Consider the following 57,671-nt stretch of genomic DNA (forward strand, 5'->3'; position numbering starts at 1 on the left):
GTCCACGCTTCCCTTCCTTCAATACCAAATTGTCAAAGAACCGAACCGAAGTTCATACCCGAAGACCAAAAGACGCCGGCCTCGAAATCACTTTCGAGCCTCAAGCCCTCGTTTTCGGGAATTTGGAGCGCAGCGCCCCGTCGCCAGCGACTTGGCCGCCGTCGATGAACAGGCTTATACGCACCCACCCCAAAACCGTCAACGCCAAAAAATCCACCAAACCAAAATTTTCAGATCCACCCCCGCACCCCCTGTGAACAACGCAGACATCTCCACAGGCAGGACGCAGGGTTTGCGGCGATCCTGGCGTGTTTTCAACAGGCTGACCCGATTTCGGACCAATCCGCCTGAGGTTTTCCGTAGGCCCGATCCGGACCGGTTGTGCCGGTCCAAACGCGAAAACCGTGCGATCAGAGCGACGGAGATCCCTTGGCCTCCGGGTCATCGATGACGCTGACATGGGCCGCGGCAATCTTCCAGCCCTCTGAAGTCCGCACCCAGGTCTGCATCTGGCGCCCAACCTTTCCAGGCGCCGTATCCCGATGAAAGAGCGTCGAGGCCACAGCCACGTCCGGCCCATGGGCAGTGAGAACCGTCCGCGACAAAACCCGGTCCAGCCCGGCAGGGCTGCGCCCGGCGCGATAGGCGGCAATCTGCGCATAGCCATAGAGGTTCTCGCCACCGCCATAGCGGATGGTCTGCGGCGCATCGAGGAACAGCCGGTCGAGAGTGGCGACATCATTCGACACCAACGCCGCCTCATAAGAGGCAAAGGCTGCTTCCAGATCTGCGGCAGCGGGGCCGGGCGCGGAGCCGAGTGCGGAGCGGAACGTCGGAACATCCTCAAGCGGATCCCCCGATCCACGCACCGGCTCACAGGCAAACGGCGCTGCCCGCGGCCCAAGCACGCGCGGTGCCGGAGCCTCGAAGGTCATGCGCCCCTTCTTCATGCCCCACACCGGGCGCCGGATCTCGCCGACCACCTGGGCACCGTCCCGGGCATCCAAGGCGATGAAGGTCGCCTCGGCGCCGGCCTCGATCCGGCGCTCACGGCCCAGAAGCCTTTCGGGCAGAGACGTGACCATGGCAAGGCAGGTCTCGAGATCGGGCGCTTCGCCGAGCTGCTGGATGTTGGCATAGAGATTGGCGAGGCGCGGCAGCGAGCAATCCCCATAGGGCGTGAAGGGATTGAGCACATTGTTGGTGGCGAGCGTGCAGCAGCCGCCCAGAGCGGCCAGCCGATGGGCGGGTGTCACCCCCCGGGGCACCAGATGGTCGTGGCCCCGCCCCATGAGATAGAGATCCGTCGCGGGCAGGACGGTAAGCGCCACCCCGGCCGACACCAGCCGCTTCAGCACAGCGTCGAGCTCCGGAGCCGGCAGAGCCGAGAGGCTGGTGACATGGCCGATCGTGACCCGGCCCTGAAACTCATGGGCCTCCGTCTGCCTGAGGATCTCGTCCAGATGACCGCGACGGGGATCAAGATGGAAGTCCAGGTGGAAGTCCAGATCCACATCCCGGGCCCTTGCCAGCTCGAACAGCAGCCGGATCTGGGTGTCCGGTTCCGGATCCGTATAGGGACAGCCACCCAGAAGGTCGGCGCCCTGATCGAGCGCCTCGTCCAGAAGCTCGAGCGTGCCGGGGAGATTGGTCAGCCCATCCTGCGGAAAGACGCAGATCTGCAGATCGAGCGCCCAGGCAAAATCCTGCTTCAGGCGCATCACGGCCCGGAACCCCGTCAACCCGACCACCGGATCGATCTCCACATGGGTGCGCAAGGCGTTCGTACCCTGGGCGATGGCCTTTTCCAGCACCCCGGCGCCACGGAAATAGATGTCCTCTTCGGAAAACGCCGCCTTGGCCACCGCCACTGAAGCAATGGCGCCAGCGAGGGTTCCGGTCTCGTTGCGGCAGCGATCGAGAATGCAGGCCTTGTCCAGGTGAATATGGCTTTCCACAAACCCCGGGATGAGCATGGCCCCACCCCCGTCCATCACGGACAGATCGTCCGTGGCGAGATCCGGGCCGATCGCCACGATCCTCCCCTCCTCGATCCGCAGATCGATGGGAGCCGACGGATCCGAAGACAGACGGACATTGCGCAGGAGAAAGGCCGGTGCGGAGATCGGGAAGGTCATGATGGGATGAACCGGAAATGCAGCACGGAGGAAGCGCCCTGCATCGATGCCTTGGGCATCGGCGAACGGGGCGGGCAGGATCGGCTCACCATATCCGCTTCGTCCGCGCGCATCCTGCCTAAATCATGAGCCCCCTGCAACGATCGACGGCAGGGCGAGGACCTCGGAGCACAAAACGCCCCGCCTGACGGGAAGAAGAATTCACACGCTCGATCGGAAGCAACACAAAGGCCAATGGCGGGACAGCAATGACGCTAGATCCGGCGCAAGCGCTCGGTCTCGTGCCCGGCAGCAGATCGGGAAAGACATCGGAGAGATTGGTGATCCCGACGCGATTCGAACGCGTGACCCTCAGATTAGGAATCTGATGCTCTATCCTGCTGAGCTACGGGACCACTGGAAAGCTGCCTTATCATGTTCGGGCCGGTCTGGCGACCCCTTGCGCCGCCAAATCCCCGGGAGGCAGGCCCGATCTCAGAGCGCGGTCCGGACCGCTTCACCCGGCAGATGGCTGGTGAAGCGTGAGGCTCTCACCAGGACGTCGTCCGGGCTTTCACCGGTCAAAGGTGGGGCAGAGGTGCGACCAAACGTGATCAGGGTGCTGAGGCGATCAGGCCGGGGTTCTGGCAGAATGTCAGGCTGAAGGCCGGTGCTCTTCCGAAAGGATCCAGACGATGGCACCGGTCAGAGCTGGCCCGCGGCGCATCAGCAGGACGCGCTTGGCGGCGGCGGTGCGAGGCGCTAGCCTTGGTGCCGGTCCACCGGAGAATGACGGCCTTGCAACGTCCCCGACATCCCCGATGCCCTGACGGTGCGTTGCCCCGGCGGCCGACCGCCCGGTCCGGCCCTGGGGCATCGCGTGAATGGACCGGGTCCGTCACCTGGTGGCGCCACATCCTTTGCCCTGCCACGCACAGAGCTCTTGCCGCAGCCTTGGCTCTTCTTGCGCTGGCGTTTGTCGCACCTGCCTTCGCCGTTTCGCCAGCGAAGGGCGAAAGCGCAACGAAACACGGCGGCACGCCGAAGCCCCTCGCCCCCTCCACCTCATCGGAAGACCTCGGGACGCAAACCTGCGGTGCCACCCCTCAGGACACCCTGCCACAGCCGCCCGGCTTCACGCCCGGCCCGCGCTGGCCGGATCTCCCTCTCTTCATGGATGCGGAAGGCTTCGCCGTCAGACCTGCAGGGCTGCATGTGCTGACCGGCGACCTTGCGGGCGCCTCCGCCGATGCTCCCCTGCGCTCAGGCTCCTACCACGCGGCCGTCTCCGGCCCCGCGGACCGCTGGGGCATCCCCCCCGCCTGGCTGCGGGACGGCGACGGCACTCTGGTGCAGCAACGCCTGCTGGAAGCCGGCCTGGCCCTCGCCGATCTCACCGACTACACCCTGCCGCCGCCCTGTCTGGCCGCCCTCGCCCTCTGGGAACAGACCGGCCGGCGACACCGGCGTGGGGTCTGGAAGACCCGCTTTCCCCTGCGGTCGGACAGGCCCGCAACCATTCTTCCCTTCACCGGACAGGAGGTCGTGATAGAAGGCCCTCTCGTCTCTCTTGGAAAAACCGCCAAGACCCGCTATCTCAACTTCGGCGGATACTGGAAGGTCGACCTGACGGCGACGATCACCGCCGCGCGGATTGCCCCCTTTCGCGAAACCCTCGAGGCTCTCGACCGTTCTCTTGGCCAGGGAAAGACGGTCCGGGTTCGCCTTCGCGGCCTGGTGGAGGACAGGGACGGTCCGCTGGTCGAGCTGGTTCATCCGCGACAGCTGGACATCCTGGACGTGACGAAGGACGCAGAGTGACCGCAACACTGGTACAAGGCCCCTCCCGAACCGCGCGCCTCTCTCGGCGCGGGCTGCGGTCGTTTGCCGCCTCCCTGTCCCTGTCGCTGCTGCTTGCCGGCTGCCAGCTTCTCGGCAACTCGACCTCCGTCGGCGTCATCGCACCGGGCACGTTGCGGCCCGGTCTGGCAGAAGACATCGGCGCACGCGAACACCCGCGCGTGGTCGCCACCTATGGCGGCGTCTACGAGGATCCGGGCGCGGAGCGGGCTGTCGCCGGGGTCATCGGGCGGCTGGTGGAAGCCTCCGAGGATCCGTCCCAGAGTTATCGCATCACCATTCTGAATTCGCCGGCGGTCAATGCCTTTGCCCTGCCCGGCGGCTATCTCTATGTGACCCGTGGCCTTCTGGCGCTCGCCAATGACACCTCGGAGCTGGCGGCCGTGCTGGCCCACGAGATGGCCCACGTCACCTCCAATCACGCCATTGCCCGCCAGCAGCGCGCCGAGGTGACCGAACTCACCAACAAGGTGCTGAGCAACGTGCTGCAGGAGAGCGAGAGCACCCGACAGGCGATCCTGTCGTCGCAGATGTCCTTTGCCCGCTTCTCGCAGACGCAGGAGCTTCAGGCCGATGCGGTGGGCGTGAAGACGCTCGCCAAGGCCGGATACGACCCCTTCGCCGCCTCCCGCTTCCTGAAGTCCATGGCGGACTTCTCGGCCTATCAGAACGCCCAGAACGACGGCTCCGACGCGCCTGACTTCCTGTCGTCCCACCCGACCACGCCCGACCGGGTGAACCTGGCCGTGCGCGAGGCACGTCAATTCTCCGGCCCCGGCATCGGCGAGCGCGACCAGAAGGCCTACCTGTCCCAGATCGACGGCATGCTCTTCGGCGACGATCCGCTGGAAGGCTTCGTCCGGGGTCGGGCCTTCCTGCACAAGGCGCTCGGCATCGGCTTCACCGTACCCACAGGCTACATTCTGGAAAACTCGCCGGAAGCGGTTCTGGCCAGCGACGGCAACGGCACGGCCATGCGCTTCGACGGCGCCGACGTGAGCAACTTCGACACGCTGACCGCCTACATGAATTCCGGCTGGATCAACGGCCTGCTGCCGGAAACCGTGCGGGCGACCACCATCGACGGCATTCCCGGCGTCACCGGCGCGGCGATCACCCAGGGCTGGTCTTTCCGCATTGCCGTTCTGCGCATCGGCCGCACCGGATACCGCTTCATCTTTGCCAGCCGCCAGCCGGATCAGGCTTTCGAACAGGGCTTCAAGGAAACCATCGAGAGCTTCCGCCAGCTTTCCCCGACCGAACGCGCAAGGCTCAAGTCCCTGCGGATCAAGGTGGTGGAAACGGGCCCCGGCGACACGCCGCGCAAGCTCGCCATCGGCATGAGCGGCATCGAGCCCTCCCGTCGGCTTGAGTTCTTCTCCATCCTGAACAGCCTGGACCCGGCCAGCCAGATCGCCCCCGGCAGCTATGTGAAGCTGGTGGTCGACTGAGCGCCCGAGACAGAAAACCCCGGCTGATGGATCCATCAACCGGGGTTTTTCATGTCTGCGCGCGCCTGAAAGGTGTCAGTGGCTGAAGGCCGACTGGTCCGCCTGACGTTCCAGCAGGGCCACCTTCAGCTTTTCCAGCGCCCGGTTCTCGATCTGCCGCACCCGTTCCTTGGAGATGCCGAGGCTCTGGCCGAGGGACTCCAGCGTGGCGCCTTCATCGGTCAGGCGGCGCTGACGCACGATCTCAAGCTCCCGGTCGCTCAGCACCTTCAGGGCGGAGGACAGCCACCGGCGCCGGCGTTCGTCGTCGATGGAGCGCCCCACCACCTCGTCGGGAAGGGGCTCGTCGGAGACCAGGAAGTCCTGCCGGTCCGCACTGCCCTCGTCTCCATCGACCGCCGGAGCGTTGAGGGAGCTGTCCGGGCCGGAAAGCCGGGCGGACATCATGGCCACATCCTGCGGCTTGACCCCCAGCGCTTCGGCGATCTTCCGGTGCACTTCGGAATCGGTGAGGTTCTGCTGCTTGCCCAGCAGCTTGGCCCGCAGGCGCCGCAGGTTGAAGAACAGCGCCTTCTGGCTGGACGAGGTGCCACCGCGCACGATGGACCAGTTTCTCAGGATGTAGTCCTGAATGGAGGCGCGGATCCACCACGTTGCATAGGTGGAAAAGCGCACCTCGCGCTCGGGTTCGAACCGGGCTGCCGCTTCCAGCAATCCCACATGCCCTTCCTGTATCATGTCGCCCAGGGACAGGCCGAAATGGCGGAAGCGCGAGGCCACCGCAATCACGAGCCGCATGTGGGAAAGGGTCAGGCGCTCTAGGGCCACCTTGTCGCGCCCGTCGCGCCAGCGTTCGGCAAGCTCCCGCTCTTCCTCGCGAGTGAGATACGGCGCCTTCATGGCCGTCCGTACCAACTGACGTCTTTCGCTCAAGGAATGGGACATGTCCGTCGCTCCTGCGTTTCTTCGGTCAGAATACGCGCCCGACCGCAGCCTAGATCACGCCTGGACGCGAAAGGAGAGGCGCAGGGAGCACAAATCCGTGAACGCAGAGTTCACCGAAAGGATGCCCCGGATCGGCCTTCTCCCGGCAAAAGCCAGCCCATAAAAGAAAACCCCGGCCGGAGCCGGGGTCTCGTCATCTCGTCAGGATGAGCTCGCAGGCCCTCAGGCCGCTTCTTCCTGATCGTCTTCGTCATCAGCATCGGCAGCTTCGGCGGCGGCCTTCAGGCGGCTCGGCGCCTTCGACAGGTTCAGCTCGATCTGCTTGACGGCTTCGGTCTCGGAGCACTTGTTCACGGCTGCGATTTCGCGGGCCATGCGGTCCAGGGCAGCTTCATAGAGCTGACGCTCGGAATAGGACTGTTCCGGCTGATTTTCAGACCGGTACAGATCGCGCACAACTTCCGAAATCGCGATCAGGTCGCCGGAGTTGATCTTCGCTTCATATTCCTGGGCACGACGGCTCCACATGGTGCGCTTGATGCGCGGACGGCCACGAACGGTCTCCAGAGCCTTGTCGACCGCATCCGGGTCACCGAGCTTGCGCATGCCGACGCTGGCGATCTTGGCCACGGGAACCCGCAGGGTCATCTTGTCCTTGTCGAAAACAATGACCAGGAGCTCAAGAGTGTGACCCGCCACGCTCTGCTCTTCGATGGCCGTGATCTGACCGACACCATGAGCCGGATAGACGATATACTCGCCCGTCTTGAAACCCTGTCGCTGCGCGGTCTTCTTCGTGCCAGTTGCCATTCTCTCGTCTACTCCTGCGCAGTTGCCGATCCTCGCCAGAGAACCGGCGCGGTCGAAATGACCGCCGGAGGCGGTCTTCTGTTCTTTGTGTGACACGCAAAATCCCGAACGTGTCCGCAAGTCAGGACACTGTTGATAGAGCGCGTGTCGGGGTGGTCAGCCGTTGGAAACCACACTATGGGTGAAGTCAGTCATACGAAGCATGTGATCCAGTTCACAATCCAGCTCGGACTGCAGCGCTAAACGCCTCCACCACGGAGCTTTAGCCAGTGTGTCTGAACGACTATCTTGCAAATATAGCACAGGCAGGCAAAAAATCAAAGAGTGATGAGTGCGTTGCCGCTCGTCATGCGCCTGACGCAAGGATACCCGGACATTTTGCCAAGGCCTCTCCGCACCCGCTCCGGCGCGGATTGCCAGCTGCCGGCACCCAGGATCTCGACCTCTTCATCACCTGCAATGGACGCCATGCTTCCCCCGATCGGACCGGGGCGCGAAGCCCCTGACACAGCCCTGTCTGCCGCTGCACGAACCCGAGCGCAGGCCCCCGAAAGCAGAAAGCCGCCCCGGCATCACCGGCAGCGGCTTCCCTGTCAATCACGCTTCAAGGCTGCTCAGGCGCCCTGCGGTCCTTCGGCAGAGAAATACTGCTCGAGCTTGTTTTCCTTGCCGTCGAATTCTGCGGCCTCGGGCAGCGCGTCCTTCTTTTCGGTGATATTCGGCCATTTCGCCGAATACTCGGCGTTCAGCTCGATCCACTTCTCCAGGCCTGGCTCGGTGTCCGGCAGGATCGCCTCGGCCGGGCATTCCGGTTCGCACACACCGCAGTCGATGCATTCATCCGGATTGATCACCAGCATGTTCTCGCCTTCGTAGAAGCAATCCACGGGGCAGACTTCCACACAGTCGGTGTACTTGCACTTGATGCAGTTGTCGGTGACGACGTAGGTCATCGCAGGTCCTCTTGGCCGGCTCGGGCAGAGGCGCATCTCGTCGCGTCCGGGATGCGCTTTCCTCAATGGCAAATATCAAGGGCGTTGGGTATCGCTTTTGACGGTTCCGCGCAAGCGCCTGACCGTGCGTCCCCTGCCCCCGTGAAGAAAAACCCTTGCGTGCGGCCGCAATGCCGAAGATTTTCGTTTCAGCTTCGCAGCGAAGACAGGGAAAGGGCCTCAGTCGCCCTGCAGGAAGGCGTCGATCTGCCGCCGGTCCCGCTTGGTCGGACGCCCCGCTCCCGGGTCCCGCTGGGCCGGTTGCGGCACCACGTCGGCCTTGGGCGGCGGCGGGGGAGAAAGATCCTCGTAAAGCAGTCTGGCTTCTTCGTAGGGACCGCGCCGGCTTCCCAGCGCAACCACCTTCAGCACCAGCACCCGCCGCTCCAGACCGATGGTCAGCACGTCGCCGGGCTTGATGGTCTTGGAGGCGGAGGAGATCTTCTCCTGATTGATCCGGACATGGCCCCCGGTCGCCAGCTTCTGGGCAAGCGACCGGGATTTCGTGACGCGGGCGTACCACAGCCACTTGTCGATCCTCAGCGCCCCGGAGGCCAGGGCGGTCGGTGACACCTTGTCGGAAATCAGGATTTCCCCTTCTTGTCCATGCCGGACTTCAGGGCGAGCAGCGCCGCGAACGGGCTGTCCATGTCCACCGGCTTGTCCTTCTTCGGCTTGGGCGCGGATTCGAAGGTCTTCGGGCCACGCTCGGCGCGGTCCGGACGGGGACCGCCCTTGCCCTTGCCACCGCGCTTGTCGCCACGGAAACCATCCTTGCGGCCGTCACGGCCTTCGCCGCCCTTGCCGCGCGCATCCTGACCGCCCCGATTGTCCTGACCCTGGCGACGACCATCCTGGCCCTGACGGCGCGGACGGCGATCCCCGCGGCCCGGACGCCAGATCTCGATGGTGACGGTTTCGGTTTCAACCGCTGCCTCGGAAGCAGCAGCCTCTTCGGTCATGGTCTCGGCAACCACTTCGGCCGGAGCTTCAGAGCTTTCGGCGACCGGCGCGGCGTCCTCGGCAGCAGCGTCCGCCGGAGCGTCCACAGCGGTTTCCGCAGCCACGGGTGCGGCTGCGACCGCCACCGGACGCTGCACTTCCTTGGTCTCGACCCGGTAGCCGAGCGACTTCAGGATCTGGGAGAAATCATCACCGGCACAGCCGAGCAGCGAGGTCATCGCCACCGTGACGGTGAAGCCGCCACCCTGGGCAATGGCCCCTTCCGGCGGCGTGACTTCGGCGTCGAGCGGCTTCCAGGAAACCAGCGGACGAATGATGTCGGCCAGACGCTCCAGAATGTCGACACGCACGGCGCGCGGACCGCAGACGCGGAAGCCGACGACCTTGTAGAGCGACTTGTCGATGGCCGGGTCGACCGGGATCGACGTGCGGCCGGACGCAGACAGCTGCGGCAGTTCGCTCAGGCCATCCATGTCGAGCGAGCCGTGCTTCAGGGCCCAGAGCTGGGCCAGCAGCTGGCTCGGCGCCGGCTTCAGCAGGGCCGGAACGTAGATGTTGTAGGCGCCGAAACGGACACCGAGCTTGCGCAGCGATGCGCGCATGTCCTGGTCCAGCTGGCGCACCTCGTCGGAGGCCTCCTGCCGTTCCAGGATGCCGAGGTTCTCGACGATGCGGAAGGCAACGCCACGTGCAAGACCTTCGAGGCCTTCGGCGGCCTGCAGGTCGGTCAGCGGCTTGAGCAGCGTTTCGATCTGGCTGCGCACCCACAGGGCAACCCGTTCCTGCACCTTGTCGCGGGCAGGGCCGGTCAGCTGTTCGTCAGCCAGCAGGATGACGGAGGGCTTCAGCACATCCTCTGCGGCGGCCAGCTTGGCCACCACTTCGCCACGCCAGCGCAGCGAGCCGTCCGAAGCGAGGATGAAGTCCCCGTTTTCGGAGCGCGACAGACGATCCGCCCGCGCCTCGATTTCCGCAGCCAGGGCCTTTTGAGCCGCAGCCCGCAGGGTCTTCCCGTCAGGTCCCTCGGCAGCCGCATCAGGGGCGAACCGGAAGCCGAGGAGGTTCCCGATGTGCTGACCTTCCACGAGCACATCACCGCTCGACGTAATTTCCGCTTCCAGCATGGCGTTCTCTCTCAAACGTCGCATCAAGACGCTGGTGCGCCGATCGACAAACCTCTGGGTGAGGCGTTCGTGCAGCGCATCAGACAGTTTATCTTCAATGTCGCGGGTAACGCCCTGCCAGTGGGCCGGATCGGCCAGCCAGTCGGGTCGGTTCGCGACAAATGTCCAGGTCCGGATATGGGCAATCCGGTTTGCCAGTGTGTCGATATCACCATCAGTGCGGTCTGCGAAGGCCACTTGACGACTAAACCAGTCGTCAATGATCGCTCCGTCCCGCATCAGATGGGTATAAATCGTGTTCAGAAGCTCCGCGTGATTGGCGGGAGCAATCTTCCGGTAGTCCGGGATCTGGCACACGTCCCACAGCTTTTCGACCGCATCACGGCCATTTGCCATGCCCGAAATGACGGAATCCCGCAGCAGGTGCTCCAGCGCGGTGATGTCGTCACCGATGGGCGCCCGCGCAAGCCCCTCTTCCCGAGGCACCACGTCCAGCGAGCGCCGAAGGGCGCTGGTGGACGAAAAATCCAGTCGACTGTTGCGCCATTGCAGCACTTTCAGCCCGTCGAACCGGTGACTTTCGATCTGATCCACCAGCTCGTCGTCCAGCGGATCCACCCGGCCGGTGACCCCGAAGCTGCCGTCGCGGGTGTGCCGGCCCGCACGGCCGGCGATCTGGCCCATCTCGGCTGCCGTCAGCTGCCGGTACTGGTAGCCATCATATTTGCGCGCGCCGGCAAAGGCCACATGATCCACGTCGAGATTGAGGCCCATGCCGATGGCATCGGTCGCCACCAGATGCTCCACATCCCCGTTCTGGAACAGCTCCACCTGCGCGTTTCGCGTGCGCGGGCTGAGCGATCCCAGCACCACGGCAGCCCCGCCCCTCTGGCGGCGCAGCAGTTCGGCGATGCCATAGACCTCGTCGGAGGAAAACGCGACGATGGCAGAGCGTGCCGGAAGGCGCGAAACCTTCTTCGAGCCCGCATAGGTCAGCACCGACATGCGCGGCCGGGTCACGACATTCAGTCCGGGCAGCAGCTTTTCCAGCAGCGGGCGAACGGTCGCCGCTCCCAGCAGCAAGGTCTCGGAGCGCCCGCGAACATTCAGGATACGGTCGGTGAAGACATGCCCCCGGTCCATGTTGGAGGCCAGCTGCACCTCGTCGATCGCCACGAAATCGGTGACGATGTCGAGCGGCATCGCTTCTACGGTGCAAACCCAGTAACGCGGCGTCTTCGGGATGATCTTCTCTTCGCCGGTGATGAGCGCGACCGTTTCCGGTCCCTTGCGCTCCACCATGCGGTTGTAGACCTCCCGCGCCAGCAGGCGCAGGGGCAAGCCGATCATACCGGAAGGGTGCGCGGCCATCCGCTCGATGGCCAGGTGGGTCTTGCCTGTGTTGGTCGGCCCCAGAACCGCGGTCACGGTCTTCGAGCGTGCCTGAGGCGGCAGCAGCGGGGCGTTTGGACGGGCCATGAGCTGTCTTGTGGTTGCCTGCGGGGACACGAAGGTCTCCGCCGGTCAGTCGCGTGAAAAGTCGGGCGGTGTCTATCACAGGCAATTGGCACTGTCCTGCCTTTTGTGAGGCTGGACGACTTCTCCCCCTCCCCGGGATGCCGGAAAAACGGAAGATTCGGAGAAAATTCGATATTAATTTCAAATAGATGGTCTGGAAGCAGGAACGACTCTGGAACAAAACCCGCCCGAATCGCGGACAAGCGGCGATTCCGCTTTCGTTCCCTACAAGATCTCGTCGAATACACTCTCCAATGCACAAGATGCTGAATCTGCACCGAGTCCTCGAACGAATCCGTTCGATATTTTCTTTTGCGGCGCGAGTCTTTCTCAAAGTCGAGTCAAGAACTGAATCACGGAAAGACTCTGCGTAAATCCAAAAGCACATCATTAACCCTGAGGAATGTCGGAATGACTCTGGCGTCCGAAGCGATGACTTGCGGCCACAGGACAGATGCTCGGCCGCACTGCCTTGCCAGGTCGTCCAGACGCCACAAGAACGGGATCCCCGCGCGCTCTGCCGCTTCGTGCGAAATTGCATCGGAAGATGCCTTGCGACCCTTGCGGGATTTCGGCACCGCAGCAATAACCTTTATTTATCCGGTCATAACGTTTCGTTGGCAAAGGGGGCTTGCACTCCTGTCAGGAATTCGGATTATTCCGCGCTGCCAATGGGTTTTCCGGCATTCTGGGAGGTTTAAGTCTTGTCCATTCGTAAGATCCTCGTCGCCAACCGTTCGGAGATCGCGATCCGCATCTTTCGCGCTGCAAACGAACTCGGCCTGAAGACAGTTGCCATCTTCGCCGAGCAGGACAAGCTCGCATTGCATCGCTTCAAGGCGGATGAGGCCTATCAGGTCGGCAAGGGGCTCGGCCCCATCGAGGCCTATCTAAACATCGAGGACATCATCCGCATCGCCCGCCTCTCGGGCGCGGATGCCATCCATCCGGGCTACGGCCTTCTGTCGGAAAGCCCGGAATTTGCCGAGGCCTGCGCCGAAGCCGGTCTGATCTTCATCGGCCCGACGCCGGAAACCATGCGCCGTCTCGGCAACAAGGTGGCGGCCCGCGAACTGGCGATTGCCGCCGGGGTGCCGGTGATGCCGGCGACCGACCCGCTGCCCGACGACATGGAGCAGATCAAGCAGCAGGCTGGCCGCATCGGCTATCCGGTCATGCTCAAGGCCTCCTGGGGCGGCGGCGGACGCGGCATGCGCGTCATCCCGGACGAGGCGACCCTGCTCAAGGAAGTGACCGCCGCCAAGCGCGAGGCCAAGGCCGCCTTCGGCAAGGACGAGATCTATCTGGAAAAGCTGGTGGAGCGCGCCCGCCACGTGGAGGTGCAGATCCTCGGTGACGGTCAGGGCGGCCTCGTCCACCTGTTCGAGCGCGACTGCTCGATCCAGCGCCGCCATCAGAAGGTCGTGGAGCGGGCCCCGGCCCCCTACATGAGCCCGGAGAAGCGCGCGGAACTGTGCGACTACGGCCTGAAGATCGGCCGCGAGGTGAATTACCGCGGCGCTGGCACCGTCGAATTCCTGATGGATGCGGATACGGGCGCCATCTACTTCATCGAGGTGAACCCGCGCGTCCAGGTCGAGCATACGGTGACCGAGGAAGTCACCGGCATCGACATCGTCAAGGCCCAGATCCAGATCCTCAATGGTCACCGGATCGGCACGCCGGAAAGCGGCGTTCCCGCTCAGGCTGACATCCGCCTCCATGGCCATGCCCTCCAGTGCCGCATCACCACCGAAGATCCGGAGCAGAACTTCATTCCCGATTACGGCCGCATCACCGCCTATCGCGGCGCGACCGGCTTCGGCATCCGTCTCGACGGCGGCACCGCCTATTCCGGCGCGGTGATCACCCGTTTCTATGATCCGCTGCTGGAAAAGGTCACCGCCTGGGCGCCCAGCGCCGAGGAAGCCTGCAAGCGCATGGACCGCGCCCTGCGCGAATTCCGCATCCGTGGCGTCGCCACCAACCTGGAATTTCTGGAAAACATCATCGGTCACCCGAAATTCCGGGCGAACGACTACACCACCCGCTTCATCGACAACACGCCCGAGCTCTTTGCCCAGACCCGCCGGCAGGACCGCGCCACCAAGCTGCTGACCTATATCGCCGACGTCTCGGTCAACGGCCACCCGGAAACCCGCAACCGGCCGGAACCGGCGAAGGACGCCATGCTGCCGGAAGTGCCGGACTTTGGCGACGTGAAGCCGGACGGCACCCGCCAGCTCCTCGATCAGCTGGGCCCGAAGGGCTTCGCTGCCTGGATGAAGCAGCAGGACCGGGTGCTGGTGACCGACACCACCATGCGCGACGCGCACCAGTCGCTGCTCGCCACCCGCATGCGCAGCCACGACATCGTGCGCGTGGCGGATGCCTATGCGGCCGGCCTGCCGCAGCTCTTCTCGCTGGAATGCTGGGGCGGCGCGACCTTCGACGTCGCCATGCGCTTCCTCACCGAAAGCCCCTGGGAGCGTCTGGCCCAGATCCGCGCCAAGGCCCCCAACATCCTGCTGCAGATGCTGCTGCGCGGCTCCAACGGCGTCGGCTACACCAACTACCCCGACAATGTGGTGAAGTTCTTCGTGAAACAGGCTGCCGAAGGCGGCGTCGACCTGTTCCGCGTCTTCGACTGCCTCAACTGGGTGGAGAACATGCGCGTCTCCATGGACGCGGTGATCGAGGCCGACAAGCTCTGCGAGGGCGTGCTCTGCTACACCGGCGACCTGCTCGACAGCGCCCGGCCGAAATATGACCTGAAATACTACGTGGGTCTGGTGAAGGAACTGGAAGCCGCCGGTGCCCACATCATCGGCATTAAGGACATGGCCGGCCTGCTCAAGCCCGCTGCGGCCCGACAGCTGGTCAGCGCCCTGCGTCAGGAGACCGACCTGCCGCTGCACCTCCACACCCACGACACGTCGGGCATTTCCGCGGCCACCGTCCTGGCGGCCGTCGAGGCCGGCGTCGATGCGGTGGATGCGGCCATGGATGCCCTCTCCGGCCTCACCTCCCAGCCCTGCCTCGGCTCCATCGTCGAGGCCCTGCGCGGCACGGACCGGGACCCGGGCCTCGACCCGGAAACCATCCGCCGCATTTCCTTCTACTGGGAGGCCGTGCGCAACCAGTATGCCGCCTTCGAAAGCGACCTGAAGGCCGGCGCCTCGGAAGTCTATCTGCACGAGATGCCCGGTGGCCAGTTCACCAACCTGAAGGAACAGGCCCGCTCGCTCGGTCTCGAAAGCCGCTGGCACGAAGTGGCCCAGGCCTACCGCGACGCCAACATGCTCTTCGGCGACATTGTCAAGGTGACCCCCTCCTCCAAGGTGGTGGGCGACATGGCGCTGATGATGGTGAGCCAGGGTCTGAGCGCCGCCGATGTGGCCGACCCGAAGAAGGACGTGGCCTTCCCCGACAGCGTGGTCAGCATGCTGCGCGGCGATCTCGGCCAGTCTCCCGGCGGCTGGCCCGAAGCCCTGCAGAAAAAGGCGCTGAAGGGCTCTGCCCAGATAACAGTGCGTCCGGGCTCGCTGATCCCGGAAGCCGATCTCGGTGCCGAGCGGGTCAAGCTGAAGGAGATCATGGGCAAGGAGCCGTCCGATCAGGATCTGGCCGCCTATCTCATGTATCCGAAGGTCTTTGCCGACTTCGACAAGGCTCAGGATCTCTACGGCCCCACCGAAGTGCTGCCGACCCCGGTGTATTTCTACGGTCTGGACGTGGGGGACGAGATCCTCGTCGAGCTGGAGCCGGGCAAGACCCTCGTGGTCGTGTGCCAGGCCATCGGCGAGACCGACGAGAACGGCGATCGCAAGGTCTTCTTCGAGCTCAACGGCCAGCCGCGCATCATCAAGGTGCCAGACCGGGCCCACGGCGCCTCTGGCGCGGCCGCCCGCCGCAAGGCCGAGGAAGGCAATGCCAACCACCTGGGCGCGCCCATGCCGGGCGTCATCTCGACCATTGCCGTCCAGCCCGGCCAGTCGGTGACCGCCGGCGACATGCTGCTCTCGATCGAAGCCATGAAGATGGAAACCGCGCTCCACGCGGAACGGGACGGCGAGATCGCCGAGGTCCTCGTCACCGCCGGCTCCCAGATCGACGCCAAGGACCTGCTGATCGTCTACAAGTGATCCGCAGGTCTCAAGCCTCTGAAACAGGACTGATGCCATGGCTCGACCATGGCATCCCTGCCGTGCCCTCACCTCACTCGATGAGGGCGGACAGGTCTCAAGCGGAGGCGCGAAAGCAACCCTCACCCGGCGCAGCGCGCCGACCTCTCCCAGGCTTGGGAGAGGTGAGCCGTGGAGAGCCAGAGAACTCCGGCCTCAACGCCTCAAGAACCATCACTGAGCCCCTGATCTCTCAACACGGGAAACGTACCTCTCCCGAGACCGGGAGAGGTCGACCCAAAGGGTCGGGTGAGGGTTCAGGCCCAGGCGCATCGATGATCCGCCCGGTGCGATCCCCTCTCCTCAGAAGTCGACCGTCAGGCCCTTGATCTCCCAGTCCTCGTAGCGGGTGGGCTCCAGTCCGCCGCGTCCATCCACTTCTTTGGGCAGGGCGGCCTGACGGGCATCGATCTCCTTGCGCCGCTCTTCTGCCTCGAGCAGGGCGCGCTGGGCGGCGGGCGGCAGATCCTCGAAGGCCCGGCGCGGCGCCTCTTCCGGGGTCGCAGCCAGAGACGGAGCATCGGCCGCAACCGTATAGTCGAGGGAAGCGGTGTTGGAACTCGGACGGGTTTCGGGCGTCTCAGACATGGGGCGTGGGCCTTTTCCTGGCGGGATCGCAGGGGTTCATGCCCCCTCGCCGCCTTGCTAAACCGGCGCGGCAATCCCATTTCATCTGTGACAGGGCATATAAAGCCCGCGCGACCCGAATGCAAAAAGGTCTTGGACGAACGACGATGAACTATATCAGGACAGCGATGCTGCTGGCGGCCATGACCGCTCTCTTCATGGGCATCGGCTTCATGATCGGCGGCCAGTCGGGCATGATGATTGCCCTGGTGATTGCCGCCGCCATGAACCTCTTCGGCTACTGGAACTCCGACAAGATGGTGCTGCGCATGCACCATGCCCAGGAGGTCGATGAACGCAGCGCACCGGAATATTACGGTCTGGTGCGCCAGCTCGCGGCCCGTGCCGATCTGCCCATGCCGAAGGTCTATCTCATCGACAATCCGCAGCCGAACGCCTTTGCCACCGGCCGCAATCCGCAGAATGCCGCCGTTGCCGCCACCACCGGCCTGCTGCGCATGCTCACCCGCGAGGAAGTGGCAGGCGTGATGGCCCATGAGCTGGCCCACGTGAAGAACCGCGACACGCTGACCATGACGATCACCGCCACGCTGGCGGGGGCGATCTCCATGCTCGGCAACTTCGCCTTCTTCTTCGGCGGCAACCGCGACAACAACAATCCCTTCGGCTTTGTCGGCGTGCTGGTGGCGATGATCGTCGCCCCGCTGGCAGCCGCGCTGGTGCAGATGGCCATCTCGCGGACCCGCGAATATGCCGCCGACCGCATGGGCGCGGAAATCTGCGGCGAGCCCATGTGGCTGGCCTCCGCTCTGTCCAAGATCGCCGGTGGCGTCGAGCACATCCACAATCCGGATGCCGAGCACAATCCGGCGACCGCCCACATGTTCATCATCAACCCGCTGTCGGGGGAACGGATGGACAACCTCTTCTCCACCCACCCGGCGACCGAAAACCGCATCGCGGCGCTCCGCCAGATGGCGGCCTCCGGCCTCGGTGGAGGCGGAGGAGACACGATGTCGACGCCCCATGGCGCCGCATCCCGTCCATCTGCCTCGGCCTCCGGTCGCTCCGGCATTCCGAACCATCCCCGTGATCCGGGCGCCAGGCCCCGCGGCCCCTGGGGTTGAGGCCCGTGACGTGAGGAGGCTGGGACCTCAGAGGCGACAAAAACCGCTTCGTTAAGGCTCCTTGCAAGAAAACCCTTTCGCCGGCTTCGCCACGCGCTTAAAATAGGGCTTCGCGCCGCTGTCCGGTTCCCCGGGCTGCGGCGCCTGTCATTTTACCGCCCGGATCGATCCGGCACCTTCAAGACTGGAATTCTTCCGTGGCACGACCGACCGGTGGCACCCGCCGCCCCCAGACCCGACCGCAGCAGCCCAAGGCAAGCCAGGGAGATGATCTTCCCGGTCTGGCCGGCAAGCCCGGCTTCGCGGCCCGCAAGGTGGCCGCAGACATTCTGGGCAATGTGGTTCACAAGCGTCATGCCATCGATGCGGAACTGGACCTGACCTCCGGCCACAGCGGCTTCCGTGCCCTGGCCCCCAACGACCGGGCGCTGGTGCGGGCCATCGTCGGCGGCAGCCTGCGCCATCGCGGCGAGATCGCCGCGATCCTGGACCGGCTGCTGGATCGGAAGATCCCTGAAAAGACCGGCCGCGTGGTCGACATCCTCCACATCGCCATCACCCAGATGCTCTATCTCGACATCCCCGACAGCGCGGCGGTCAATCTGGCCGTGGACCATGCGGGCGCCGACCGGCGTGCCAAACCCTACAAGGGGCTGGTGAACGGTGTGCTGCGCCGCCTTGGGCGCGAGCGGGACGAGATGACCGCAGATTTGGATGGCGTGCGCCTCAACACCCCGGACTGGCTTTTCGAGAGCTGGACCGAGACCTATGGCGCAGAGACAGCCCGCGCCATCGCCGAGGCCCACAGCAAGGAAGCCGCCGTCGACCTGAGCATCAAGGACGATGCCGCCGGCTGGGCCACCCGTGTGGGCGGCACGCTCGTCGGCAACCGCTCGGTTCGCCTGGGGGAAAAGGCCATCATCGATCAGCTTGACGGCTACGCGGAAGGCGCCTGGTGGGTGCAGGATGCCGCCGCCGCCCTTCCCGCCCGCCTGCTGGGCGACATTGCCGGCAAGAGCGTCGCCGATCTCTGTGCCGCCCCCGGCGGCAAGACGCTTCAACTGGCCGCCGCCGGTGCAAAGGTCACCGCCGTCGACATTTCCAGGAGCCGGCTCAAGCGCGTGAGCGACAACCTCGCCCGCACCGGCATGACGGCCGAAATCGTCGCCGCCGACCTGAAGACCTGGGAGCCCAAGGCGCCCTTCGACGCCATCCTGCTCGATGCCCCCTGCGGCGCAACCGGCACCATCCGCCGTCACCCGGACCTGCCCTGGATCAAGCAAGCCTATGACATCGGCAAGCTGGCGGAGATCCAGACCGAGCTTCTCGACCGGGCACTGACCTGGCTGAAGCCCGGCGGCCTGCTGGTCTATTGCACCTGCTCCCTCCAGCCGGAAGAGGGCGAAGCCCAGATCGCAGCCCTGCTGGAGCGCAATCCCGCCGTCAGCCTCGAGCCCGTCACCGCGGAGGATCTCGGCGGCCTGACCACGAGCATCAGCCCGGAAGGCTATCTGCGGAGCCTGCCGCACCACCCGGCCACGGCCGACGGCAGCCTCACCGGTCTCGACGGATTTTTCGCCGCCCGCCTGCGGAAGAATTAACGCGGAATAAACCGTTAATCCGGCCTAGTGAATTGTAAGCAATTGCTAACCTTAATTTTTCCTTGGGGCCGAAGGAAAGGGCAGCACCATATTCCGCAGTGAAAAGACAGTGACCAACGGAGTGACCGAGCGATGAAAGCGGTCACGGAACAGGGCCGCATCTGGCGCCTGGCCCTTGGTCATGTCTGGCAGAACGGGATGCGCTGGGTCCACGGGGGCCCGGTGTTCCGGTTCCTGCCCAGCCCCTCCGCGCCGGAACGGCTGATCATCGCCCCTCAGGATCTGCGCACCGCCGACGAGACCAATGCCGCCGACATCTACGGCGGGCGGTTCCTCTTCTCCGGCCACCTGATCGAGACCCACGGCCGCTCGCCCTTTCTCATCGAGGGCGCGAATGCGGACTGGTACCGGGCGCTGCACGGCTTCGGCTGGCTGCGCGACCTGCGCGCCACCAGCAGCCAGGTCTCACGCAAGAATGCCCGGGTCCTCGTCGATGACTGGATCACCCATTGCGGGCGCTGGGACAAGGTGGCCTGGCAGCCGCCGGTAGTCACCCGCCGCATGCTCTCCTGGCTGAGCCATTCGCCCTTCCTGCTGGAAGACAGCGACCACGAGTTCTACAGCCGGTTCCTGCGCGCGCTGGCCCGCCACCTGCGCTATCTGCGAAGGACGATCAACGACACCCACGACGGGGTGGAGCGCCTGCAGGCTGCTCTTGCCATCGCCGCGGGCTCGGTCTGCCTCTCCGGTCATGGCCGCTTCACCCGCCAGGCCTTGCGCCGCCTCGACTACGAGCTGAACCGCCAGATCCTCCCGGACGGCGGGCATGTGTCGCGCAGTCCCGGGGCGATCATCCAGATCCTCGCGGATCTTCTGCCCGTGCGCCAGGTCTTCATGGCCCAGGGGCTGGAAATGACCGGCACGGTGATGCAGTCCGTCGACCGCATGATGCCGATCCTGCGCTTCTTCCGCCACGCGGACGGCGCGCTCGCCCATTTCAACGGCATGGGCTCCACCCCCAACGATCTCGTGGCCACCATCATGGCCTATGACGATGCGCGCGGTGCCCCGCCCTCCAATGCGCCGCACAGCGGCTATCAGCGCCTGAGCGGCGGCCAGAGCCTCGTGCTCATGGACACGGGCCGCCCGCCCCGCGACGGGGTCAGCGGCTCCGCCCATGCCGGTTGCCTGTCCTTCGAGTTCTCCTCCGGCCTCAACCGGCTGGTGGTGAATTGCGGCGTGTCCGCCCGCGCCAGCGACGCCTGGCGCAAGGTCAGCCGCTCCACGGCGGCCCATTCCACCGCCTCCCTTGAAGACACCTCGTCCTGCCGCTTCCTGGCAGACTGGCCCTTCGGGCGCTGGCTCGGCGCTCCGGTGGTGTCCGGACCGACCATCGTTCCGGTGGAACGGCACGAGGACGACGCCGGCACCCGCGTCACCGCCTCCCACGATGGCTATCTCAAGTCCTTCGGCATCATCCATTGCCGCGACATCCGCCTTGCCGGCGACGGCACGGTGCTCGACGGGATCGACAGCTTCCCGGCCGGCGGCCCGGAGCGCCATGGCGACCAGTTTGCCATCCGCTTCCATCTGCACCCGGCCATCAAGGCAAGTCTCCTGCGCGGCGGTGCGGCCATCCTGCTCGCCTGTCCCGACGGCGAGGCCTGGGAGTTCGACAGTCCGGGTCAGGATCTGGCGCTGGAAGACTCCATCTACCTGTCGGACGTCTATGGCCATCGCAAGACGCTGCAGCTGGTCATCTACGGCCGCATCAGCTCGTCTCCGACCGTCGTCTGGCAATTCCGCCGCACCGCTGTCGCCCGGCCGGAGCGCCGCCCCCTGAGCCGCATCCGCGCGCAGGTCATGGCCACGCCGGAGCTGCCGCTCGACGACCCGCAGACGGAGGACGCGGACATCTCCGCAGATCCCGCCGGGACCGATGAGGCGCCGGCCGCACCGGCCCCCCACTCCTTCGAGGACGAGATCGAAAGCGCACTCGACGCCGCGTTCGACCGGCCGGATCGATCTGACCCGAGCTGACGCGTCCCAAACGGCCCGATGGCGTTTCCTTGGGCTTTTGCTTTGCCAGCATTCGTGATAGGCGACCCGCGAGTGTCCCCTTCCTTCACGACATCACGAGGCAAGCTTCATGGCCATTGTGTCCAAGAGTGTTCCCGTTCCGCCGCTGGTCCCCGTCAAGCGCGCGCTGCTTTCCGTTTTCGACAAGACCGGACTGGTCGAGTTCGCCAAGGCCCTGGCCGAGCGCGGCGTCGAGCTGGTCTCCACCGGCGGCTCCTACAAGTCCCTGAAGGATGCGGGCCTCGAAGTTCTCGACATTTCCGAAGTGACCGGCTTCCCCGAGATCATGGACGGCCGGGTAAAGACCCTGCATCCGAAAGTCCACGGCGGTCTTCTCTCCATCCGTGACGACGCCGACCACCAGGCCGCCATGGCCGAGCACGGCATCACCGGCATCGATCTCTTCTGCGGCAACCTCTATCCCTTCGAGGACGTGGTGGCCAAGGGCGCGGATTACGCGACCGGCATCGAGAACATCGACATCGGCGGCCCGGCCATGACCCGCGCCGCCGCCAAGAACCATGCCTATGTCACCGTGGTCACCGACCCGGCAGATTATGCGGACGTGATCGCGGCGCTGGACGCCAACGGCGGCCAGTCTCCGATCGAGCTGCGCAAGAAGCTGGCGCTGAAGGCCTTTGCCCGCACCGCCGCCTATGACGCCGCCGTCTCCAACTGGATGGCCGATCAGCTGAACGAAGCCACCCCGACCCACCGCGCCGTCGGCGGCAAGCTGGCCGAAGTCATGCGCTACGGCGAGAACCCGCATCAGTCCGCAGGCTTCTACAAGACCGGCGAAGCCCGGCCGGGTGTCGCGACCGCGCGCCAGATCCAGGGCAAGACGCTCTCCTACAACAACATCAACGACACGGACGCCGCCTTCGAGCTGGTCTCCGAGTTCGACCCGGCGCGCACCGCGGCTGTGGCCATCATCAAGCATGCCAACCCTTGCGGCGTGGCGGAAGCCCCGACCCTGCGCGAGGCCTATGAACTGGCCCTGCGCTGCGACCCGGTCTCCGCCTTCGGGGGCATTGTCGCCCTGAACGGCAAGCTCGACGCGGCCGCCGCCGAAGAGATCGTCAAGATCTTCACCGAGGTGATCATCGCCCCGGATGCAGACGAAGCCGCCAAGGAAATCATCGCCGCCAAGAAGAACCTGCGCCTGCTGCTGACCGGCGGTCTTGCCGATCCGCGCGCCAAGGGCCTCTTCGTCAAGTCCGTGGCCGGCGGCCTGCTCGTGCAGGACCGCGACAGCGGTGTGGTCGATGACCTGGACCTCAAGGTCGTGACGAAGCGCGCGCCCACCGAGCAGGAACTGAAAGACCTGAAGTTCGCCTTCCGCGTGGCCAAGCACGTCAAGTCCAACGCCATCGTCTACGCCCGCGACGGAGCCACCGTCGGCGTCGGCGCCGGCCAGATGAGCCGCGTCGACAGCGCCCGCATCGCCGCCCGCAAGGCGCTCGACGCCACCGAGGCCGCCGGCCTGACCGAAGCCCTGACCAAGGGCTGCGTGGTTGCCTCAGACGCCTTCTTCCCCTTCGCCGATGGCCTGCTGTCTGCGGCGGAAGCCGGCGCGACGGCCGTGATCCAGCCCGGCGGCTCCATGCGTGACGACGAAGTCATCGCAGCGGCCGATGAAGCTGGCCTGGCAATGGTCATGACCGGAATGCGTCATTTCCGCCATTGATATAAATAACAGTAAGACGACTGGCGAAAACTTGCTTCGCCAGTCGTTTCCATTTCTAATAACACTTCCTTAAATACGTATTTTCTATCGTTCTCCGGATTGATCTTCTGATCCGGAGTAACAGATGCTCAGATCCGCCGGCATTACGACCAAACTCGTAGCCCTCAGCATTTCCAGCATTGCCGCAGTGCTGATCGTCGGGGTCGGAGTGATTGTCTGGACCGTCTCCACGATCACCAGAGATCAGGCCATCCGGCGCGCCGAGAATGTCGCCGAAGCTCAGGCCGAATATGTTCGCCGAACGCTGGAGCATGGCCACACCATCGCCAAGTCCCTCGGCGACACGCTCTCCGGCCTGAAACAGGCTGGCTCCGTCGATCGGCTGGCCTGGATCGCCACGCTTCGCGGCGTCCTCGCCGAGCAGCCGGACCTTTCCGGGGTCTGGGGCGTTGTCACCACCGACGAACTGGACGGACGCAACGCGGAATTCGTCGGCAAGGACCTGCACAACGAGACAGGCGGCTGGCGCCCCTATTTCTACCGCGACGGCGACAAGATCGAATATCAGGCCATTCCGCTCACCGACATCGAGCAGGCTGCCGAGCCGGCGCTCTGGTTCACGGTGGCCTACGAGACTGGCAAGCCCTTCGTCACCGAGCCCTACACCTGGGGCCTGAACGATGGCGGCACCGCCACGGGCATGACCTTCTCGGCCCCGCTGATGGCGGACGGCAAGCCGATCGGTGCGGTCGGCGTGGATCTCTATCTCAAGGCCATCTCGGAAAGCCTGAATGCCATCCGCCCCCTTGATACCGGCGAGGTGAAACTCCTCTCCCAGGGCCGGAAGTGGGTCACCCATCCGGACGAGGCACTACTCGACAAGCCATGGGCGGACGGCGCAGCCCAGGCCGATGGCGACACCTCCGCGCGGATCTGGGCCGAGCTCGAACAGGGCCGCATGACGAGCTACTACGGGTTCTCCCCGCGCTTCGGCGAGGATGTGGTCAGCATCCTCGTGCCCATCAGCGTGGGCACCACCGGCCAAAGCCTGTTTCTCGCGGTGGATGTTCCCACCTCGACCCTGCAGAGTGCCACCTATGACGTGGTCTGGACCGTGCTTGCGGTGAGCGCCGTGATGCTTCTGGTGGCCGCCGCCGCGCTCCTCCTTGCCGGCCGCGCCCTGATCCAGAGGCCGTTCCGCCAGATCCTCGACAGCATCCGCGCGCTCACCGATCACCGCTACGACGTGACCATTCCCGACACGGACCGCCGCGACGAGATCGGCGAGGTGAACAAGGCACTCGAGATCTTCCGCGACAAGGCCCGCGAGGCCGAAGACCTGGCCGCCCAGCAGGCCCTGCAACAGCAGGAGCAGATCCGGCGCGCGGAAAGCATCCGGACCCTGTCCAGCAGCTTCGATGCCCAGATCAGCCAGCTGGTGACCACGGTCATGTCGCAGGTGGGCGATCTTTCCACGGCGGCCATCACCCTGACGTCGGGTGCCGATGACACCAGCGCCAAAAGCACGGCGGTCGCGGCCGCCTCGGAAGAAGCCTCGGCAAACGTGGAAACCGTCGCCTCGGCCGCCGAGGAACTGATGGCGTCGGTCGGCGAGATCCGCCGCCAGATGGCCCAGTCGGCAGAGATTGCGAGCCAGGCCGTGACCCAGGCCAACACCACCAACAGCAAGATCGAGGAACTTTCCAGCGCCGCCGCCAGAATCGGCGAAGTGGTCAAGCTGATCACCGCCATCGCGGAACAGACCAACCTTCTGGCCCTCAACGCCACCATCGAGGCCGCCCGCGCGGGCGAAGCGGGCAAGGGTTTTGCCGTGGTCGCGGCCGAGGTGAAGGAACTGGCAACCCAGACCTCCAAGGCCACCGAGGAGATCTCCGCCCAGATCAACGCCGTTCAGGAAGAAACCACCGGCGCGGTGGAGGCAATTGCCCGGATTTCCGAGATCATCGAGAACATGAACGAGATCTCCATGGGCATCCAGGGCTCCGTCGACCAGCAAAGCCAGGCGACGGAGGAGATCGCCCGCAACATCCAGGAAGCGGCCAACGGCACGCAGGATGTGGCAAGCAACATTGTCCAGGTGGCCGCCTCCGCCGATCAGACCGGTTCTGCCGCCCGCAAGGTGAACATGTCCGCCGATGTCCTCAAGGCAGAAGCCAACCGGCTGAAACAGGAGGTGGAGACCTTCCTCAAGGGCGTTCGCTCTGCCGCCTGACCTCTCTGCTGCAGCGCGACCCTATCGCGCATCAAGCCGCCGCAGCAGCAGCGCCCCAAGGACAAAGAACAGAAGGATCACCGACATGCCCGCCCGCTGCGATCCCGTCGCGGCGGTGAGGAGCCCGACGGCCAGCGGGCTCAGGAAACTGGTGACCTTGCCGGACAGGGCCATGAGCCCGAAGGACTGGGTCAGCCGGTCCGCAGGAGCCAGCGCCACGAGAAGGCTGCGGGACGCCGCCTGCAGGGGCCCGGCCGCAGCCCCGATCACGGCCCCGAGCCCCAGGAACACCTGATCCGCCACGCCGCTGAAAAGCCCCTCGCCCCCGGGAACCACCGGCACCACGAAGAGCACCGTCGTCCGATCAAGGGAGATCAGCCCCAGCCCGCAGACGAAGAGCAGCGCGAGGGCGCCGAGGAGAACACGGCGCGGCCCGATCCGGTCGTCCAGAACCCCTCCGGCCAGCGCACCGGCCGTGCCCGTCACGGTGAGAAGGATGCCGAAAATGCCGATTTCCACGGTCTCCCAGCCGAGCTGGCCTGCCGCATAGATGCCACCGAAGGCAAAAAGCGCGACCAGCCCGTCCTTGTAGGCCATGTTGGCGAGAAGGAAGGTCGTCAGCGGCCCCGCATCCTTCAGCCCGCGGACGGCGTCCCTCAGCGAGGCAGCGCCTGCGCGCAAGGCGTGGGACAAACGCGCACGCTTCGGCGCATCGGGAACCACCAGGAACAGCGGCAGGACGAAGACGGCATACCACAGGGCCGAGAGCGGACCGCTGACCCGGTCACCGGCACCGGTCTGCGGATCAAGCCCGAAGAGCGGCGTGAGCCCGAGGAGCGTCCGGCCGGTCTCCGGAGAGGCCACCAAGAAGCCCAGCGCCAGCACGAGGCTGACCAGCCCGCCCGCATAGCCGATAGCCCATCCCAGCCCCGACAATCTTCCCACCTGACCGCGCGGGACGAGATCCCCCATCATCGCATTGTTGAAGACCGTCGCGAACTCGACCGCGAGGGTCGCAAGCGCAAAGCCGCCCAGCGCCAGCGCGACACTGTGGGGCCCACCGGGCACCGCCCCCCACAAAAGGCAGCAACCGACGACAAGCGGCACGGAAAAGGCCAGGATCCACGGCTTGCGGTGGCCGGTGGCGTCGGCGACCGATCCGAGCAGCGGTGCCAGCAGGGCAATCACCAGTCCGGCGGCGGCCGTCGCATAGCCCCAGAGCTCCTGCCCCAGCGCCGGCGTGGCGGCGACCCGCGTCGCGAAATAGGGCGCGAAGACGAAGGTCGTCACCAGCGTGAAGAAGGGCTGGGTCGCCCAGTCGAACAGCGCCCAGGACAACCGGATGGAAAGGCTGGCGGACGGACTGGCAGAGGAAGGGGAAACGGTCACGCAAGAGGCCCGGAAACATGAAAACGGGCCGACAGCGTGGCTGCCGGCCCGGATCACGTCAAGCTCGTCACCGAGATCCTGGAGGATCAGCGGGCGATTTCCGCCAGAAGGCTCGCCGCCACGGAGAATTTCGACACGCTGAGGTCTCCGTCGAGGATCTCGTTCACCGTCGCCAGCGACCGCTTCACCACCGCTTCATGGGTGGCCAGCCAGCTCTGGAAGCTGCCCGCGACGATGGCTTGCGTCGCAAGATCCCGATGCGCGGAGGCGAGAACCGTCCGCGCCCGGTCGAGCGCCAGACCGTCGTAATAGTCCGCGATCTTGAGGTCCCGTGCCAGCGCATCGATGGCTCCGATGCGGAAGTAGGACGCCACTTCGAAGAAGGCCTTGGCCGCATCGCCAAGATCCGCCCTGGTCGCCTCGGCGATCACGACGATATCCGGCACCGCCCCTTCCACCGGCAGCCAGGCGATGCGCTCGGCAAGGCCCGCATCCACCCCGGCGGCCAGATAGGCCTGCTCGCGACCATTCAGATCGGCGGAAACGCTCTTCCCGGTCAGGGTCTTCAGCTGCGGCCGAAGGGCCTTGATGCCCGTCGCGAAGCGATCGACCACATCCGCGATGCCCTTGTCGAAGGCCACGTTGCGCTGGAACCAGACCACCTGCTCAATGACCAGATCCTGGATGGAGCGATAGAGCTCGAGCTGCAGCGTCCCGTCGATGCGGGTGTCGTGGGCATCGACCTCCTCGTTCAGCGCCGTCAGGCCGAAGCTGTCGCGCACCGCCACGAAGGAACGAGCGATTTCAGCAGCCGTGGCACCGGTCTGATCCGCCACCTTGGTGATGAAGGTCGCCCCACCCCGGTTGATGATCGAGTTGGCCATCATGGTCGCGATGATCTCGCGGCGCAGGCGGTGACCCTTGATCTCGTCCCGGTAGTCTTCCGTCATCTGGCTCGGGAAGTAGCGGAACAGCTCCCGTTCCAGATAGCTGTCATCGGGCACGTTGCTGCCAAGCAGCTTGTCGTAGAGATGCAGCTTGGCATAGGCGAGCAGCACGCCCAGCTCCGCCCGGGCCAGATAGGTGCCAGACTTGGCCATGTCGGCCAGCGTCGCATCATCGGGCAGGAACTCGACCTGACGGTCCAGCTCGCCGAGCTGTTCCAGCTGCCGCATCATGCGCATCTGATAGCCGAAGTTCTCCGCCCCTCGGGTCTCCGTCATGGAGAGCGACAGGGTCTGGAGATAGTTGTTGCGCAGCACCAGCGCGGCCACCTCGTCGGTCATTTCCGACAGAAGCGTGTTGCGGTCCTTCACGGACAGCTTGCTGGCCTTCACCGCAGCGCCGAGCGCGATCTTGATGTTGACCTCCATGTCCGAGGAGTTCACCCCGGCGGAGTTGTCGATCGCATCCGAGTTGCAGCGGCCACCATGGCGATGGAACTCGATACGGGCTCGCTGGGTCATGCCGAGGTTCGCGCCCTCACCGATGACCTTCGCGCCGACCTGGGCCGCGGTGATGCGGATCGCGTCATTGGCGCGGTCGCCCGCATCCGCATCGGTCTCGGCGGACGAGCGGATGTAGGTGCCGATGCCGCCGAACCAGAGAAGATCCACCTTCAGCTTCAGAATGGCGGTCATCACCTCCTGCGGCGTGGCGGTTGCCCTTGCGATCCCGAGCAGCTCCTGCATTTCAGCGGAAAGCGGAATGGACTTGGCATTGCGCGGGAAGACCCCGCCGCCCTTGGAGATCAGCTTGGCGTCATAGTCCTTCCAGGACGAGCGTCCCAGATCGAAGACGCGCTTGCGCTCCGCCCAGGAGGTCTCCGGATCCGGGGTCGGATCGATGAAGATGTCCCGGTGATCGAAGGCCGCCACCAGCTTGATCGCCCGGGACAGCAGCATGCCGTTGCCGAACACGTCCCCGGACATGTCGCCCACACCGCAGACGGTGAAGGGCTCGGTCTGGATGTCCCGGTTCATTTCCCGGAAGTGACGCTTGGCCGCTTCCCAGGCCCCACGTGCGGTGATGGCCATCTTCTTGTGGTCATAGCCGGCAGAACCGCCCGAGGCGAAGGCGTCATCCAGCCAGAAGTCCCGCGACTGGGAAATGCCGTTGGCCGTGTCGGAGAAGGTGGCCGTGCCCTTGTCGGCGGCAACCACCAGATAGGGATCGTCGGCGTCGTAACGCTGGACCAGCGTCGGCGGCACGATCTTGTCGTCCACCAGGTTGTCGGTCACGTCGAGCAGGGCGTTGATGAAGATCTTGTAGCTCTCGGTCCCTTCCTGGAACCACGCCTCGCGGTCGCTCATGTCCGGCAGCTGCTTGGGCACGAAACCGCCCTTGGCCCCCACCGGCACGATCACCGCGTTCTTCACCTGCTGCGCCTTGACGAGACCGAGCACTTCCGTGCGGAAGTCCTGCGCCCGGTCAGACCAGCGCAAGCCCCCGCGCGCCACCATGCCGAAGCGCAGATGCACGCCCTCGACCCGGGGGCTGTAGACAAAGATTTCGCGCAAGGGCCGCGGCTGGGGAAGATCCTCGATTCCGCGGGAGTTGATCTTGAAGGCAAAGGTCGGCTTCGGCAGCCCGGCTTGGTCCAGCTGGTAGAAGTTGGTGCGCAGGATGTTGTCGATCACGTTCTGGAAGCGCCGCAGGATGCGGTCGTCGTCCAGACTGCTGACCGTTTCCAGATCGCTGGCGATCTCGGCCTCGATCTTCGCCGTTCCGAGCGTCCGGTCCTGATCGTCCCGGGTCGGGTCAAAGCGGGTGTGGAAGAGTTCCACCAGCTTTGCCGCCACATGCGGATAGGCGTTGAGCGTGGTCCACATGTAGTCTTCGGAGAAGCGGATGCCCGCCTGCCGCAGATACTTGGACAGGGCCCGCACCACCGCGATGTCCCGCCAGGCAAGACCCGCGCTCAGCACCAGGGCGTTATAGCCGTCGTTTTCCGCCCGGCCTTCCCAGATCGCCATGAACAGGCTCTCCAGACGGCCGATCACGTGATCGTCGAGAGCGATCTCGGATCCATCCCGGGCTGCCAGCGTCATCTCGTGCAGATAGCTCAGCGGCTCATCCGTCGGGGTCACCCGGTAGGTGCGCTCGTTGATCACGCGGAAGCCCATGTTTTCCAGAAGCGGCACGCGGGCCGACAGCGGGATCGGCGACCCCTGATGATAGACCTTGAGGGAGAGGCGCGTGTCCTCCGACCCGGCGGCCCGGAAGAAGGTGATGGCCGTGTCCCGGTCCGGCGACAGGGTCTCGATCTTCAGCACGTCACCGAGGGCGGTTTCCGCGTTGTAGACTTCCTTGTAGCCGCCGTGGAAGGCCAGCGCATAGCGCTCCGACAAGGCGCGGGCGGTGACCGGATCGAACCGGGCCTTCAGCGCATCGCGCAGATTGTCCGGCCAGGTGCGGACCATGGAGGCAATCGCCGCTTCCAGATCGCTCTGGTCCGGGGTCGGGGTCTTGCCCTTGTCGCGCCCGATGATGAAGTGGACACGGGTCAGCGGCCGGTCGAGATAGGTCACGTACCAGGCCGAGAGGCGCCCGTCATAAATCGACGCCAGATAGGAGCCGATGTTGAGCCGCACTTCCGTGTTGTAGCGGTCCCGCGGCACGAAGCAGAGGATCGACACATAGCGGTCGAACTTGTCGGCACGGGCCAGCACGCGAATGCGCGGGCGTTCGTCCAGCTGCAGGATGGTGATCGCGAAATCGAACAGCGTGTCCCGGTCGATCTGGAACAGCTCGTCGCGGGGGAAACTCTCCATCACGTTGGTCAGGGCGCGGCCGGAATGGCTCTCCGGATCGTAGCCGGCCTTGGCCAGCACGCTCGCCACCTTGCGGCGCAGGAACGGAATGGTGCTGGTCGGCTCCGTGTAGGCCGTGGAGGCAAAGAGACCGATGATGCGCAGCTCGCCGACCATCTGGCCATCGTCGTCAAAGAGCTTTGCCCCGACATATTCCATGTGGACGCGCCGATGCACCCGGCTCTTCACATTTGCCTTGGCGATGATCAGCGGCTCCGGCTTCATCAGGAACTCGCGGATTTCCGGCGTGATCTGCACGAACTCGGAGCCACGACGCAGGACGCGCACATCCGGATCGGCAAGAAGGCCGAGGCCCGTGCCTTCGTACGGCGACAGGTTGCCCTCTTCCACGCCGCCCTCGAACTTGTATTCGCGCATGCCGAGGAAGATGAAGTTGTCGGCCGCCATCCACTCCAGGAAATGAATGGCCTCCCAGAGCTCGTCACCGGCCCCCGTCGCCTGGGTCGTCTTGTAGGTGTTAATGGCCCGGCGCAGGCGCTTCTGCATCGGGTCCCAGTCCTCGACGGCGGCGCGCACATCCTTGAGCACGGCGTCGAGACGCGCCTTGAGACCGTCGCGAACTTCAGCGCTGTCGATGCGGGTGACGTGAATGTGGATCAGGCTTTCCTGATCCTCTTCGCGCGGCGCGCCGCGCTTCTTGCCGGTGGCGGAGATCAGCTTGCCGGAGGCGTCCCGCTCGATGGAGAAGATCGGGTGAAGGACCAGATGCACCTCGAGCCGGCTGTCCTGGAGTTCGGCCATCACCGAATCCACCAGGAAGGGCATGTTGTCGTTGACGATCTCGATGACCGTGACTTCACCCGCCTTGTGGCCCTTGGCCTTGAACGACGGGTTGGCGACCGTGACCCGGTGGGTGCCCTTGTCGTGGATCTGGAAATCCTCGTAGGCCGTGCGGGCGAAGGCGATCAGCTCGTCCTCGCTGTAGGCGACCAGATCCTCTCCCGCGCCGCGCAGGTAGAATTCGCGGGCGAAGCTGGCGAGATCCTCGCTCTCCCCGCTCAATCTGGCGACCAGCGCCTCGATCATCCGCGTTTTCGAGATCTCTGTCTTGTCCGGCATTTCCGTCCCTTTCGACTGCTGTTCACGCCGACTGTGCCTTGATCTAAGCAGACGTTGATGAAGGGAGCCCTTACGGCGGTCCCATGTTGCCTACATAGAATTGCGGAGAGCTTATCCGGTTTCTCCCCTCAATTTCAGGCTAAAGATGGTCCGGTGGAAGAAAGAACCGACCAAAAAACCGTGACAGGACAGCTCGATCCGCCCAGTCCGACGGCCCGGACAGCAGGCTGCCCCCATTTTGCGGTGCCTGGCTTGCGATTGCGCCGCACTGCCATTCACCGGTGGACAGGTGAGATTGTTTCAACGGGTGTTTGAGTTCGCGGGCCACCACCTGCGAGTGACTTCGCCCTGCAATCGGTGTAATAGGCTGCCACGGAAGTCTGAGGTTTTTTGGAGAGGGACCGGCCATGGTTGCGCGCGTTTTCATTGACGGCGAAGCAGGAACGACGGGTTTGCAGATCCGCGAGCGCCTGGCCGCGCGCCGCGATCTGGAGTTGCTGTCGATCCCCGACCACCTGCGCAAGGACCTCTCGGCCCGCGCCGATCTGCTCAACTCTGCCGATGTGGCCATCCTGTGCCTGCCGGATGACGCCGCCAAGGAAAGCGTGTCGCTGATCACCAGCGAGACCACCCGCGTCATCGATGCCTCGACCGCCTATCGGGTTGCCGAGGGCTGGGACTATGGCTTTGCCGAAATGGCGAAAGATCAGGGCGCGCGCATTGCCGCCTCGAAGCGGGTCGCCAATCCCGGCTGCTGGCCCCAGGGCCTGATCGCCCTTCTGCGTCCGCTGATCGAGGCCGGTCTTCTGCCAGCCGACCATCCGGTGACCTACAACGGCATCTCCGGCTATTCCGGCGGCGGCAAGTCCATGATCGCCGACTATGAGGCCGCCGGCAGCAAGGCAAACACCTTCGCGCCCTATGCCCTGACCCTCAATCACAAGCACCTGCCCGAGATGACCGCCTACAGCGGCCTGACCCGCACGCCGCTCTTCACCCCGGCGGTCGGCAACTACTACAAGGGCATGCTGACGGCCATTCCGCTGCAGCTGGCGACCCTGCCGAAGGTTCCGACCGGTGCCGAGCTGCATGCAGCCATCGCCGATCATTTCGCCGCCATCAGCGACGGCTTTGTCGAGGTCGCGCCCCTGGCCGACATCGGCAGCTCCGCCGACCTGAACCCGGAAGCGCACAACGGCACCAACACCCTGCGCCTGCATGTGTTTGCCAACGATGCCCGCGCCCAGGCCGTGCTGATCGCCGTCTATGACAATCTGGGCAAGGGCGCATCCGGCGCCGCCGTCCAGAACCTCAATCTGATGATCGGGGCCGACGCCGGGCTCAGCCTGACAGCCTGACCCTGAAGGGACCCCTCGACTGACAGTCCGTTACAAGCACAAGAATTCTGGAGAGATCGCCTTGGAAAAATTCGTCACGCTCACCGGTGTCGCGGCCCCGCTGCCGATCATCAACATCGACACCGACATGATCATCCCGAAGCAGTTCCTGAAGACCATCAAGCGCACTGGCCTCGGCACCGCGCTCTTCCACGAGCTGCGCACCAATGACGACGGCACTCCGAACGAGGACTTCGTGCTGAACAAGCCGGCCTACAAGGACGCCCAGATCCTGGTGGCCGGCGACAACTTCGGCTGCGGCTCCTCCCGCGAGCATGCCCCCTGGGCCCTGCTCGACTACGGCATCCGCTGCGTGATCTCCACGTCCTTCGCCGACATCTTCTACAACAACTGCTTCAAGAACGGCATTCTGCCGATCCAGGTCTCCGAGGAGGAGCTTGAGAAGCTGCTCGACGACGCGAACCGTGGCGCCAACTCCACCCTGACCGTGGATCTGGAAGCCCAGGTCATCAAGGGTCCGGACGGCGGCGAGATCTCCTTCGAGATTGACCCCTTCCGCAAGCACTGCCTGATGAACGGCCTCGACGACATCGGCCTGACCCTGGAAAAGCGCACCTCTATCGACACGTTCGAAGGTTCGGCTGCCGAATCCCGTCCCTGGGTCTGAGATCCCGGACAAACGACTGCTGACGAGGCCGGGGCATCTGCTCCGGCCTTTTCGTATCGCGAGGCCTTCACAAAGGCTTGAAATGATTTATCCCGCAGGCGCCACAATGGACGGCTAGAGTGTCGGCATGACAGCGACAGTATTCTCCCGCCTGGCGCCCCTTGCGCCCTGGACCGACCGAACCGGACAGCTCTCCGTGCTCCGCCTCGTCGTCTTCCTCGCCCTGCTCGTTCCCGGCGTGCTGGTCTTCCAGGATCTTGCCTTCGGACCGATCCGGCCGGAGCCCTTCGAGTTCGCCCTGCACCAGACCGGCGAATGGGCGGTGCGGATCCTGGTCCTGAGCCTCGCCGTCACGCCCATCCGGCGGATCTTCCGCTGGAACAGGGTGATCGGCCTGCGCCGCATGATCGGCGTTACCGCGCTTGCCTATGCGATGCTGCATCTGGGGCTCTACATGGCGCAGGAAAACTGGGTTCTGCCGAAGATTGCTTCCGAGATCGCCCTGCGCTTCTATCTCACCATCGGCTTTGTGGCCCTGCTCGCCCTGATCGCGCTGGGGGCGACGTCCTTCGACCGGGCGATCCGCACCATGGGCCCGCGCTGGACCACCCTTCACCGACTGGTCTATCCGGCAACGGCGCTGGCGCTCTTCCATCACTTCCTGCAGGCCAAGGCGGATGTTTCGGCAGCGACCCTGCTGTCCGGACTTTTCGTGCTGCTGATGCTCTACCGGCTGATCGCCGCCCGGCGCTGGCGACTGGAAAACATCGGCATTCTCACCGCCGCAGCGCTGGTCGCATCCGCCCTCACGGCAGGGCTCGAATATGCCTGGTATGCTCTGGCGACGAATCTTCCGGCGGAACGGGTCTTCATGGCGAACTTCAACCTCGCCCTGTCCCTGCGCCCGGCCGTGCTCGTGCTCCTGGCGGGGCTGGCCGTGGCCGCCATCCGCCTGGGGCTGACGCTCGCCACAAGCCTCAAGGCGCGGCTGCGCGCCGCCTGACGACGGGCAGGTCTCATCACGTGTCAGGAAAACTCAGTCGACCTGATCGCCGGCGAGGCGGCGCAGATCCTCGATCCGCTCGCCGATGGGCTTGAGAGCGGCAACGGTCTGCTGATAGCGGGCGGCCTGCTTGTCGAAGAGCTGCTTGGCGAGTTCCGGATATTCCTGAACCATGCGCTTGAAGAGGGCGCGACGAATGCGGATCACCCGCACGGCACCCACGGCGACGGCCCGGCAGGGGCGCTTGGTGTCGACCAGAAGAGCCGTTTCGCCGAGCAGCGTGCCCGTCGGGGCCACGTCCACCTCATCATAGCCTTCCGGCCCGCGCTTGCGCAGGGACACGGAGCCCGAGGCGACAACCATGCCGCCATCCGCCCGTTCGCCCTCGTCAAAGAGGGTCGATCCGCTGCGGTAGTCCATGCTTTCGGCGCTGAAGGCGAGCAGACGCAGGTGATCATCCGCAAAATCGGCGAATACCGGGATCTGCTGCAGGAGGACGATGTCTTCGGTCAGGCTCATGATCAAGCTTTACGATGCTTCGCCCGAACGGTCCAGTGGCCGGGGACAGGAGGGCTCCTGTCCGCACAGATTGAAGGATCCGGAAGCCAGCCGGGTCAGGGGACGAGCTTGTAGCCGCCCGCCTCGGTGACCAGAAGCTCCGCGTTGGACGGATCCCGCTCGATCTTCTGGCGCAGGCGATAGATATGGGTTTCCAGCGTATGGGTGGTGACGCCGGAATTGTAGCCCCAGACCTCATGCAGGAGAATGTCGCGGGTCACCGGCTTTTCTCCGGCGCGGTAGAGGAACTTCAGGATGGAGGTCTCCTTCTCCGTCAGCCGGATCTTGGAGCCCTGATCGTCCTGCATCAGCTTTGCCGCCGGACGGAAGGAATAGCGGCCGATGGCGAAGGTGGCGTCTTCGCTCTGCTCGTGCTGGCGCAAATGGGCGCGAATGCGGGCGAGCAGCACGGCGAACTTGAACGGCTTGGTGACATAGTCATTGGCGCCGGCCTCAAGACCGAGGATCGTGTCGCTGTCGCCATCATGACCGGTCAGCATGATCACCGGTGCCTTGAAGTCGCTCTTGCGCAGCAGCTTCACCGCCTCGCGTCCGTCGATGTCGGGAAGACCCACATCCATGAGCAGCAGATCGACATGCTCGGACTTGGCCATCTTCAGCCCCGAAGCGGCCGTTTCCGCCTGGAGCGTCGTGAACTCGTCGTAGAGCGAGAGCTGCTCGACCAGTGCTTCCCGCAGCTGGGTGTCGTCATCGATGATCAGAATGGTCCGGGCGGTCATCTTTCGGTCCTCACCTCGTCCAGCACACGTGCCGGCGCAACAGGGCGTTGCCTTCGGCCTTCAGGCCATGCGCCACCCAATATGGAAATCTGGCGACGTTTGTGCGAGGGAAATCATCGCTGGACAAGCATTGCTTCGTCAATTCTTCTTCACGCCGGAGTTATGGCGACTTTATTCTGACCCCTTCGACGGGCGGATCCTCTCCCCGCTCTCGGCTTGCACTTTTTGCCAATCCTCTCCCAACGCCCGGAGGCCGCTTGAAAAATCTCGTGAAAGTGCTGGAGGTCCGCGCGACCACACCGGGCGCAACCCGTGGCCTGCTGACGTGTGGAGAGATCACGTTTGCGTGTGCACTCGGCCGCTCGGGCCTCACCCGGTTCAAGCGAGAGGGAGACGGTGCGACGCCGATGGGGAGCTTCGAGCTGCTGAATGCCGTCTATCGCGCCGATCGCGGCCCGCGCCCGCGTACCGAACTGCCCGTCGAACGCCTCGTGCCCACGGACGGCTGGTGCGACGATCCCCGTCATCCGCGCTACAATCGCCCGGTCGATCTGCCCTTCGAAGCGGGGCACGAGAAGATGTGGCGCGACGATCGCCTCTACGACATCGTGGTCGTGTTGAACCAAAACATGTTCCCGGCCGTTGCAGGAAGGGGAAGCGCGATCTTCTTCCACGTCGCCCGGGAAGGTTACCTGCCGACCGAGGGCTGCGTGGCCGTGGCGCCGGCCCACATGCGGGCGATCCTGGAACGGATCGGACCGGGAACCGTGATGAACATCGCCTGAGCCTGAGGGGCCCGGCCGCGAGGAGGAAAGAACATGCGCTGGAAGGGTCGTCGCGAAAGCGGAAATGTCGAGGATCGCAGAGGCTATCGCATGGCAGGCGGATCCCGCCCGGGCCTGCGCATTCCCCTGTCGCGCGGCCGCAGTGCGCGCGGTGGCGGTCTGGGGCTCGGTGGCATCCTGATTGTCCTGGCGCTCGCCTGGTTCACGGGCATCGACCCGCTGACCCTGCTCGGGCTGAACGGCGGATCGTCCTACGACAGCGGCCCGGCCATCTCGTCGGGTACGACCGCCCCGGCCAATGACGAGACGTCGCGGTTCGTCTCCGTGGTCTTGGCCGACACGGAAGACACCTGGAACACGCTTCTCGCCGAACAGGGTATGAACTACCCCGAGCCGCGCCTCGTGCTCTTCTCCGATGCAGTGCGCTCCGCCTGCGGACAGGCCAGCGCCGCCGTGGGCCCCTTCTATTGCGGCCAGGATCAGAAGATCTACATCGACCTCACCTTCTACCGGCAGCTGGCCGGCCAGTTGAAGGCCCCGGGCGATTTCGCCCAGGCCTATGTTCTGGCCCACGAGGTCGGCCATCACTTGCAAAATGTGCTGGGCATCCTGCCGGAGTATCACCAGGCCCGTCAGGGCATGAGCGAGCGGGACGCCAATGCGCTGTCCGTGCGCGTCGAGCTGCAGGCCGACTGTTTCGCCGGCATATGGGCCCATCATGCCGCCCGCCAGCAGGATTTCATCGAGGACGGCGACATCGAGGAAGCCCTGAACGCGGCCAGCCGCATCGGCGACGACACCCTGCAGAAGCAGGCCCGCGGCTATGCCGTGCCGGAAACCTTCAACCACGGCAGCTCCGCCCAGCGGGTGCGGTGGTTCCGCGAGGGCTTTTCCTCCGGCGACATCCGCGCCTGCGACACGTTCAAGGCCAGTACCCTCTGATCCGGCGCAAGCCCGCCGGTTTACCCTGTCCGCTCGCGGGGTCCGCGACGCAGCCCTGCCCTGCGTCGCAGGTCTGGTAATCCCGCGCGTTTTCCGCCATATAGGGGCTTCCGGCGGCCATGCGGTCACGACACCGCGCCGCTGGACCAATTCCTTGGACATTCTGGTGGATCCGACGGACAGGCAGCCGCATATGCGCAGACCCTTTTTGAAAATGAACGGCCTCGGCAACGACTTTGTCGTCTGGGATGCGCGCAGCGAGAAACTGGCCCTGACGCCGGATGTCATCGCGCGCCTGGGCTCCCGCGAGACCGGCATCGGCTTCGACCAGATGATCACCGTCGAACGCTCGTCCCTGCCGGGCGTCGATGCCTTCATGCGCATTCATAACATGGACGGATCCCAGGTGGATGCCTGTGGCAATGCGACCCGCTGCATCGGCCGTCTGCTGCTGGAGGAAAGCGGCAAGTCGGCCGTGACGATCCAGACCAACGCCGGGCTGCTGAATGCGGTCGCCAGCGGTGTTCCGCGCACGATTTCCGTCGACATGGGCGTTCCGCGCCTGCGCTGGGACCAGATCCCGCTGGCGGAAGAATTCGCCGACACACGCGCCATCGAACTGCAGATCGGCCCGATCGACGATCCCATCCTGCACACGCCCGCCGTGGTCAGCATGGGCAATCCCCACGCCATCTTCTGGGTCAAGGACATCGAGGCCTATGACCTGGCCAAGGTCGGGCCGCTGCTGGAACATCATCCGATCTTCCCCGAGGGTGCGAACATCTCGCTGGCCCAGTTCATCGGAGAGAACGAGATCCGCGTGAAGGTGTGGGAACGCGGCGCGGGCCTGACGCTGGCCTGCGGCACCGGAGCCTGCGCCGTGGCGGTTGCCGCCGCGCGCGACAACAAGGCCGGCCGCAAGTCCGTCATCCATCTGCCCGGCGGCCCGATCACCATCGAATGGCGCGAAAGCGACGGCCACGTGATCATGACCGGCCTGACGGAAGTGGAATTCGAGGGGGAGATCGATCTGGAAACCCTCGCCTGGGAGAAGGTTGCCGAAGGCGACCTGGCGCTCGAGCCCGCCGGAGATGCCGCGTGAGCATTGACGTCGTTACCTTTGGCTGCCGTCTGAATTCCTATGAATCGGAAGTCATGAAGCGGGAGGCAGAAGCCGCCGGCCTCAAGGATGCTATCCTGATCAACACCTGCGCGGTGACCAACGAAGCCGTGCGCCAGGCCCGTCAGGCCGTGCGCAAGGCACGCCGCGACAATCCCAACGCCCGGATCATCGTCACCGGCTGCGCGGCCCAGACCGAGAGCGCCACCTTCTCCGAAATGGAGGAAGTGGACCTGGTGCTCGGCAACACCGAGAAGCTGGAGCGCAAGTCCTACCAGCAGGTCGCGACCTTCGGCATCGACGACAGCGAGAAGGTGCGCGTCAACGACATCATGAGTGTCGAGGAGACCGCCGGCCACCTGATCGACGGGCTGGAGGGCCGCGCCCGCGCCTTCGTCCAGGTGCAGAACGGCTGCGATCACCGCTGCACCTTCTGCATCATCCCCTACGGCCGCGGCAATTCCCGCTCCGTGCCCATGGGCGTGGTCATCGACCAGATCCGCCGCCTGACTGAAAACGGCTACAACGAGATCGTGCTGACCGGCGTGGACATCACCAGCTACGGCTCCGATCTGCCGGGCACGCCGAAACTCGGCGCGCTGACCGCCAAGATCCTGAAGATGGTGCCGGACCTGAAGCGCCTGCGCCTGTCCTCCATCGACAGCATCGAGGCCGACGACGAGCTGATGCGGGTGATCGCCGATGACGAGCGGCTGATGCCCCACTTCCATCTCTCGCTTCAGGCCGGCGACGACATGATCCTCAAGCGCATGAAGCGCCGCCACCTGCGCGCCGACACGATCGCCTTCTGTGAAGAGGTCCGCCGCCTGCGCCCGGACGTGGTCTTCGGTGCCGACATCATCGCCGGCTTCCCCACCGAGACGGAAGAGATGTTCCAGAACTCGCTGCGGATCGTCGATGAATGCGGCCTGACCCATCTCCACGTCTTTCCCTTCTCGCCCCGTCCGGGCACGCCGGCCGCCCGCATGCCCCAGCTGCCGCGCCAGGTGGTGAAGGAGCGCGGCGCGCGCCTGCGCGCCAAGGGCGAGGAAGTGCTGAAGAAGCATCTCGCCGGTGAAGTGGGCAAGATCCTGCCGGTGCTGGTGGAAAAGGAAGGGCTCGGCCGCACCGAAACCTTCACCCAGACCGAGATCACCGGTGGCGAGGCAGGCGAGATCCTGATGGTCAAAATTATCGGCCACAGCGACCGCCATCTTCTGGGCGATGTGGTATCAAGAGCCGCATGACCGTTCCCAGCGAACGGCCACGCCCCTATGACGACTGACAGTTCAAGGCCTTTTTCATGAGCGACAAGAAGCGCGGATTTTTCGGACGTCTCTTCGGGGCGAAGGACGAGACACCGGAAGAGGCTGCCGTCCGCCCTCAGGAAGTGGCCGAGGACACCGCGTCCGCCGTCGAGCCTGATGCAGATGCCGAGGCCCTGACGCCGGAAGCGGACACGGTGCCGGAAGCCGTTGCCCCGATTGCAGAGGCCGCCGAGCCCCAGCCTGTTGCCGAGCCTGAACCTCAGGTCGAGGTTGAAGCCGAAGCTGAAACGGACACGGCAGTTGCGGCGCAGCCGGAGAGCGCCCCCGCCATCCTGCCCGAAAGCGCCCCCGAAGAACCGGCCCCCACGGAACCGACCCCCGAGGCCTCCGCTCAGCTGGCCCCTGCGCCAGTTGCGCCCGCCCAGCCGGAAGCCCAGAAGCAGAGCTGGTTCCAGCGTCTGCGCGCCGGCCTGTCCCGCTCGTCCTCCGCCCTCACCGAGGGCATCTCGTCCATCTTCACCAAGCGCAAGCTGGACGCCTCCATGCTGGAGGATCTGGAAGACGTTCTGATCCAGGCGGATCTGGGCGTCGACACGGCCATGGCCATCACCGAACGCCTTGCGTCCGGTCGCTACGACAAGGAAATCGCGCCGGAGGAAGTCCGCGCCATTCTCGCCGACGAGGTGGAGAAGGTGCTTGAGCCCGTCGCCTTGCCGCTGGACCTGAACCGGGGCAAGAAGCCCCATGTGGTGCTGATGGTCGGAGTCAACGGCACCGGCAAGACCACCACCATCGGCAAGCTCTCCCAGAAGCTCGCCCGCGAGGGCAAGACCGTGATGCTGGCCGCGGGCGACACGTTCCGCGCCGCCGCCGTGGAGCAGCTCAAGATCTGGGGCAGCCGCACGGGGGCTGAAGTCATCGCCCGCGCCACCGGCGCCGATGCGGCAGGCCTCGCCTTCGACGCCATGAAGGAGGCGAAGGACAAGAATGTCGACGTTCTCCTCATCGACACGGCCGGCCGCCTGCAGAACAAGGCCGAGCTCATGGACGAGCTCGAAAAGGTCATCCGCGTGATCAAGAAGCACGACCCGGAAGCCCCGCACGACGTGATCCTGACCCTGGACGCCACCACCGGCCAGAATGCCCTGAGCCAGGTGGAAATCTTCGGCCGGGTGGCCGGTGTCACCGGTCTGGTCATGACCAAGCTGGACGGCACCGCCCGGGGCGGCATCCTTGTCGCCATCGCCGCCAAGCACAAGCTGCCGGTCCATTTCATCGGCATCGGCGAAGGGGTCGAGGATCTGGAGCCCTTCAAGGCCCGGGATTTCGCCACCGCCATCGCCGGACAGGCGTAAAAAGGCCCCGGCAGGCACCGGTTCAGGCACTCAGCACGATCACCCGCGCGCCCATCGGCACCCGGTCATAGAGGTCGATGATGTCCTGCTGCCAAAGCCGGATGCAGCCCGAGGACGCATCCCAGCCGATGCTCTTCGGCTGGTTCGTGCCGTGGATCCTGTAGAGCGTGTCGCGCCCTCCCTGCCAGAGATAGAGCGCACGCGCCCCCAGCGGATTGGTCGGCCCGCCCTCCTGACCCTTGCGAAAAATCTCCAGATCCGGATCACGGGCAATCATTTCCGCCGGCGGGAACCACTTCGGCCAGACCTGCTTCGCGCCGACCACCGCCTCGCCCTGCCAGCTGTAGCCTGCCCGCCCGACGCTGATGCCATAGCGCACCGCCCGTCCGCCCGGCTCGACCACGTAGAGGAACTTGGCGGCCGGATCGACCACCACGGTCCCCGGTGCAGGACCGACCGGATAATGCACCCGCTGGCGCCAGAGGGTCGGATCGAAGTCGAGATAATCGACCGGCGGCAGGGAATAGCCGCCGTCGAGCCTGGCACCGTAGATCGCGCCGTAGTCGGGAACCTCCTCGACCAGATAGGCAGGCTGCGGTGCACCGTAGACCCCGCGCGCAGACGGCTGGCACCCGGCCAGCCCCGCACCCGCCCCGGCCATCAGCCCGGTCAAGAAACGGCGTCGGGTCAGCGTCACACTCATCAGGAGCCCCCTTCGTCTGCATGGCATCCGCGCGACACTGCCCCGCAAAGATTGCGCGGGGCTGACGGGGGGTGGAAGCGAGGTTGCGAGCCGGGCAACGCGAGCAAGCCCGCAGCAGTGAAGGCCGCCACACTCCCTCTCTCCTCCCTCATGCCGATGCGTCTCGGCAAACCTGGGCGCCGCGTGTGTCGAAGCGTCACGGGATGACGAACACGGAGGCGTGATGCTGACAGCAGAGACAGAAACGGGCCCCGCAGGGCCCGCTTCATCAGGTGGAAAAGGACAACCGCCTCACCCGGTCACCAGGTTCCGCAGAACGTAGTGCAGGATGCCGCCGGCCTTGATGTATTCCAGCTCGTCCAGCGTATCGACGCGGCACTGGCACTCGATCACCTTCGTCGTGCCGTCCGCGTAGGTCACTTCCACGTCCATCATCTGGCGCGGGGTGATGTCGGCGATGCCCTTGATGGTCACCCGCTCCTTGCCGGTGATGCCGTGGGACTGCCAGCTCTCGCCGTCCTTGAAGACCAGCGGAATGACGCCCATGCCCACCAGGTTGGAGCGGTGGATGCGCTCGAAGGACTGGGCGATGACCGCCCGCACGCCGAGCAGCTTCGTGCCCTTGGCTGCCCAGTCACGGGACGAGCCGGTGCCATATTCCTTGCCCGCGAAGACGACCAGCGGCGTGCCTTCCGCCTGATACTCCATGCAGGCGTCATAGATCCACTTCTGGGCGCCATCCTTCAGGGTAACGCCGCCCTCGACCCCGGGCACCATCTGGTTCTTGATGCGGATGTTGGCAAAGGTGCCGCGCATCATGACCTCGTGGTTGCCGCGCCGCGCGCCATAGGAGTTGAAGTCCTTCACGGCCACCTGATGCTGGGAGAGATATTCCCCGGCCGGGCTGTTGGCCTTGATGTTGCCGGCGGGCGAAATGTGGTCAGTGGTGATGCTGTCGAGGAACAGACCCATAACGGCGGCATTCTGGATGTCCGTCAGGGGCTTGGGCTCCATAGTCATGTCTTCGAAATAGGGCGGATTCGCCACATAGGTGGAGGCGGACGGCCACTTGTAGGTCATGCCGCCCTCGACCTTGATCGCCTGCCAGTGTTCATCGCCCTTGAACACGTCGCCATAGCGCTCGCGGAACATCTCCTCGGTGATGGAGGAGCGGATCAGATCGGTGATCTCGGCCGTGGTCGGCCAGATATCCCGGAGATAGACCGGGTTTCCGTCCGGGTCCTGACCGAGCGGATCTTCGGCCACGTTGATGTTGAGGCTGCCGGCGATGGCATAGGCGACGACCAGCGGCGGCGAGGCGAGGTAATTCGCCCGCACATCCGGGTTCACCCGGCCCTCGAAGTTGCGGTTGCCGGAGAGCACGGAGCAGACCACCAGATCATGGTCATTCACCGCCCTGGAAATCGCCGGATCGAGCGGACCGGAATTGCCGATGCAGGTTGTGCAGCCATATCCGGCGAGCGTGAAGCCCAACGCATCCAGATCGCTTTGGACGCCTGCCTTTTCCAGATAGTCGGTCACCACCTGAGAGCCCGGCGCCAGCGAGGTCTTCACCCAGGGCTTGACGGTCAGGCCCTTCTTCAGGGCATTGCGGGCCAGAAGCCCGGCGCCGATCAGCACGGAGGGATTGGAGGTGTTGGTGCAGGAGGTGATGGCGGCGATCACCACATCGCCATTGCCGATGTCGTGGGACTTGCCCTCCACCGGCACCCGCTTGGAAAGCTCGGTGGCCTTCTTGAATTCGGTTTCCATGGTCTTGGCGAAACCGGCCGCGGCACCGGAGAGATCGATACGGTCCTGCGGACGCTTCGGGCCCGAGACGGAGGGCACGACCGTAGAAATGTCCAGTTCCAGCGTGTCGGTGAAGACCGGCTCTTCGGCGCCAGAGCGGAACATGCCCTGCGCCTTGGCATAGGCCTCGACCAGCGCCACCCGGTCCGCATCGCGGCCGGTCGCCTTCAGATATTTCAGCGTGTCGCTGTCGACAGGGAAGAAGCCGCAGGTCGCGCCATATTCCGGCGCCATGTTGGCGATGGTTGCCGCATCCTCGAGCGACAGGTTGTCGAGGCCAGGGCCGTAGAACTCGACGAACTTGCCGACCACGCCCTTCTTGCGCAGCATCTCCACGACGCGCAGCACCAGGTCGGTGGCGGTGATGCCCTCGTTCAGCTTGCCGGTCAGCTTGAAGCCGATGACCTCCGGAATGAGCATGGAGATGGGCTGGCCGAGCATGGCCGCTTCCGCCTCGATGCCGCCCACACCCCAGCCCAGCACGGCAAGACCGTTGACCATGGTGGTGTGGCTGTCCGTGCCGACCAGCGTGTCGGGATAGGCGATGGTCTCGCCGCCTTCGTCCCGGGTCCAGACGGTCTGGGCCAGATATTCCAGGTTCACCTGATGGCAGATGCCGGTTCCCGGCGGCACGGCGCGGAAGTTGTCGAAGGCCGACTGGCCCCAGCGCAGGAACTCGTAGCGCTCGCCGTTACGTTCATATTCCAGCTCCACATTGCGCCGGAAGGCGTCCTTGGTGCCGAAATAGTCGATCATCACCGAGTGGTCGATCACCAGGTCCACCGGCACCAGCGGGTTGACCTTCTTCGGATCGCCGCCGAGCTTGACGGCCGCATCGCGCATGGCCGCCAGATCCACCACCGCCGGAACGCCGGTGAAATCCTGCATCAGCACGCGGGCCGGACGATAGGAAATCTCGTGATCGGACGTGCGGGAGCCGAGCCACTTGGCCACGGCGCGGATGTCATCGGCGGTCACCGTGCGCCCGTCCTCGAAACGCAACAGGTTCTCCAGCACCACCTTCAGCGAGAACGGCAGGCGCGACACACCTTCGAGCCCGTTCTTCTCGGCGTCGGGAATGGAGAAATAGGTGTAGGTCTTGTCACCGACCTTGAGGGTCTTCTTCGACTTGAAACTGTCAAGGGACTGGGTCACGTCAGGTGCTCTCCTTCACATGCCGCACGCCGTTGGGTCGCGTCCCCCGGATGCGGACTGGTCTTGCGCGGAGGTCGGAACCGGCCTCCGGTGAAATCTCGACAGGCTTTCGGTCACGCCGCCTCGGCGCAGCATCTTGGCGCGCCAGGGCCGCTGACCCGTGATCGCTTTCACGCCACACGCGGTCACTGCCCGAGACTTTTGCCCTGCCCTTCGTGATTTCAAGTCCTTGTGCGGGAATTCGTTCCCTGAATGATCCGGTCACGAGACAGATGCGCTGCCCCGTGGGCCCGATCCGGACTGGCAGTCGCGGGACCCGTCCTGAGGCACGTCATGAGGCGTGAAAGTGCCGCCTGAACACTTTCTGTTTTCCAATCTAGGGCACAGTGGCAACCCGAGTGCGACAGCGCGCAGGGCCGGGAAACGAAAATCTGGTCCATCGCGCCGTCAATCGCGCGGAAACGTGTTGCATACATATGTATACTATATTATGACCGCGCCAAGCAAGCTTGTCCCGGCTCGCGAGAGAGACGATCCGGCGTAAGCTTCCACCATCAGAAGGACGCCGCGACCATCATGAGCCTGTATTCCGACTACCTCAAGGAAATCGAGACGCGCAAGACCCAGGGCCTGCATCCCAAGCCCATCGATGACGGCGCGCTGCTTGCCGAAATCGTCGAGCAGATCAAGGATGCCGGCAACGAGCACCGCGCGGATTCGCTCAAGTACTTCATCTACAACACCCTGCCCGGCACCACGAGTGCGGCCGGCGTGAAGGCGAAGTTCCTCAAGGAAATCATCCTCGGCCAGGCCACCGTCGCCGAAATTACCCCGGCCTTTGCCTTCGAGCTGCTGTCCCACATGAAGGGCGGCCCGTCCATCGAGGTGCTGCTCGATCTGGCGCTGGGTGACGATGCCGACATCGCCAAGGATGCCGCCGACGTTCTGAAGACCCAGGTCTTCCTCTATGCCGCCGACACCGACCGCCTGAAGGCCGCCTTCGAAGCCGGCAACCCGATCGCCCGCGACATTCTGGAAAGCTACGCGAAGGCCGAGTTCTTCACCAAGCTGCCGGACGTGGACGAAGAGATCGAAGTGGTGACCTACATCGCCGCAGAAGGCGATATCTCCACCGACCTTCTGTCCCCGGGCAACCAGGCACACTCCCGCTCCGACCGCGAGCTGCACGGCAAGTGCATGATTTCCGAAGAAGCCCAGAAGGAAATCGAAGCGCTCAAGCTGCAGCATCCGGGCAAGCGCGTCATGCTCATCGCCGAAAAGGGCACCATGGGCGTGGGTTCCTCCCGCATGTCCGGCGTGAACAACGTGGCCCTGTGGACCGGCAAGCAGGCCTCTCCCTATGTGCCTTTTGTGAACTACGCTCCGGTCGTGGCCGGCACCAACGGCATCTCCCCGATCTTCCTCACCACCGTCGGCGTGACCGGCGGCATCGGTGTCGACCTGAAGAACTGGGTGAAGAAGCTGGACGCCGACGGCAACCCGATCCTCAACAATGACGGCAACCCGGTTCTGGAGCAGAAATACTCCGTCGCCACCGGCACCGTGCTGAAGATCAACACCAAATCCAAGAAGCTCTACAGCGAAGACGGCGCCGAGGAACTGGCCGACCTGAAGTCGTCCTTCACCCCGCAGAAGGTCGAGTTCATGAAGGCCGGCGGCTCCTATGCCGTGGTCTTCGGCAAGAAGCTGCAGACCCTCGCCGCCGAAACCTTGGGCGTGGAAGCCCCGCTGGTCTTCGCACCGTCCAAGGAAATCTCCCATGAAGGTCAGGGCATGACCGCCGTGGAGAAGATCTTCAACGCCAATGCCGTCGGCAACACCCCGGGCAAGGTTCTCCATGCCGGTTCCGACGTGCGCGTCCGCGTGAACATCGTCGGCTCCCAGGACACCACCGGTCTCATGACCGCCCAGGAACTGGAAGCCATGGCGGCCACCGTCATCTCCCCGCTGGTGGACGGTGCCTATCAGTCCGGCTGTCACACCGCCTCCGTGTGGGACCTGAAGGCGCAGGCCAACACGCCGAAGCTGATGGCCTTCATGCACAAGTTCGGCCTGATCACCGGCCGTGACCCCAAGGGCGCCTATCACTCCATGACGGACGTGATCCACAAGGTCCTGAACGACCTGACCGTGGACGACTGGGACATCATCATCGGCGGCGACAGCCACACCCGCATGTCCAAGGGCGTTGCCTTCGGCGCAGACAGCGGCACCGTGGCTCTGGCTCTGGCCACCGGCGAAGCCACCATGCCGATCCCGGAATCCGTCAAGGTGACCTTCAAGGGCGCCATGAAGGACTACATGGACTTCCGTGACGTGGTGCACGCCACCCAGGCCCAGATGCTGAAGCAGCATGGCGACAACGTCTTCCAGGGCCGCGTCATCGAAGTGCACATCGGCACCCTGCTGGCCGACCAGGCCTTCACCTTCACCGACTGGACCGCGGAAATGAAGGCCAAGGCCTCCATCTGCATCTCCAACGACGAGACCCTGATCGGCTCCCTCGAGCTGGCCAAGTCCCGTATCCAGGTGATGATCGACAAGGGCATGGACAATGACGCCCAGGTCCTGAAGGGCCTGATCGCCAAGGCCGACAAGCGCATCGCCGAGATCCGCTCCGGCGAGAAGCCGGCGCTGACCCCGGATGCGGACGCCAAGTACTTCGCCGAAGTGGTGGTGGACCTCGACCAGATCGACGAGCCGATGATCGCCGATCCGGACGTCAACAACGCCGACGTCTCCAAGCGCTACACCCACGACACCATCCGTCCGGTGTCCTACTATGGCGGCGAGAAGAAGGTCGACCTCGGCTTCGTCGGCTCCTGCATGGTGCACAAGGGCGACATCAAGATCGTTGCCCAGATGCTGCGCAACCTGGAAAAGGCCAAGGGCAAGGTGGAGTTCAAGGCTCCGCTCGTGGTCGCGGCCCCGACCTACAACATCATCGACGAGCTGAAGGCCGAAGGCGACTGGGAGACCCTGGAAAAGTACTCCGGCTTCGAGTTCGACGACGCTGCGCCGAAGACTGCCGCCCGCACCGAGTATGAGAACATCCTCTATCTCGAGCGCCCGGGCTGCAACCTCTGCATGGGCAACCAGGAAAAGGCTGCAAAGGGTGACACGGTTCTCGCCACCTCGACCCGCCTGTTCCAGGGCCGCGTCGTGGCCGACAGCGCGACCAAGAAGGGTGAATCCCTGCTGGCCTCGACCCCGGTCGTGGTTCTCTCCGCGATCCTGGGCCGCACCCCGACCGTCGAGGAATACAAGGAAGCTGTCGAAGGCATCGATCTGACCAAGTTCGCGCCGCCGCTGCAGGTTCCGGCAACCTCCCGCTCGGTCCACTTCTAAGACCAGCGGCTCCCCTGCGGAATGACTGTCGTTCCGCAGGGTACATGCCATTTCAGACCGCCAGGGGCCGGAACGTCGTCGGATGTTCTGGCCCTTGGTCTATCCGGATCAGCACGGCGGCCGGCAATCCGGAGGCTGACCCAAAGCGCCTCGCGCAGGCGTCTTCAACCTGCCCTTGAGGCACTTTCTTAAACATGCCCTTAAGGTTTCGGCCGTAAAAATACGCATCGGCAACTCCATCCTCACAAGACCGGCCCTTCCCCCACCGGCGCACCCCTGTGCATCACAGTCCCATCCTCACGGGTTGCCAGGAGCTACTGATGGTCCTCAAAAATCTGCCAATCGTGCACAAGATGCTCTGCGTCGTCGCACTGCTTGGGCTCTCCGCCGCTGGCATCGCCACCGTGTCCTATACCGAACTCTCGAAGCTTTCCTCGTCCTTCCACGCTGTCGGCCAGACCGAAGAGGCCGCCCGCGAGGCGATGGACCTTCGCATCGACATTGTTGCCATTTCGCGCATGACCTACCAGTTGGCCCTGGAGCCGCAGGAAGCAGCTTCCTATGTGGAGCAGAAGCAGCGCCGCGCTCAGGAAATGCTTGATCGTCTGCCGAAGCTCGAAGCCGTCGCCGACCAGACCGAAAAAGCGCAACTGCAGGAAGTCCGCACTGCCTTGAACGGCTACTTCGCGACCATCGACACCATGATCGCGACCGCGCAGCAAAACCCGGATGACGCGGTGACCATCAAGGCAGCCCTCGCAACCGCTCTGGAGGGCCAGAAGGACGTGACCGCCAAGGTCAAGGTCTACAGCACCTATTCCGGCGAGGCGATGGCGGCCGAACGCATCTCCTCCTTCGAGGCGTCCGAAGCCGCAGCCACCAGTATCGTCATCACCGCTGTGGCCGCGATCCTCGTCGGCACGCTGCTGGCGATCTTCATCGCGACCTACGGCATTTCCCGCCCGATCCACCGCATCGTCGCCACCCTGAAGCGTCTTGCTGAGGGAGAAGAGCAAGTCGAAATCGTGGGCGCCGACCGGCGCGACGAGATTGGCGATCTGGCCAAGGCCGCGATCTTCTTCAAGGAACAATCCGAACGCAGCCACCGGATCGCGGTGGAGCACGAAGCGCAGAAGGCTCTTGCCGAAGGACAGAACCGCCAGATGCTCGTCCGCATGGCCGATGACTTCGAAAACTCGGTCGGCAGCATCGTCCGCTCCGTGTCCCAGGCGGCGTCCCGGCTAGAGACTTTCGCCCGCGAAATGTATGCCAATGCCAGCGCCACCTCGTCCCAATCCGCGACAGTATCAACGGCCTCGGAAGAAGCCTCTTCGAACGTGGAAACCGTCGCGGCAGCGACCGAGGAGCTGACCGCGTCTGTTCAGGAAATCTCGTCGCAGGTCGAAAACTCGAGCAAGATGTCGCAGGCTGCCGCCCGCGACGCGGATGCGGCCGCCGGCAAGGTCGAAGGCCTGTCCAATGCGGCGCAGAAGATCGGCGATATCGTCGAACTGATCAACGGCATCGCCGGTCAGACCAACCTGCTCGCCCTCAACGCGACCATCGAGGCGGCTCGCGCCGGTGAGGCCGGCAAGGGCTTTGCGGTGGTGGCCGCCGAAGTGAAGCAGCTTGCGGATCAGACTGCCAAGGCCACGACGGAAATTGCCAATCAGATTAACGAGATCCAGAACTCCACCACGGACACCGCCTCGGCGATCAACGGTGTTGCGGAAACGATTGGGCGGGTGAACGAGATCTCTTCGGCTGTCGCCGCTGCGGTCGAGGAACAGGCCGCTGCAACGCAGGAAATCGCGCGCAACGTGCAGCAGGCTGCTTCGGGAACCGCCGAGGTAACCAACGCCATCGAACTGGTCACCGACGCGGCCGGCAACTCCAGCCGCACCGCCAACCAGGTGCTCGATGCCTCCGGAGATCTTGCAAAGCAGTCGGAAATCCTGCAAGCGGAACTGCAGAAGTTCCTGTCCACCATACGGGCCGCCTGATCCGGCGGCTCGCAAGCAGCTGAGCCGGATGACAGTCGACGCGAAACTGGGTCAAGCCCCGCACGAGATGCCCGGATCTGCCGCAAGCCTGCGGCAGGCTCCGGGCATTGTCACATATCCGGAAGGCTCCCCCGATTGGCGCTCGGGTGTACCGGGGAGCCGCTTATGCTGAAACTCCTTGCCGAAAACATTGCCATTGACCGGGGCGGACGCCGGGTCTTTTCCGGGCTGTCCTTCGATCTGGACGCAGGACATGCGCTGATCGTCACCGGTCAGAACGGCATCGGCAAGTCATCGCTGCTGCGCACGCTGGCCGGGCTCGTCCCGCCAACCGAAGGGACGCTGCGGCTTCAGGGCGGAGAGACCGAGCGCTCCCCGGCCGAACACGCCCATTATTTCGGCCACCAGAGCGCGGTGAAACCGGCCCTGACCGCCCTCGAGAACCTGGAGTTCTGGCGCGACTTCCTTCAGCCCGCACGGCCGCAGGCCTTTTCGGGATTTCCGGTGGCAACCGATGCCGCCCTCGAGATGCTGGGCATCGGCCACACGGCGCGGCTGCCCGCGGCCTATCTGTCGGCCGGCCAGACCCGGCGGCTGGCGCTGGCCCGGCTCTTCGTCTGCCCGCGCCCGATCTGGCTCATGGATGAGCCGACCTCGGCCCTCGACACGGCGTCCGAGGCGCTGCTCCTTACGCTCATGCAGGACCATCTGACCCATGGCGGAATGATCCTGACAGCAACCCACACGCCCCTGGCCCTCAGGCCCTCCCGCACGCTGCATCTGGAAGCCGCCGATCCCGCAGACATGCCCTCCGCCGACGGCGAGCCGGACAGTCTGGAGGAGATCTACGGATGAGCGAACGCCCCCTCCCCTGGGCCATGACCCTGCTGCGCCGGGAGCTGCGCCTTTCCATGCGCGTCGGCGGCGGCGCGCAGGTGGGAGTCCTCTTCTTCCTCGCTGTCGTCACGGTCATCCCCTTCGGCCTCGGCCCGGACATGAACCTTCTGGCCCGCATCGGTCCGGCAATTCTGTGGATCGGAGCCCTTCTCGCCACCCTGCTTGGGCTCGACCGACTGTTCCAGGCTGACCGGGACGACGGCACCCTTGACCTGATGCTGATGGCGGGACGGCCGCTGGAACTGGTGGTCCTCACCAAGTGCCTGGCCCACTGGCTGGCGACCGGGCTGCCCCTGGTCGTCGCCGCGCCGGTTCTGGGCATCTTCCTGAACCTGCAGCCGCTCGCCATGGGCGCAGTCACCCTGACGCTTCTGGTGGGAACGCCGGCGCTCACGCTCATTGGCGCCATCGGCGCGGCTCTCACCGTGTCCCTGCGCCGGGGCGGACTGCTGCTGGCCGTCCTTGTCGTGCCGCTGGCGATCCCGGTGCTGATCTTCGGTGTCAGCGCCGCCAATGCCGCTCTTGTGGTCGGCACGCCCTTCCGGGCGCCCTTTGCCATTCTCTGCGCCCTCAGCCTTCTGGCTGCGGTCATCGGTCCCGTTGCCTCCGCAATGGCCTTGCGCTTCTCTTCCGATTAAGGTGAGGCCCGGGGTAGGGCCGCGGATTGATCCAGCGCAATGCCCTGACGCCGTCATCAGGCTCTTTGCCTGCCAGACCGGAACGCTCTAGGTTGAAGTCATATGGCCATACTGGATTACGCTAACCCGACGAGATTCCTGCGCCTGACGCAGATCGTGCTGCCCTGGCTGACGGCAGCCTGCCTCGCCGCTTTCGCGGTCGGCCTCTACATGACCTTCTTCGTCTCGCCCGAGGACTACCAGCAGGGCCAGACGGTGAAGATCATGTACATCCACGTGCCGGCGGCCTGGCTCTGCATGATGACCTATTCGATCATGGCCATCTCGTCCCTCGGCACCCTGGTCTGGAAACACCCGCTCGCCGATGTGTCCGCCAAGGCCGCGGCCCCGATCGGCGCCGCTTTCACCCTGATTGCCCTCATCACCGGCTCGCTCTGGGGCCGGCCCATGTGGGGCACCTACTGGGAGTGGGACGCGCGGATGACCTCCGTGCTCGTGCTGCTGATCATGTATCTGGGCCTGATCGCCCTGTGGCGCACCATGGAAGACCCGATCCGCGCAGGGAAGGCCGCCGCCGTCCTGACCCTGGTCGGCGCCATCAACCTGCCGATCATCAAGTTCTCGGTGGAATGGTGGAACACCCTGCACCAGCCCGCCAGCGTCATGCGCATGGATGGCCCCACCATCGACACCTCCATGCTGGTGCCGCTCTTCGTCATGGCGGGCGCCGCCACGCTGCTGTTCTTCGTGCTGCACCTGCAGGCCATGCGCAACGAGATCCTGCGCCGTCGGGTCCGCGCCATGCGCCTGAAGGCCGCCGCCGGCTCCCGCGCCGCACGCATGGCACCCCCGTCCTCTCCCCTTTCCAGCCCGATGTCCGGCACACCCGGCGCAGCGGAGTAACCCCATGGATCTCGGACCCTATTCCGGCTTCATTCTGGCGTCCTACGCCATCAGCACCCTGATCGTTCTGGCTCTCGTGGCGTGGGTCGTCCTCGACCGGCGCCAGCTGGAGCGCACGCTGCACGATCTCGCCAGCAAGGGCGTCACCCGCCGAGGCCCGGCCACGGCCCCTGCCGCCGCAAAGCTGTCCTCCACCGCAACGGATACCCAGGAATGACCGATCAGCCCCAGCCGGCCGGAAAGACCACGTCCCGGCGCCTGCCGGTGCTCGTGCTTCTGCCGCTCTTTCTCTTCGCGGCCCTGGCGGCCCTGTTCCTCGTCCAGCTCACCATGGGCCGGGATCCCTCCGTGATCCCCTCGGCGCTGATCGACAAGCCGGCCCCCCAGACTGCCCTGCCCGCGCTGGAGGGCCTGACGGAGAACGGCCAGCCCGTGCCCGGTCTGACAAACGCGGATTTCGAGGGACAGGTCACCGCCGTCAATGTCTTCGCCTCCTGGTGCGGTCCCTGCCGGCAGGAACATCCCTTCCTTGAGCGTCTGGCCGAGGTCGAGGGCCTGCAGATGGCCGCGATCAACTACAAGGACCCCACCGAGAACGCCCGGCGCTTCCTCGCCAGCTTCGGTAATCCCTTCGACAGGGTCGGCACGGATGACGACGGACGGGCCGGCATCGAGTGGGGCGTCACCGGCGTTCCCGAAACCTTCCTGATCGATCGCAAGGGAACGATCCGGTACAAGCTGTTCGGCCCCTTGACGGAAGAGAATTACCAAGGCTTCCTCGCCGAAATCCGGAAATTGCAGGCCGAGTGACCCTCGATTGCCGGGAACTGCGCCCCATGAGCGCAAGGCTCGCCCACGGCCATAACCTGCTCGTGATTGGCTGCGAGGATTGAAACTCGGTAGTGTTCCCGGACTGGGAACGACGGGATACCGGAGAATGGATCAGATGCCGCAGGAAGGGCTCGCCCCGATCGCACGTTTTGTCGGCCGTCGCACAAGGCTCGGAACCGTTTCTGCTGCCATCGCAGGCGTGCTGCTGTCGGCACTGCAGGCCGTCGCCGCCGAAACCCCGGCCCTCTCCACCCCCTTGCCCTCCGAACCGGCCGTCGTCCTCGAACTCTTCACCAGCCAGGGCTGCTCCTCCTGCCCCCCCGCCGACACTCTGCTGCAAAGGCTCAGCGACCGGGAAGGTGTGCTGGCCCTGTCGCTGCCCGTCGACTACTGGGACTATCTCGGCTGGAAGGACACGCTGGCCAGCGGCGCGAACTCCACCCGTCAGCGCGCCTATGCGGAGCAACGCGGCGACCGGTCCATCTACACCCCGCAAATGGTGATCAACGGTGGCGAACACGTGGTCGGCAGCAATGCCGTGGCCATTGACGAAGCCATCATGCGCGCGGAGCCCTTCACCTCCCAGGTCGAAACCAGCGTCACCGACATGGCCATGGAAGTGCACGTCAGTGGTGCCCTTCCTGATCGAGCGCGCATGGCGACCGTCTATTTCTCCATGCTGGACGATCGGGTCGATGTCGCGATCAATCGGGGGGAGAACTCCGGGGAGACCGTGACTTACGTGAATGTCGCCCGGCAGATGCAGCCCATCGGCATGTGGGACGGTTCGGCCCAGGTGTTCCGCATTCCCCTGAGCGAGATCCGCAACACAGGCCTCGCGCGGGGCGCCGTGATCGTGCAGCTGGAGACCGAGGACGGCCCCGGCCGCATCATCGGCGCCCGCACCATCGACCTCGCAGCGGCCCGCTAGGGCACCGCATCCCTGCGTATCCGCCCACCTTCGGGGCGGTTTTGCCACGGGGAATTTCCGCGCCTGCGCTTGTGTCCGGGCGCAAACGTGGTAGGTGTCGCAAGGAAATGCGGGGCAACCCGCCGGATTTCTAGCGGATAGCGGACACTCTCCATGACCATTCGGCTGAAAATCGCACTCGGCAGCCTTGTTGTCGGGATGCTCTCGCTCGGTTTGAAATACACCGCCTTCCTGATGACGGGCTCCACGGCGCTCTATGCCGACGCGCTGGAAACCATCGTCAACGTGGCCGCCTCGCTCGCCACGCTCTTCGCGGTGTGGATGGCTGCCAAGCCGGCCGACCAGAACCACCCCTATGGTCATGACAAGGCAGAGTATTTCGCCGCGGTTCTCGTCGGCGTGCTCATCGTTCTGGCGTCGCTCTCGATCTTCCACTCGACCTGGCAGAGCTATCTCTCCAGCGAGGTCGTCACCTATTCGCCCCTGGGCCTCGGGGTGAATGCCGCCGCCGCCGCCCTGAACGGCGTTTGGGCCTGGGTGCTGCTCAAGGCCGCAAAGAAACACCGCTCGCCGGCCCTGAGGGCCGACGGCAAGCATCTGGTGGCCGACGTCTTCACCTCACTCGGTGTTCTGGCTGGCGTCGGTCTGGTCACCCTGACCGGCTGGCAGATGCTCGACACGGTGCTCGCCGGGCTCGTCGGCGTCAACGTGCTGTGGACCGGCTGGGAGGTGATGAAGGAATCCGTCTCCGGCCTGATGGATGAAGCCGCTTCCGAGGACGTTCAGGCCCATATCCGCGACATGATCCGCGACCATGGCGACGGGGCGCTTGAGGCCCACGACCTGCGCACCCGGCATTCCGGCCGCACCACCTTCATCGACTTCCACCTTGTCGTGCCCGGCGACCTGACCGTGGATGCCGCCCACGAGATCTGCGACCGCATTGAGCAGGCCATCGGCCGCAAGGTGCCGGGCGCCCACGTGACCATCCACGTGGAGCCGGATCACAAGGCCAAGCATCGGGGCGTGCTGGTGTTGTGAACCGGGGCGCACCACCGCGCTGAAACGACAAACCCTCCGGGAGCGATCCCGGAGGGTTTTTTCATGACCACTTGCGCGAACGATCTCAGCGCAGGATGTCGGATTCAGGCGTTGCGCTGATCTTGTGAATGGAAAGGTCGGCGCCGCGGCGCTCCTCGTCCTTCGACAGGCGCAGCCCGATTGCGACCTTCAGCACCCCATAGACGGCGACACCCAGAACGAAGGCATAGACGACACCGGCCAGCGTGCCGATGATCTGTGCCGGGAGCGACACGCCACCGAGACCCCCCAGCGCCTGCTGACCGAAGATGCCGGCCGCGACGCCGCCCCAGAGCCCGCAGAGCCCGTGCAGCGGCCAGACGCCGAGCACGTCATCGATGCGGAGCCGCGACTGGCACAGCTCGAAACCCTTGACGAAGAGGCCACCGGCCACCGCACCAACGATCAGGCTGCCCACCGGATGCATCAGGTCCGACCCGGCGCAGACAGCCACCAGACCGGCAAGCGCGCCGTTGTGAACGAAGCCCGGGTCATTGCGGCCGACGACGAGGGCCGAGAGGATCCCGCCGACCATAGCCATGAGCGAATTGATCGCCACGAGGCCCGATGCGGCCTGCAGGGATCCGGCCGTCATCACGTTGAAGCCGAACCAGCCCACGCAGAGCATCCAGGACCCCAGCGCCAGCCAGGGAATGGACGACGGCGGAATGCCCATCATGCGTCCGTCCGCATCATAGCGGCCCAGACGCGGGCCGAGCAGCAGCACGGCCCCCAGCGCGATCCAGCCGCCCACCGCATGAACCACGACGGAGCCCGCGAAGTCATGGAACCCGGCGCCGAACGCTTCCGTCAGCATGGCCTGAAGGCCGAAGTTGCCGTTCCACACGATGCCTTCGAACAGCGGATAGCCCACACCCACCAGCGCGGCGGTGGCCAGGCACTGGGGCAGGAACTTCATGCGCTCGGCGATGCCGCCGGAGATGATCGCTGGAATGGCCGCCGCGAAGGTGGTGAGGAAGAAGAACTTGACCAGGGTCAGCCCCTGCAGCTCGAAACCGACACCGCCACCGGTGAGCGTTGCCGCATCGACCAGGAAGCTGGTGCCATAGGCAAAGCCGTAGCCGACGAAGAAATAGGCCACCGTCGAGATCGCAAAATCGACGAGGATCTTCACCAGGGCATTCACCTGGTTCTTGTGCCGGACGGTGCCGACTTCGAGGAACGCGAAGCCCCCGTGCATGGCGAAGACCAGAATGGCCCCCATGAGAACGAAGAACACGTCTCCGCCCACGGCTTGATCAGTCATCGTGTACTCCCTGTGTGCACTCCGCTTATTTTCTATGCGGATTTCGGGCCTCAGGAATACAAGTTGCATGCCAAGCGGGCATTCATGCCTATCATCTTATCAAGTCATGGGATTTTGAAATGGCGTCCGCCACCTGTCGCGAGGCGCGCCAATCGAGGCGCCGCATTTTACGGCAATTGCCCAATAATGTTGCAATATCCCGCAACGCCTTGCAGACCAAAAAAAGCCCGGGGCACTGCCCCGGGCTTCAGGTTCGCGGTCCGAGCCAACCGACCGCGATTTCGGATCCCGCTTAGCGGGTGGAGCCGATGCCGAACTCCGGATAGGCTTCCACGCCGATCTCGACCTTGTCGAGACCCAGGGCTTCTTCCTCTTCCGAGACACGGATGCCGATCAGGGCCTTCAGGATGAACCACACGATGGTGGAAGCAACCAGGGTGAAGACGCCGTAGCAGGCAATGCCGATGAGCTGGGTCACGTAGGAGGTGTCGCCGTTGGAGAACGGAACGATGAAGGTGCCCCAGATGCCGCACAGCAGGTGGACCGGGATGGCGCCGACGACGTCGTCGATCTTCAGCTTGTCGAGCAGCGGCACGGCGAAGACCACGATCGCAGCACCCACGCCGCCGACGATGACGGACTGCAGGACGGTCGGAGCCAGCGGCTCGGCAGTGATGGAGACCAGACCGGCAAGTGCGCCGTTCAGGGCCATGGTCACGTCGACCT

41 protein-coding genes and 1 tRNA gene (1 of these 42 running past the window's edge) are annotated in these 57,671 nt (G+C 64.8%); 26 read left to right on the forward strand and 16 right to left on the reverse strand.

The features are described 5' to 3' along the window. A partial coding sequence (locus FR728_RS19450) for a hypothetical protein (RefSeq protein WP_208998808.1) occupies positions 1-257 on the forward strand: 257 nt, incomplete at its 5' end. 153 nt (positions 258-410) lie between these two features. On the opposite strand, the gene hpxZ is transcribed toward FR728_RS19450, so the two are convergent. Next, a complete protein-coding gene (hpxZ, locus tag FR728_RS12910) occupies positions 411-2,138 on the reverse strand; it encodes an oxalurate catabolism protein HpxZ (protein WP_149893145.1) in 1,728 nt (575 codons plus the stop codon). Positions 2,139-2,456: 318 nt separating this feature from the next. Further along, positions 2,457-2,533 (reverse strand) — tRNA-Arg (locus FR728_RS12915). Between the two features lie 538 nt (positions 2,534-3,071). Between FR728_RS12915 and FR728_RS19605 the strand changes: the two genes are divergently transcribed. Both FR728_RS19605 and FR728_RS19610 read left to right on the forward strand, forming a co-directional pair. Next, positions 3,072-3,938, forward strand: a complete 867-nt coding sequence (locus FR728_RS19605; protein ID WP_244304622.1) for a hypothetical protein — start codon at positions 3,072-3,074, stop codon at positions 3,936-3,938. Continuing rightward, positions 3,935-5,428 carry a M48 family metalloprotease gene (locus tag FR728_RS19610; RefSeq protein ID WP_341872935.1) on the forward strand — a complete coding sequence of 498 codons (1,494 nt, stop codon included), beginning with the start codon at positions 3,935-3,937 and terminating at the stop codon, positions 5,426-5,428. The genes FR728_RS19605 and FR728_RS19610 overlap by 4 nt, the downstream gene beginning before the upstream one ends. Positions 5,429-5,503: 75 nt before the next feature. Here FR728_RS19610 and FR728_RS12925 read toward each other — a convergent pair whose 3' ends face one another. From FR728_RS12925 to FR728_RS12945, 5 genes are all read right to left on the reverse strand, one after another. Beyond that, the gene (locus FR728_RS12925) at positions 5,504-6,373 is read right to left on the reverse strand and encodes an RNA polymerase factor sigma-32 (RefSeq protein ID WP_149893147.1); all 870 of its coding nucleotides are present in this window, start codon (positions 6,371-6,373) and stop codon (positions 5,504-5,506) included. Positions 6,374-6,595: 222 nt separating this feature from the next. Continuing rightward, entirely contained in the window at positions 6,596-7,183 is a 588-nt protein-coding gene (locus tag FR728_RS12930; protein WP_149893148.1) for a CarD family transcriptional regulator, read from the reverse strand. Between the two features lie 614 nt (positions 7,184-7,797). Next, on the reverse strand, positions 7,798-8,136 hold the full coding sequence (gene fdxA / locus FR728_RS12935) for a ferredoxin FdxA (RefSeq protein WP_149893149.1): 339 nt from the start codon (positions 8,134-8,136) through the stop codon (positions 7,798-7,800). Between the two features lie 219 nt (positions 8,137-8,355). After that, the gene (locus tag FR728_RS12940) at positions 8,356-8,748 is read right to left on the reverse strand and encodes an RNA-binding S4 domain-containing protein (RefSeq protein WP_244304625.1); all 393 of its coding nucleotides are present in this window, start codon (positions 8,746-8,748) and stop codon (positions 8,356-8,358) included. A gap of 11 nt (positions 8,749-8,759) precedes the next feature. Continuing rightward, complete coding sequence (locus tag FR728_RS12945; RefSeq protein ID WP_149893150.1) at positions 8,760-11,741, reverse strand: DEAD/DEAH box helicase; 2,982 nt, start codon at positions 11,739-11,741, stop codon at positions 8,760-8,762. A gap of 743 nt (positions 11,742-12,484) precedes the next feature. On the opposite strand from FR728_RS12945, the gene pyc reads away from it, so the two are divergent. Continuing rightward, positions 12,485-15,925: a pyruvate carboxylase gene (pyc, locus tag FR728_RS12950; RefSeq protein ID WP_149893151.1), complete on the forward strand. Its 3,441-nt coding sequence runs from the start codon at positions 12,485-12,487 to the stop codon at positions 15,923-15,925. 342 nt (positions 15,926-16,267) lie between these two features. Here the strand turns inward: pyc and FR728_RS12955 are convergent, their stop codons facing one another. Then, complete coding sequence (locus FR728_RS12955; RefSeq protein WP_149893152.1) at positions 16,268-16,552, reverse strand: DUF1674 domain-containing protein; 285 nt, start codon at positions 16,550-16,552, stop codon at positions 16,268-16,270. Between the two features lie 146 nt (positions 16,553-16,698). On the opposite strand from FR728_RS12955, the gene htpX reads away from it, so the two are divergent. From htpX to FR728_RS12980, 5 genes are all read left to right on the forward strand, one after another. Continuing rightward, on the forward strand, positions 16,699-17,679 hold the full coding sequence (gene htpX, locus FR728_RS12960; RefSeq protein WP_149893153.1) for a zinc metalloprotease HtpX: 981 nt from the start codon (positions 16,699-16,701) through the stop codon (positions 17,677-17,679). 197 nt (positions 17,680-17,876) lie between these two features. Next, the gene (rsmB, locus tag FR728_RS12965) at positions 17,877-19,280 is read left to right on the forward strand and encodes a 16S rRNA (cytosine(967)-C(5))-methyltransferase RsmB (protein ID WP_377176633.1); all 1,404 of its coding nucleotides are present in this window, start codon (positions 17,877-17,879) and stop codon (positions 19,278-19,280) included. A gap of 132 nt (positions 19,281-19,412) precedes the next feature. Beyond that, the gene (locus FR728_RS12970; RefSeq protein WP_149893154.1) at positions 19,413-21,320 is read left to right on the forward strand and encodes a heparinase II/III family protein; all 1,908 of its coding nucleotides are present in this window, start codon (positions 19,413-19,415) and stop codon (positions 21,318-21,320) included. Between the two features lie 109 nt (positions 21,321-21,429). Then, positions 21,430-23,046: a bifunctional phosphoribosylaminoimidazolecarboxamide formyltransferase/IMP cyclohydrolase gene (purH, locus tag FR728_RS12975; protein WP_149893155.1), complete on the forward strand. Its 1,617-nt coding sequence runs from the start codon at positions 21,430-21,432 to the stop codon at positions 23,044-23,046. A 124-nt stretch (positions 23,047-23,170) separates the two neighbouring features. Further along, positions 23,171-25,279: a methyl-accepting chemotaxis protein gene (locus FR728_RS12980; protein WP_149893156.1), complete on the forward strand. Its 2,109-nt coding sequence runs from the start codon at positions 23,171-23,173 to the stop codon at positions 25,277-25,279. 21 nt (positions 25,280-25,300) lie between these two features. Here the strand turns inward: FR728_RS12980 and FR728_RS12985 are convergent, their stop codons facing one another. Both FR728_RS12985 and FR728_RS12990 read right to left on the reverse strand, forming a co-directional pair. Continuing rightward, a complete protein-coding gene (locus FR728_RS12985) occupies positions 25,301-26,668 on the reverse strand; it encodes an MFS transporter (protein WP_149893157.1) in 1,368 nt (455 codons plus the stop codon). 86 nt (positions 26,669-26,754) lie between these two features. After that, the gene (locus FR728_RS12990) at positions 26,755-31,560 is read right to left on the reverse strand and encodes an NAD-glutamate dehydrogenase (protein WP_149893158.1); all 4,806 of its coding nucleotides are present in this window, start codon (positions 31,558-31,560) and stop codon (positions 26,755-26,757) included. 407 nt (positions 31,561-31,967) lie between these two features. On the opposite strand from FR728_RS12990, the gene argC reads away from it, so the two are divergent. The 3 genes from argC (at position 31,968) to FR728_RS13005 (ending at position 34,588) form a co-directional block, all read left to right on the forward strand. Continuing rightward, positions 31,968-32,918, forward strand: a complete 951-nt coding sequence (gene argC / locus FR728_RS12995; RefSeq protein WP_149893159.1) for an N-acetyl-gamma-glutamyl-phosphate reductase — start codon at positions 31,968-31,970, stop codon at positions 32,916-32,918. Between the two features lie 61 nt (positions 32,919-32,979). Continuing rightward, positions 32,980-33,585: a 3-isopropylmalate dehydratase small subunit gene (gene leuD, locus FR728_RS13000; RefSeq protein WP_149893160.1), complete on the forward strand. Its 606-nt coding sequence runs from the start codon at positions 32,980-32,982 to the stop codon at positions 33,583-33,585. A gap of 127 nt (positions 33,586-33,712) precedes the next feature. Next, positions 33,713-34,588 (forward strand): protein-methionine-sulfoxide reductase heme-binding subunit MsrQ, encoded by an 876-nt coding sequence (locus FR728_RS13005; protein WP_149893161.1) that lies wholly within the window; start codon positions 33,713-33,715, stop codon positions 34,586-34,588. A gap of 33 nt (positions 34,589-34,621) precedes the next feature. Here FR728_RS13005 and FR728_RS13010 read toward each other — a convergent pair whose 3' ends face one another. After that, complete coding sequence (locus FR728_RS13010) at positions 34,622-35,107, reverse strand: Crp/Fnr family transcriptional regulator (RefSeq protein ID WP_149893162.1); 486 nt, start codon at positions 35,105-35,107, stop codon at positions 34,622-34,624. A gap of 95 nt (positions 35,108-35,202) precedes the next feature. Further along, entirely contained in the window at positions 35,203-35,886 is a 684-nt protein-coding gene (locus FR728_RS13015; RefSeq protein ID WP_149893163.1) for a response regulator transcription factor, read from the reverse strand. A 257-nt stretch (positions 35,887-36,143) separates the two neighbouring features. Here FR728_RS13015 and FR728_RS13020 point away from each other — a divergent pair, with 257 nt between their 5' ends. The 5 genes from FR728_RS13020 (at position 36,144) to ftsY (ending at position 41,356) form a co-directional block, all read left to right on the forward strand. Continuing rightward, positions 36,144-36,671 (forward strand): L,D-transpeptidase family protein, encoded by a 528-nt coding sequence (locus FR728_RS13020; protein WP_149893164.1) that lies wholly within the window; start codon positions 36,144-36,146, stop codon positions 36,669-36,671. A gap of 33 nt (positions 36,672-36,704) precedes the next feature. Then, the gene (gene ypfJ / locus FR728_RS13025) at positions 36,705-37,613 is read left to right on the forward strand and encodes a KPN_02809 family neutral zinc metallopeptidase (protein WP_149893165.1); all 909 of its coding nucleotides are present in this window, start codon (positions 36,705-36,707) and stop codon (positions 37,611-37,613) included. Between the two features lie 193 nt (positions 37,614-37,806). Continuing rightward, on the forward strand, positions 37,807-38,715 hold the full coding sequence (gene dapF, locus FR728_RS13030) for a diaminopimelate epimerase (RefSeq protein WP_149893166.1): 909 nt from the start codon (positions 37,807-37,809) through the stop codon (positions 38,713-38,715). Further along, positions 38,712-39,980, forward strand: coding sequence for a tRNA (N(6)-L-threonylcarbamoyladenosine(37)-C(2))-methylthiotransferase MtaB (gene mtaB / locus FR728_RS13035; protein ID WP_149893167.1), 1,269 nt, complete (start codon positions 38,712-38,714; stop codon positions 39,978-39,980). Before dapF ends, mtaB begins: the two co-directional genes overlap by 4 nt. Positions 39,981-40,036: 56 nt before the next feature. Continuing rightward, on the forward strand, positions 40,037-41,356 hold the full coding sequence (ftsY, locus tag FR728_RS13040; protein ID WP_149893168.1) for a signal recognition particle-docking protein FtsY: 1,320 nt from the start codon (positions 40,037-40,039) through the stop codon (positions 41,354-41,356). A 22-nt stretch (positions 41,357-41,378) separates the two neighbouring features. Here the strand turns inward: ftsY and FR728_RS13045 are convergent, their stop codons facing one another. Next, a complete protein-coding gene (locus tag FR728_RS13045; RefSeq protein ID WP_149893169.1) occupies positions 41,379-42,059 on the reverse strand; it encodes a L,D-transpeptidase in 681 nt (226 codons plus the stop codon). Between the two features lie 291 nt (positions 42,060-42,350). Next, positions 42,351-45,026 (reverse strand): aconitate hydratase AcnA, encoded by a 2,676-nt coding sequence (acnA, locus tag FR728_RS13050; RefSeq protein WP_149893170.1) that lies wholly within the window; start codon positions 45,024-45,026, stop codon positions 42,351-42,353. 576 nt (positions 45,027-45,602) lie between these two features. Here acnA and FR728_RS13055 point away from each other — a divergent pair. The 9 genes from FR728_RS13055 to FR728_RS13095 all read left to right on the forward strand — a co-directional run bounded on the left by FR728_RS13055 (position 45,603) and on the right by FR728_RS13095 (position 55,639). Beyond that, positions 45,603-48,395, forward strand: a complete 2,793-nt coding sequence (locus FR728_RS13055; protein WP_149893171.1) for a bifunctional aconitate hydratase 2/2-methylisocitrate dehydratase — start codon at positions 45,603-45,605, stop codon at positions 48,393-48,395. Positions 48,396-48,715: 320 nt separating this feature from the next. Next, on the forward strand, positions 48,716-50,398 hold the full coding sequence (locus tag FR728_RS13060) for a methyl-accepting chemotaxis protein (RefSeq protein ID WP_149893172.1): 1,683 nt from the start codon (positions 48,716-48,718) through the stop codon (positions 50,396-50,398). 168 nt (positions 50,399-50,566) lie between these two features. Beyond that, positions 50,567-51,253, forward strand: a complete 687-nt coding sequence (ccmA, locus tag FR728_RS13065; RefSeq protein ID WP_149893419.1) for a heme ABC exporter ATP-binding protein CcmA — start codon at positions 50,567-50,569, stop codon at positions 51,251-51,253. Continuing rightward, positions 51,250-51,933, forward strand: a complete 684-nt coding sequence (gene ccmB / locus FR728_RS13070) for a heme exporter protein CcmB (RefSeq protein ID WP_377176619.1) — start codon at positions 51,250-51,252, stop codon at positions 51,931-51,933. The genes ccmA and ccmB overlap by 4 nt, the downstream gene beginning before the upstream one ends. Before the next feature lie 102 nt (positions 51,934-52,035). Continuing rightward, on the forward strand, positions 52,036-52,836 hold the full coding sequence (locus FR728_RS13075) for a heme ABC transporter permease (protein WP_149893173.1): 801 nt from the start codon (positions 52,036-52,038) through the stop codon (positions 52,834-52,836). Between the two features lie 4 nt (positions 52,837-52,840). Beyond that, positions 52,841-53,053 carry a heme exporter protein CcmD gene (gene ccmD, locus FR728_RS13080; RefSeq protein ID WP_149893174.1) on the forward strand — a complete coding sequence of 71 codons (213 nt, stop codon included), beginning with the start codon at positions 52,841-52,843 and terminating at the stop codon, positions 53,051-53,053. After that, on the forward strand, positions 53,050-53,646 hold the full coding sequence (locus tag FR728_RS13085; protein WP_149893175.1) for a DsbE family thiol:disulfide interchange protein: 597 nt from the start codon (positions 53,050-53,052) through the stop codon (positions 53,644-53,646). Before ccmD ends, FR728_RS13085 begins: the two co-directional genes overlap by 4 nt. Before the next feature lie 127 nt (positions 53,647-53,773). Next, positions 53,774-54,598 carry a DUF1223 domain-containing protein gene (locus FR728_RS13090; RefSeq protein WP_208998809.1) on the forward strand — a complete coding sequence of 275 codons (825 nt, stop codon included), beginning with the start codon at positions 53,774-53,776 and terminating at the stop codon, positions 54,596-54,598. Between the two features lie 153 nt (positions 54,599-54,751). Continuing rightward, on the forward strand, positions 54,752-55,639 hold the full coding sequence (locus FR728_RS13095; protein ID WP_149893176.1) for a cation diffusion facilitator family transporter: 888 nt from the start codon (positions 54,752-54,754) through the stop codon (positions 55,637-55,639). An 85-nt stretch (positions 55,640-55,724) separates the two neighbouring features. Here the strand turns inward: FR728_RS13095 and FR728_RS13100 are convergent, their stop codons facing one another. Both FR728_RS13100 and FR728_RS13105 read right to left on the reverse strand, forming a co-directional pair. Further along, positions 55,725-56,945: an ammonium transporter gene (locus FR728_RS13100; protein ID WP_149893177.1), complete on the reverse strand. Its 1,221-nt coding sequence runs from the start codon at positions 56,943-56,945 to the stop codon at positions 55,725-55,727. Positions 56,946-57,237: 292 nt separating this feature from the next. Next, positions 57,238-57,671: the final stretch of an ammonium transporter gene (locus tag FR728_RS13105; protein WP_149893178.1), read on the reverse strand. The gene runs 880 nt beyond the window's last position; 434 of the gene's 1,314 nt are visible here — the last part of the coding sequence; its start codon lies off the right edge, out of view — the gene reads right to left on this strand; the stop codon is at positions 57,238-57,240.

Source organism: Roseibium aestuarii, from assembly GCF_008477545.1.
GTDB classification, from domain to species: domain Bacteria; phylum Pseudomonadota; class Alphaproteobacteria; order Rhizobiales; family Stappiaceae; genus Roseibium; species Roseibium aestuarii.

Coding starts and splice junctions, on each gene's coding strand:
- hpxZ (WP_149893145.1), bottom strand. CDS start 2,138: ATGACCTTCCCGATCTCCGCACCGGCCTTTCTCCTGCGCAATGTCCGT.
- FR728_RS12925 (WP_149893147.1), bottom strand. CDS start 6,373: ATGTCCCATTCCTTGAGCGAAAGACGTCAGTTGGTACGGACGGCCATG.
- FR728_RS12930 (WP_149893148.1), bottom strand. CDS start 7,183: ATGGCAACTGGCACGAAGAAGACCGCGCAGCGACAGGGTTTCAAGACG.
- fdxA (WP_149893149.1), bottom strand. CDS start 8,136: ATGACCTACGTCGTCACCGACAACTGCATCAAGTGCAAGTACACCGAC.
- FR728_RS12945 (WP_149893150.1), bottom strand. CDS start 11,741: ATGGCCCGTCCAAACGCCCCGCTGCTGCCGCCTCAGGCACGCTCGAAG.
- FR728_RS12955 (WP_149893152.1), bottom strand. CDS start 16,552: ATGTCTGAGACGCCCGAAACCCGTCCGAGTTCCAACACCGCTTCCCTC.
- htpX (WP_149893153.1), top strand. CDS start 16,699: ATGAACTATATCAGGACAGCGATGCTGCTGGCGGCCATGACCGCTCTC.
- FR728_RS12970 (WP_149893154.1), top strand. CDS start 19,413: ATGAAAGCGGTCACGGAACAGGGCCGCATCTGGCGCCTGGCCCTTGGT.
- purH (WP_149893155.1), top strand. CDS start 21,430: ATGGCCATTGTGTCCAAGAGTGTTCCCGTTCCGCCGCTGGTCCCCGTC.
- FR728_RS12980 (WP_149893156.1), top strand. CDS start 23,171: ATGCTCAGATCCGCCGGCATTACGACCAAACTCGTAGCCCTCAGCATT.
- FR728_RS12990 (WP_149893158.1), bottom strand. CDS start 31,560: ATGCCGGACAAGACAGAGATCTCGAAAACGCGGATGATCGAGGCGCTG.
- argC (WP_149893159.1), top strand. CDS start 31,968: ATGGTTGCGCGCGTTTTCATTGACGGCGAAGCAGGAACGACGGGTTTG.
- FR728_RS13005 (WP_149893161.1), top strand. CDS start 33,713: ATGACAGCGACAGTATTCTCCCGCCTGGCGCCCCTTGCGCCCTGGACC.
- FR728_RS13010 (WP_149893162.1), bottom strand. CDS start 35,107: ATGAGCCTGACCGAAGACATCGTCCTCCTGCAGCAGATCCCGGTATTC.
- FR728_RS13015 (WP_149893163.1), bottom strand. CDS start 35,886: ATGACCGCCCGGACCATTCTGATCATCGATGACGACACCCAGCTGCGG.
- ypfJ (WP_149893165.1), top strand. CDS start 36,705: ATGCGCTGGAAGGGTCGTCGCGAAAGCGGAAATGTCGAGGATCGCAGA.
- dapF (WP_149893166.1), top strand. CDS start 37,807: ATGCGCAGACCCTTTTTGAAAATGAACGGCCTCGGCAACGACTTTGTC.
- ftsY (WP_149893168.1), top strand. CDS start 40,037: ATGAGCGACAAGAAGCGCGGATTTTTCGGACGTCTCTTCGGGGCGAAG.
- FR728_RS13045 (WP_149893169.1), bottom strand. CDS start 42,059: ATGAGTGTGACGCTGACCCGACGCCGTTTCTTGACCGGGCTGATGGCC.
- FR728_RS13055 (WP_149893171.1), top strand. CDS start 45,603: ATGAGCCTGTATTCCGACTACCTCAAGGAAATCGAGACGCGCAAGACC.
- FR728_RS13060 (WP_149893172.1), top strand. CDS start 48,716: ATGGTCCTCAAAAATCTGCCAATCGTGCACAAGATGCTCTGCGTCGTC.
- ccmB (WP_377176619.1), top strand. CDS start 51,250: ATGAGCGAACGCCCCCTCCCCTGGGCCATGACCCTGCTGCGCCGGGAG.
- FR728_RS13075 (WP_149893173.1), top strand. CDS start 52,036: ATGGCCATACTGGATTACGCTAACCCGACGAGATTCCTGCGCCTGACG.
- ccmD (WP_149893174.1), top strand. CDS start 52,841: ATGGATCTCGGACCCTATTCCGGCTTCATTCTGGCGTCCTACGCCATC.
- FR728_RS13085 (WP_149893175.1), top strand. CDS start 53,050: ATGACCGATCAGCCCCAGCCGGCCGGAAAGACCACGTCCCGGCGCCTG.
- FR728_RS13090 (WP_208998809.1), top strand. CDS start 53,774: ATGGATCAGATGCCGCAGGAAGGGCTCGCCCCGATCGCACGTTTTGTC.
- FR728_RS13095 (WP_149893176.1), top strand. CDS start 54,752: ATGACCATTCGGCTGAAAATCGCACTCGGCAGCCTTGTTGTCGGGATG.
- FR728_RS13100 (WP_149893177.1), bottom strand. CDS start 56,945: ATGACTGATCAAGCCGTGGGCGGAGACGTGTTCTTCGTTCTCATGGGG.